Consider the following 57,671-nt stretch of genomic DNA (forward strand, 5'->3'; position numbering starts at 1 on the left):
CACAGTGCTGCCGAAGAAGCTGTGCATGTGCGACGCCCCGGGCAGCCCGGGGAAGACGATCGGGTCGTCCGGCAGCCGGTGGCTGTAGGTGCAGTCGGCGGGGAACTCGGCGACCCGGATGGCGTTGGCGCCCAAGTCGGCGCCGGCTCGGCCGGGGGCGGCGTCGGCCCGGTTGGTGGTGGACACCAGGTACGTGCCGAGTAGCACCAGCAGGGCGCCGATCGCCGTGGCGAGGCGCAGTCGGCGGGGGATGCCGGAGAGGGGTGCGGCCCTGTCCATCTCGTGACTCCTGTCGGGGGACGGGTCAGGGACAGCTCCGGCGCCGCCGCCGAAGGCATCGGAGTTGTGCCTGGCCAGACTGGGTGGTGGCCGGTTGGGGCCGGTGCGAGAGAGCGCTCTCACTGCCCCCCAGCCTCACGCCGAAGTCGACAATTGTCAATACGTGCCGCAGTTGGTGGAAATGACGACGAAGGGCCGGGCCCCGTGGTGGGGTCCGGCCCTTCGGTGTTGTGCTGGGTCAGCTGGTGGCGTAGCCGCGGGTGGCGATCCAGTCGGCGAGGTGCTCGACGGTGACCTCGTAGGAGGCGGTGTTCGCATCGGCGGAGTCGGCGATCTTCACCACGTTCCCGCCGTCGCGGTAACCCACGACGCTGATGTAGTGCCCGCCCTCGAAGGAGTGCACCCCGCCGTCGGTGTCGACGCTGGTGCCGGCGATGTTGGCGACCACGGCCCGGCCGTCGTCAACGGTCTTGACGATGTCGGCGCGCAGCCGGTCGGTCTGCTTGGCGTCGGCATCCGGGGTGCTGATTTCCACGGACCGGTAGGCGTCGTTCTTACCGGTCTCCTTGTTCAGCACCGGGGTGATGTCGTTGATGGAGTTGGTGCCGGCCTCGGTGGTGCCCATCTCCTTGGCCATGGCGTCCACGCTGATCTCCTTGCCCTGCACGGACAGGGCGTTACGCGTGGCGGCCGGGCCGCAGTAGTAGAAGTTCGGCTGGGCCTCGTAGCGCACACCGAGCTGACGCTCACCGGCGGGCTTACGGTCGCTCTGCGTCTGGGTGGCCGGCCTGGCTTCCGACGCGGCGTACGCGGCGGTCACCGGTCCGGCGATAGCCCCACCGGTGAACGCGAGGCCAGCAGCGGTCAGAGCGGTCTTACGAATCAGATCGGTACGCATGATGGCGTGCTCCTCTGCATCGGGGGTGCCCGCACCACACTCGGGGGTGGGTGGTGGTGCGGGGGAGGTTCACGGCAACGCCGGCGATCCGGGGGACCTGCTCGGGCGTTGCGGGGGATGTAACCGGGGCGGCCCGGCGAATGTTCCCGGCGGCTGCCACGCCCCACGACCGGGACGGTCGCGGTGGCCTGCCAGGTATAACGACCCCGCCGGGCCCCCGATTCCGCCGTCGGGGTGGCCTGGACCACCCGACACCGCCGCACAAACCAGACAACCCGTCCACCCCGCTCACCGGGGCGACCCCGACACGGGAGCCAGGACGGCGTGATCCACTCGGGTTCCTGGAAATCGCGGTGTCTGGGTGCCGGGGATATCCCGACCTCATGAAAGCCGAGTGGGTGGGGCAGCCCGAACGTGCCGGACTGCCCCACCCGGGAGCGCGGAGATGAAATCAGAACCCGAGGACGTTCCGCCCGCCGACGACCGGCAGTCGCAGTTCGCTGTCGTTCGGTGCGACCCGCAGTTCGGTGCCACCCAACGGCAGCAGGGTGTACTCCTGGTCGCTGGAGAAGACGACCACGCCGATCCGGTGTCCCGCCGGGAAGATGTAGTCCTTCGGCTCCATGGTCCACCGGTAGTCGTACAGCTTGCCCTGCTTGACCGGCTCGGTGCGCGCGGCGCTCTTGCGGTTCTGCGGGTCCATCCACCCTCGCGTCACCACTGTCGGGGCGGCGGTCGACCCGGCCGGGCCGTAGTCGACCAGGTACGCGGTGAGGTTCGCGTCCGGCTTGTTGTCGATAGCCATCCGCAGTCGCATCTCCGGACGTCCGGAGATGCGCACGCTCCGCGTCAGCTCGGGGGAGCGGTAGGCGAGTCGGTTGGCGCTCGCGGTGTCCGGGTTGGACACCAGGGTGTCCGGGTGGATGGTCCGGCCCTCGTCGACGAAGCGCTGCTCGACCTTGGCCTTCGGTGGCTTGCCGGTGGTGAGCGCGCCGGGTGCGGTGGTGTCGGTGGCCGCGAAGCGCAGGCCGACCTCCCGCGCCGCCGGGTCGGGCCAGTTGGCGTACGTCGTGTAGGCGCGGTCCTCGCGCTGGAGCACCGCCGTCGGCTCGTCCATGATGCCGTTGCGAACGTTCCACAGCCAGAAGTCGAACCAGCGGTTCTCGGTCTGCTTGTACGTCCACGTCTGGCCGCTGGGCAGGGTCACCGACGCGTTGCTGCCCGGACCACCGTGGCCGCCCTGGTGCAGCCAGATCTTGCGGGGGACGTCGCGCTTGGCGAGCTGGTCCCACCAGCCGGCGAAGTGTTCGGTCTTCACGTTCCAGTCGTTGAGGCCGTGTACGACGAAGACGCTGGCCTTGACGTCGCGGGCGTCGAGGTAGTCCCGGTCGCGCCAGAACGTCGAGTAGTCGCCGGTGACCCGGTCCTGCTTCGCGGTGATCTCGGCGAGTTCGTCGGCGCACTGCCCTTCGGCGCGGGCCTGCCCGGCGGTGTACTGGGCCAGGATGTCGAGGTCCTCACCCTGGAACGTTCCGGGCGCGACCACCAGACCGTTGGCCCGGTAGTAGTCGTACCAGCTGCTGATCGCGGAGACCGGCACGATGGTCTTGAGCCCCTTGACGCCAGTGGTGGCCACCTGGTTGGGCAGCGTCCCGTTGTAGGAGACACCGGTCATGCCGACCGCGCCGGTGGTCCAGCCGGCGGTGACCGGGGCGCCGTTCGCGTCGTACCCCTTGGCCCGGCCGTTGAGCCAGTCGATGACCGCCTTGGTGCCGAGCGTCTCGGCCTGGTCCCCGCTGGTCGGGCAGCCGTCCGAGTCGCCGGTGCCGACGCTCTGGCCGAGCACCACCGCGTACCCGCGGGGCACGTAGTAGTCGTCCAGCGAGCCGGGCAGGTTGGCCTTGGCCTGGGCCCGCTGTGCGCCGGCGTCGAGGGCGCGCCGCCCGTCGCGGTCGGTCAGGCCGTTCTGCGGCAGGTCGTCGACCAGCACGCTCGGGTACGGCACGTCACCCCAGGTGCCCTTGCGGTACGGGCTGTGCTCGAAGATGACAGGCACCTTGAAGCCCTGCGTGGCGGTCTCGCGGGGGCGGGAGATGTCGATCGCCACCCGGTCGGGTCGACCGTCGTGGTCGGTGTCCACCGGGGTCTGGACGAACACCCGCTCCTCGATCGCGTCGGCGAGCGAGAACACGGGTTGGGTCATGCCGTCGCTGACCACGATGCCGGTGGGCGTGGTGGGCGTGGGCGGAGCGGCAGCCGCGGGTGGTGCTGCGCCGAGGACCAGGGCGCCGGACACGCCGACGCTCAGGAGTACCAGATGACGGGGTCGACGCATGCGCGTCTCCCTTCGGTTGGGCTGGTTGCCGGGGGTCGGCAGGGCCGATCTCGAAGATCCATTCGTGGTCATGCTAGGTCCGCCGCGGCGTCCCGTCGATCCCCTCGGCTGTCCACCGTGGTGGGTCAGGGAGTCGGCGGCGTCACCGCGATGATCAGGTGGGCGCGCTGGTCGCTGGCGTTGCGGTAGAGGTGCGCGAGGCGCGAGTCGAAGGTGACCGACTCGCCGGCGGTGAGGGTGTACGACTCACCGCCGATCTCGGCGACGACCTCCCCGGTGATGACGATCGCGCATTCGGTCGACGGGTGCGCCCACGGTTCGGCGGAGCTGGCGTCGCCGGGTGCGAGGTGGGCCTGGAGCACCTCCAGGTCGCCGCGACCGGGGGTGAGTCGTTCGTAGGTGATCTGGCCGGGTGGCGCGGCCAGCCTGGTCCGGGCGCCGACGCGGCTGACGTGCACCGGTGGCGCCTCGGGCTCGGAGAACAGTTCCGCGATCGAGGTGTCGAAGACCTGGGCGAGCTTCCGCAGGGTGGAGAGGCTGGGGTCGGTCGCGCCGTTCTCGATCTGGCTGAGCAGGGCGGGGGACACGTCGGCGGCTGTGGCGAGCTGACGCAGCGTGAGGGAGTGCTGCTGACGCAGGTCGCGGAGTCGGTCACCGAGCATGTGTCCTCGTTCCAAATACAGTGTGGCTGAATCTTGATTGACCAAACTATACGGCCATGTTTAGGATCACTAAACATCGGGCGGCAATGTTCAACTCAGGTGAACAAACCGCATCGAGGCGCGAACCGGACGCCTGCCGCCCGGTCTACATCCAACCCCGAGACGACGCCCCCGAGAAGCCCGCGACGCCGTCATCCCATCGGCCCGGCCGATGCGTGGTGTCGCGCGCCGGACGTCGACGCCCCGCGGATCCCGCACAGCGGGCCGCGCGATACGAAGGTAGGAACAGCATGTCGGTGTCTCCCCGCCGGCTCCTCGCCGGAGCGTCCGCTCTGGCGACGCTGGCCGTCCTCTCCGTCAGCGCCTGTAGCGCCGGCGGCAGTGGTGGAAACGCGAACGGTACGGCCAAGACCCTCACCGTGAACACCTCGTTCGTGCTCAAGACCCTCGACCCCGGCCGGGTCTACGAGGCAACCGGTCTGACCGCCGTGCACGCCCTCTACGACACCCTGCTCACCTTCAAGGGTTCGGACGTGAGTAAGCCGGTCCCCGCGCTGGCCGAGTCGTACCAGGCGTCGCCGGACGCCACGACGTTCACCTTCAAGCTCCGGCAGGGCGTGACGTTCGCCGACGGCAGCCCGCTCACCGCCGACGACGTCGTCTTCTCGCTCAACCGGCTGAAGAACATCAAGGGCAGCCCCGCGGTCACCGTCAGCGGCCTGACCGTGACCAAGACCGACGACAGCACAGTCGTGGTCGCCTCGGCCACCCCCGATCCGAACATCCCGGTGGTGCTGTCGATGCCGTCGACAGCGGTGCTCAACTCCAAGGTCGCCAAGGAGCACGGTGCCCGCGACGGCGCCGACGCCGCCCAGGGCGACACCGCGCAGCAGTACCTGGACACCAACTCCGTCGGCAGCGGCCCGTACGTGCTGAAGTCCTACGACCCCTCGTCGCAGGTGGTGTTGGAGGCCAACCCGAAGTACTGGGGAACGAAGCCGCAGTTCTCCCGGGTGGTGCTGCGCAACATGGACGTGCAGACCCAGAAGCTGACCATGCAGCGCGCCGAGGCCGCCGAGATCTCCCTGGACATCTCCGGCAAGCTCCTCGACGGACTGCCGGGCAGCCTGCAGACCTCCGGCGTGCAGGACACCGTCTACTTCCTCTTCCTCAACGCCGACCCGGGCGTCTCGGCGGTCACCTCGAACCCGAAGTTCAACCAGGCCCTGCGCGCCGCCATCGACTACCAGGGCATCGCTGCCCTGTACGGCAAGGGCGCCGCCCCCGGCGCCGGGCTGGTCGCTCCCGCCTTCCCGGGCGCGTTGCCGGCCGGCGAGGAGTCCAAGCGGGACGTGGCCAAGGCCAAGGCGCTGCTCACCGAGGCCGGCCTGACCAACCCGACGGTGAAGTTCACCTACCCGGCCATCACCTACAAGGGTGTGGACCTCGGCACTGTGGCCACCAAGGTGCAGGGCGACGCCGCCGAGGCCGGCATCAAGCTGGAACTCAACCCGCAGCCGCTGACCACGTTCCTCGACGAGATGCGCGGCGGGAAGTCACCTCTCGGATTCACCCCGCAGAGCCTGAACTACCCGGTCGCCGACTCACTGATCAACAACATGGCACCGGGCCAGGCGACCGCCCTGCGCTCCGGCTGGACGGTCGAGCGGGCCGACCCGGCCGTGGTGGCCGCCGGCAAGAAGGTCACCGCGACCCTCGACCTGGCCGGTCGGGCCACCGCCATGCAGGAGTGGCAGCGGCTGATGAACGCGTCCTCGCCGTACCTCGTGCTGGCCAGCAACTCCTCCATCGTCGTGGCGACCACGGACCTGACCGGAGCGGACTACACCGCCGCCGGTTGGCAGGTGGACGTCGCCGCGGTCGGCCGCAAGTAGTCCCGACGACATGACGACAGTCCACGACGGTGAGCCGGGCGCGGTCGCCACGACCGCGTCCCGGCCCCGGGGTGCCCACCCGCTGCTGACCTTCCTGGCCAAGCGGGTGGCGGTCACCGCCGGCCTGCTGCTCGGCGTCACAGTGGTGACGTTCGGTCTGGTCAACGTGGTCCCCGGTGACCCGGTCACCGCCAACCTCTCCGACCAGGCGCTCAACGACCCCGCCGCGGTGGCCGCCTTCCGCGAGAAGTGGGGCCTGGACCAGCCGCTCTGGGCCCAGTACCTGCACTACCTGGGCAACCTGCTGCACGGCGACCTGGGCCACTCCCAGCAGACCGGGCGGGCCGTCCTGGACGACCTGCTGCACTACGTGCCGGCGACCCTGGAACTGGCCCTGCCGAGCATGGTGCTGGCGCTGCTCATCGGCACCGGGGTCGGCATGCTCGCGGCGGTCCGCAACGGCCGGTTCACCGACCAACTGGTCCGGGTCGGCGCCCTGCTCGGGCTCTCCACCCCGCCGTTCTGGCTGTCCCTGGTCGTGCTCTACGTCTTCTTCTACCAGCTCGGCCTGGCCCCCAGCGGCGGACGACTCTCCACTGACTTCAGCCCGCCGCCCACCGTCACCGGCATGTACACGGTCGACGGGGCGCTCGCGGGGCAGTGGGACGTCGCCTGGGACGCCGCCCAGCACCTGTCCCTGCCGGTGCTCGTGCTGACCTCGCTGACGGTGGCGATGCTGGTCCGCTTCGTCCGCTCGGCGATGCTCGAGGTGCTCCAGCAGGACTACATCCGGGCCGCGTACGCCAAGGGTCTGCCGACCCGGGTGGTGCTGCGCCGGCACCTGCTGCGCGCCGGCCTCGTCCCGGTGGTCACCGTCTCCGGCCTGGCGTTCGCCTCGCTGCTCTCCGGGACGGTGCTGGTCGAGAGCATCTTCGGCTGGCCCGGCGTCGGCCAGTACGCGTACCGCAGCGCCACGGCGCTGGACCTGCCCGCGATCCTCGGCGTCAGCCTCTTCGTGGCACTTGTCTACACGCTGGTCAACCTGATCGTCGACCTGCTGTACGGGCTCATCGATCCGAGGATCCGGTTGTCATGACGACACTTGCAGACCCGAAGGCGGAGCGGGCCCTGGGCCGACGCCGCTGGCTCGGCCGACTGCGCGGCGGCTCGGCCAGCCGACCGGTCTGGCGTCAGCCGATCACCGTGGTGGCGTTGACCATCCTCGGTGGATGGTTGCTGCTGGCGTTGCTCGCCGACGTTCTCGCGCCGTACGACCCGCTGGCGCAGAGCGCCGACACGTACGCGTCGCCGTCCGGGGCGCACTGGTTCGGCACCGACTCGCTCGGCCGTGACATCCTCAGCCGGGTCGTCCACGGCGCGCGCCTGTCCATCCCGCTGGCCCTGGCGATCGTCTCGCTGGCCCTGCTGGTCGGCGGGCTGCTCGGGCTGGTCGCCGGATACGTCGGCCGGTTCGTCGACGAGGCGCTGATGCGCCTGACCGACCTGGTGTTCGCGTTCCCGCAGATCATCCTGGCCATGGCGGTGACGGCGGCGTTCGGCCCGAACACCCGCAACGCCGTGCTGGCCCTGGTCATCGTCTCCTGGCCGGTCTACGCCCGGGTCATCCGTAGCGCCGTGCTGAGCATGCGCGGCGACGACTACCTCAACGCCGCCCGCCTGCTCGGCGTCGGGCCGATCCGGGCGTTGCGCCGCGACGTGCTGCCCAACAGCATCGGCCCGGCGATCGTGCTGGCCACCCTGGAGCTCGGCAACGCGGTGCTGCTGCTCGCCGCCCTGTCGTTCCTCGGCCTGGGCCCGCGCCCACCGGCCGCCGAGTGGGGCTCGATGGTGGCCCTCGGCGCGCAGGACCTGTCGATGTGGTGGGTCAGCGTGTTCCCCGGTCTCGCCATCCTCACCGTGGTGATGGCCTTCAACGTGCTCGGCGACGCGCTGCGCGACCGGCTCGACCCCCGCTACACGAAGGGACGCTGAGGTGGCACCGCTGCTCGACGTCGACTCCCTGGCCGTCACCCTGCCCTCACCGCGTGGCCCGCTGCCGATCCTGCACGACGTGTCGTTGACAGTCGACGAGGGTGAGCTGGTCGGCATCGCGGGGGAGAGCGGCTGCGGCAAGAGCCTCACCGCGCAGACCCTGCTCGGGCTCCTGCCCCCGGGGGCGGCGGTCACCGGCTCCGCCCGGTACGCCGGCACCGAACTGCTGAGCCTGGACGCCCGGGGCTGGCAGCGGGTCCGTGGCGCCGGCATCGCCATGGTCTTCCAGGACCCGAGCGCGGCCCTGCACCCGATGCTCACGGTCGGGCGGCAGCTCACCGAGCACATGCGGGTGCACCTGCGGATGGACCGTCGAACTGCCGGCCGCCGCGCGGTGGAGCTGCTCGACCAGGTTCGCATCCCGGACCCGGAGCGGGCGCTGCGCGCGTACCCGCACCAGTTCTCCGGCGGAATGCGGCAGCGGGTGGCCATCGCCATCGCGCTGGCCGCCCGGCCCCGACTGCTGATCGCCGACGAACCGACGACCGCCCTCGACGTCACGGTGCAGGCCGGCATCCTCGCCCTGCTGGAACGGCTGCGCGCCGAGACCGGGCTGGCCGTCGCGTTCATCACCCACGACCTCGGGGTGCTCAGCGCCCTCACCACCCGTGGCTACATCTTCTACGCCGGGCGGGTCGTCGAGACCGGCCCGACAGGCGGCCTGCTCACCGCCCCCAACCACCCGTACACGGCCGCGTTGCTCGGCGCCCGACCGCACGGCACCCAGACCGGCGGAACGTTGCGGCCCATCCCGGGCGCCCCGCCGGCACCCGGCGAGGCGCCGCCGGGGTGCCCGTTCCAACCCCGCTGCGGGTACGCCGAACCGTCCTGCGGCGAGGCCCCGCCCCCGCTCACCCCCGTCGGAGCCGACCGGTCGGTGGCCTGCGTGGTCCGTCCGCACCTGGAGGTGGCCGCGTGAACACCGCGCCCGCGCGACTGTCCTTCACCGACGTCGAGGTCGAGTACCGATCCCGAGGGCGTGGCCGGGTGCGGGCCGTCGCCGGGGTCAGCCTGGAGGTGTCACCCGGCCAGATCGTCGGGCTGGTCGGCGAGTCCGGGTGCGGCAAGTCCACCCTGGCCCGCGTCGCGGTCGGGCTCAGCGCACCGAGCGCCGGCGCCGTCGAGTACGCCGGCCGACCGGTCACCCCGCTGGGCTGGCGGCCCCGCTCCGGTGCCGAGGTCGGCCTCCAGATGGTCTTCCAGAACCCGTACGCCTCGCTGAACCCCCGGCGCACCATCGGCTCCCAGCTCCTCGACGGCGTGCCGGCCGCGGTCACCGGGTCGGCCCGCCGAGCCCGGGTGCACGAGCTGCTCGAACGGGTGGCCATGCCGACCAGCGCCGCCCAGCGGTATCCGCACCAGTTCTCCGGTGGTCAGCGGCAGCGCCTGGCGATCGCCCGCGCGCTCGCCCCGGAACCCCGGATGATCATCGCGGACGAGCCGGTCACCGCGCTGGACGCCTCGTCCCAGGCCCAGGTGGTCAACCTGCTCGTCGGGCTGGTCCGCGACCTCGACATGGGCATGCTCTTCATCTCCCACGACCTGGCGCTGGTGCACGAGATCGCCGACGTGACCGCCGTGATGTACCTGGGCCGGATCGTCGAGGCCGCACCCACCCGCGAGCTGTGGCGCGAGCCCCGACACCCGTACACCCGGGCGTTGATCGACGCGGTGCCGCAGATCGGGCCCACCCCGCGCCTGCCCGCCATCCTCGCCGGGGAGGTGCCCGACCCGGCCAACGCGCCCACCGGGTGCCGGTTCCGGCCCCGCTGCCCGCACGCGTTCGCGCCCTGCGGGGAGCAGCCGCCCACCGTCGACCTGGGCGGCCGCAGCGTCGCCTGCTGGCTCACCGACTCCGCAACGGTCCCGATCGCCGCGCGCTCACTCTGAGGACGCCCCATGCGCATGCCCACCGAACAGGTCCTGGTCAACCTCGCCCTCTACGACGGTGTCCAGGACGCCCTCCAACCGGATCGCGGCATCTGGATCGACGCCGACGGGATGATCCGTGCCGTCGGTCAGGTCGACGACGTCCTCGCCGAGGCCGGCGCAGCCCGGGTGGTCGACCTGGGCGGCGAGCACGTCATGCCGGGTCTGACCAACATGCACGTCCACCTGTCGCTGGGGCTGCCCGGCCACCTCGCCGACACGGTGCACGGCGCGAACCTGGCCGAGCTGGTGCTGCTGATGGCCGACTCGGCCCGGCGCACCCTGCACTCCGGTGTCACCACCGCCCGCCTCGTCGGGGAGAGCCGGTACGCCGACTTCGCCCTGCGCCGGGGGATCGAGGCCGGCGCGGTCGACGGCCCGCGCATCTTCACAGCGGGGCACGCGCTCTGCTGCACCGGCGGGCACGGCTGGGAGGCCGACGCCCTGGAGGCCGACGGCGCGGACGGGTTCCGTCGGGCAACCCGTGAGCAGCTCCGCGCCGGCGCCGACCTGATCAAGGTCTGCATCTCCGGCGGGATCGCCGGGCAGCACGAGGCGATCGACACCCCGCAGCTGCTCGACGACGAGATGGCAGCGGTCATCCGCGTCGCGCACGACTGGGGGCGCAAGGTCACCGCGCACGCCGGCCCGGCCGACTCGGTCCGCCGCGCCGTCGAGCTGGGCCTCGACTGCGTCGAGCACGGGTACGAGCTGACCGACGACGTCACCCGACTGATGGCCGAGCGGGGTGTCTGGTACGTGCCGACGATCGCGGTGAGCCGTTGCGAGCAGTTCTTCCGCGACTCCGGGGTGCCCGGCTGGCTGATGGACCGGGCCCTCGCGGCCGGCCCCCGGCACTGGGAGAGCCTCCAGCACGCCATCCGCAACGGCGTGCCGATCGCCCTGGGCAGCGACATGCCCCCGCACGCCGGCTACGACGAGACCACCGCGACCATCCGCGAACTGGAGTTCATGGTGGACGCGGGGATGCCCGTCGCGGACGCGCTCAAGGCCGCCACCACCCGCCCCGCGCAGTGGCTGGGTCGGGCCGACACCCTCGGCACCGTCGAGGCCGGCAAGCACGCCGACCTGCTGGTGCTGCGCGACGACCCGACCCGCTCGGTCTCCGCGTTGCGCACCCTGCACGCGGTGCTGAAGGGCGGGGTGGCGTACCGCGACGACCACGGCCGGCTCGGCGTACCGCGATGAGCAGCATCACCCAGGTCGCCGACGGGTACCTCGACGCGCTCGCCGAGCTGGACCCGCAGGCGGCCGAGGCGGTGGGGCGTACACCCGTGTCGCACGTCCCGGATCTCTCACCGGAGGGCTTCGACGCCCGTGCCGAGCTGGCCCGACGCACCGCGACGGCCGCCGCCGCGGCGACCACGCACGACCCCGGCGAGCGGTCCCTGGCCGATGCCCTGCTCGATCGGCTGGCCAGTGAGGTCGACCTGTACGACGTGGGCTTCACCACCCGGCTGCTCGCCCCACTGGCCACGCCGGTGCACCTGCTCCGGCAGCTCTTCGACAATCTGCCCCGGCACACCGAGGACGACTGGGCGGTGGTCGCCGACCACCTGCGCCAGGTGCCCGAGGCCCTCGCCCGGTACGCCGAGACGCTGCGTCGGTCGGCGCAGCGCGGACAGTTGGTTGCCCGCCGGCAGGTGCTCGTGGTCGCCGACCAGTGCACGGCCTGGACCCGCGCGGACTTCTACGGGCGGCTAGTGGACGGTTACTCCGGCGGCCCGCTCGCCGCGCAGCTGCAATTGGGTGTGCGACTGGCGACCGCCGCCACCGCCGGTTTCGCCGCGTTCCTCCACGCCGAGCTGGGACCTACGGCGTCCAACGTGGATGGTGTCGGCGGCGACCTGTACCGGGTAACTGCCCGCAGTTTCCTCGGTGCGAGCGTCGACCTCGACGAGGTGTACGAGTATGGCTGGGCGGAGTTGGACCGCACCGCCGCCGAGCTGCGGACCGTCGCGGGCGAGCTGGGCCACTCGCGGGTGGCCGCCGCGCGGGCGGCCCTGGACGCCGACCCGGCCGGTCGGGTGGCGGCCGGGCCCGCCCTGGAGGAGTGGCTGCGCCAGCGCACCGAGCAGCTGACCCAGGCCCTCGACGGCACCCACTTCGACATCCCGCCCGCCACCCGTCAGGTGGTGTGCCGGATCAGCCCCGCCACGTCCGGGGTCATGTACTACACGCCTCCCGACCCGGCGTTGACGCGTCCCGGCGCGATCTGGTGGTCGGTGCCCACTGGCGAGTCGACGGTGCCGGTGTGGCGGCACGTCGGCACGCTCTGCCACGAAGGGCTGCCCGGCCACCACCTCCAGCACGCCGTCACCCTCACCACCGCCGCCCTGCACCCGTGGCAGCGCACCCTCTGCCAGGTGCACGGGTACGCCGAGGGGTGGGCGCACTACGCCGAGCGCCTCGCCGACGAGATCGGCCTGTACGCCGGCCCGGCCGAGCGACTCGGCATGCTCGACGGTCAGCTGTGGCGGGCCGCCCGGGTGGTCATCGACCTGGGTCTGCACCTGGGGCTGCCGATCCCGGCCGGCAACGGGTTCACCGAGGAGCGCCACTGGACGCCAGCGCTCGCGGTGGACGTCCTCACCCGGGTCGCCGGCCTGGACGCCGAGACCGCGCGCTTCGAGGTCGACAGGTATCTGGGCTGGCCGGCGCAGGCCCTGGCCTTCAAGGTCGGCGCGCGGCTGTGGCAGCAGGCCCGCCGGGACGCCGAGCGCCGCGAGGGTGCGGCCTTCGACCGGAAACGCTTCCACCACACCGCGTTGGCGCTCGGACCCATGGGACTGGATCCGCTCCGCGCCCGCCTGGCCGACCTGCACTGACCACCCGCACCGCCGTACCCGATCGGAAGTGACAGCCGATGAGCGATGAGCTCCGCACCACCATCACCGACCTGTACCGGTCCCTCGGCGACCGGCAGGCCTTCGACGCGCACCTGCACCCCGACCTGACGTTCTGGGAGTCCGACGCCGACGGACTGCTGTCCGGCCTGCCCGCGCTCGACGACCTGCGGGACCGGCGAGCGACCCGGGCAACGGGGTCGACGCCGATCTCGGTGGCGCCGGAACACCTGCGCGCCGACGCCTGGGGCGACACCGGTCTGGTCCGCTACGTGCTGCGGGCCCGCTTCGCCGGCACCCGGCCGGACGAGTGTTTCCGGGTGACCGACGTCCTGCGCCGCGAGGACGGCGCCTGGCGCATCGTGCACCACCACGCGGAGGCCGTGCGATGAGCGCCGAGGAACCCACCACCGACCTGTACGACCTGCGGGTCGTGGTGGAGCGGATCGAGGGCCGCTCGGTGTGCGGCCTGAAACCGGGCGACCACATCGACCTGACCGGCTCCAACCGGCTCACCATTCCCGCCGGCAAACACTTCTGCCTGTACGCCCTGGCCGCGTGCCTGCCGCTGCTGCCGGCGAAGCAGCGGGCGCTGACCGAGGGCGACTGGATGGCCCGGGACAGCCACGTCGCCTGCCCGGACCCGGACGAGCGGCTCATCATGCGCATCGAGCGGACCGCCCTTCAGCGCATCCCCACCGAGGAGCTGACGTGAGCGCTGGGCTGGTCGGCATCGGCCTGCAGTCCGACAAGTCCGCCGACGAGTACGCGGAGCTGGCCGAACTGACCGAGCGGCACGGCTTCGACGTGCTGTCGGTCTTCGGTGACCTGATGTACCAACCGCCGATCTTCCCGCTGCTGGTGGCGGCCCGGCACACCCGGCGGATCCGCCTGGGCGCGGCGTGCCTCAACCCGTTCACCATGCACCCGGTGGAGGTGGCCGGTCAGGTGGCCGCACTGGACCTGGCCTCGCAGGGTCGGGCCTACCTGGGCCTGGCCCGGGGCACCTGGCTCAACGAGATCGGTGTGCCGCAGGTCCGCCCGATCCGGCGCATCGTCGAGACGGTCGCCGTCGTACGGCTGCTGCTCGCCGGCGACGACAGCGGTTTCCAGGGTGGGGAGTTCACAGTCGCGCCGGGCACGTCGCTGCGGTACACGCCGACCCGTGCCGACGTGCCGGTCCTGGTCGGCACCTGGGGGCGGCAGACCGCCCGGGCAGCGGCCGGCTTCGCCGGCGAGGTCAAGGTCGGCGGGTCGGCCAACCCGGCGATGGCCCGGATGATGCGCGCCTGGCTGGACGACGCGGCGGTCGCGGGCCGGGACGGCACGGGTGTCGTGCTCGGTGCGGTCACCGTCGTCGACGAGGACGGTGCGCTGGCACGTCGGGTGGCGCGCCGGGAGGTGGCCATGTACCTGGCGGTGGTCGCCGCCCTCGACCCGACGATCGAGGTGGACCCGGAGTTGCTGGCGCGGATCCAGCAGCACGTCGGCCGCCGGGAGGACGACCTCGCCGGCGCGCTGATCGGCGACGACCTGCTCGATCTGTTCGCCTTCTCCGGCACGCCCGAGCACGTCGCGGGGCAGGCCGCGGCGGTGTTCGACGCCGGGGCGAGCCGGGTGGAGTTCGGCACCCCGCACGGCTTGACGCCGCACGGCGGCATCGACCTGCTCGGTCGGCGGGTGCTCCCACTGTTACGGGCGTGAAAACCTCCTCGTCGAAGGCTCCCCGAAGATCGTTCCCCTGCATATGATCTTGCCGAAGTCGCCCGAAGAGGCGGCTTCGTCCACATTAGACGAGGAGCGACATGCTCAGGAAAACGCGATGGCTGTTGGCCGTCGCCGTCACGGCCACGACGCTGACCGCCCTACCGGGCGGCGCCGCCACGGCCGGACCCAGCGACATCGGTCAGACCGGCGCACCCGCAGCCACTGCTGACGGGAAGACGCACACCGTCACCCTGCTGACCGGGGACGTGGTGACCGTACGGGACACCGGATCGGGCTGCCCACAGGCCACAATCCGGCCGGCGGACGAGAACGCGGTGATCCACCAGAGCTGCGGCCCCGACGGTCACCTGCACGTCATCCCCGCCCGCGTCGCATCCCAGCTCGGCTCGGTCCTCGACCCCGACCTGTTCGACGTCACCACGCTGATCGCCGACGGCTACGACGACGACAACGCAGCCGAGCTGCCGCTCATCGTGCAGCCCGCCACCGCGTCCGCCCGGGTGGCCGCGCTCGGTGACGTGCTGTCGCTGCCCAGCATCGGTGCGGTCGCCGGCCGCGTACCCAAGAAGAGCCCGGCCACGGCGAAGCTCGCCACCAACTCGCTGCTCGCCGGCGCGAAGAAGGTCTGGCTCGACCGCAAGGTCCGGGCCACCGCCCTGACCGGCGGTGGGCGCCCCGCCGGCCTGGACCGCAACCTGGGCCAGATCGCCGCGCCGGACGCCTGGAAAGCCGGCTACACCGGCAAGGGCGTCCGGGTCGCGGTGCTCGACACCGGCGCCGACTTCACCCACCCGGACCTGGTCGGCCGGGTCGCCGACCGGGCCGACTTCACCGTCGAGGGCGGTGACGCCGTCGACCACAACGGCCACGGTACGCACGTCGCCTCGACCATCGCCGGCACCGGCGCGGCCGCCAACGGTCAGCGTCGCGGCGTGGCACCGGACGCCAAGCTGGTGATCGGCAAGGTTCTCGACGACAACGGGTTCGGCGACGACTCCGGCATCATCGCCGCCATGGAGTGGGCCGCCACCCGCGCCGACGTCATCAACATGAGCCTCGGCGGCAGCGACCCGGACGACGGCAGCGACCCGCTGTCGCTCGCCGTCGACGCTCTGAGCAGGTCCACCGGCGCGCTCTTCGTCATCGCCGCCGGCAACAGCGGCGCCGCCATCTCCTCGCCGGGCTCGGCCGCCGGCGCGCTGACCGTCGGCGCCGTCGACCGCAACGACAAGCTCGCCGACTTCTCCAGCCGTGGGCCGCTGGTCACCAGCAACGTGGCCAAGCCGGAACTGGTCGCCCCCGGTGTCGACATCGTCGCCGCCCGGGCCGCCGGCACCAACCTCCAGGACCCGATCGACACGTACTACGAGGCGATCAGCGGCACCTCGATGGCGAGCCCGCACGTGGCCGGCGCCGCCGCGCTGCTCACCCAGCGCCACCCGGACTGGAACGGTGAGCGACTCAAGGCCGCCCTCGTCGGCGCCGCCGACCCACTCAGCGGCATCGACCCGTACGCCGTCGGCGCCGGTCGGCTCAACGCGGTCCGGGCCCTCGGCGGCCCCACCAGCAACCAGCCGGTGGTCAACCTCGGCACCTTCGCCCACCCGCAGTCCGGGACCAGCGAGACGAAGCTGAGCTGGACCGGTGAGTCGACGGCCGTTCTCGACCTCGACGTGTCGATCGTCAACCACGACGGCCAACCGGTGCCGCGCGGCACGGCGTCGCTGTCGACGAGCCGGCTGACGCTCAAGCACGGCGCCACCGCCGCGGCGACCCTGCGGGTCAACCGTGCGGCGCTGGCCGCCCGGCCGGGCTTCTACCTGGCCACCGTCACCGCCCATTCCGGCCGCAAGCTGGTCGCGACGACCCCGGTGAGCTTCTACGTCGAGCAGCCCAGCTACGACCTGACCATCCAGACGAAGCCGATGCCGGGCCTGAAGGACGGCGCGGAGAGCTGGATCAACCTGATGGTCACCAACCTCGCCGACCCGGTGATCTACTACGGCGGCGCGGGCGGCACCCCCGGAGACACCTTCACGCTGCGGGTGCCCGCCGGCCGGTACGCGATCCTCGGCTCGTCCGTCGCCTACTACGTCGACAGTGACGTGCTGGAGACGACGCTCGCCGCCGAGGCCGACCTGGACGTGCGCGCTGCCCGAAGCGTGACGCTCGACCCGGCGTGGGCCAAGCCGGTGACGGCGACTGTCGACGGGGTGCCCACCACGCCCACCCGGACCGACCTCACCAACGTCCAGACCGCGCCGAACGGCCTGTCCTGGTGGCACCAGATCAGCGGGTACGGGGCCAAGACGGCCGTCCGCACCACAGCGCTGCCCAAGCCCACCGTCGGCTCCCGGCGCACCTGGGCGGCGGTCAACCTGGACTCGCCCGCCGGCACCGCCAAGCCGTACCGCTACAACCTCGTGCACGAGTACGCGGGCGGCGTCCCGGCCGACCCCGCCTTCCGGGTGAACAAGGCCGAGCAGGCGAAGCTCGCCCGGATCGACGAGCGCTTCCACCAGACGGATTCGCCGGGGATGCTCACCCAACTGGTCCGTACCGGCATGACCCGCGACGGGGTGGGGGTCACCCAGACCCACGAGGGGAACCTACCGCCGTACCGGACCGACTACCTCTCGCCCGACATCCTCTGGGCCGACCAGGGCGTCTACGGCGGGCTGGCCGCTGACGAGGCACCCCGCAGCTACCAGCCGGGCAGTCGGCAGACCAAGATCTGGGCGCGTCAGCCCCTGCACTCCGACTGGTACGACGACCCGGCCGGGGCCGAGTGGAGCTGCGCCACCGCGCCGTCGCGGACCAGGGGCAACCTGCACCTCGACCTGGTGTCGCTGACCGACCAGCACCAGCGGGCCGACTGCCTTCAGGGCGAGGCGATCGGCGTGAAGCGCAAGCTGTCGCTGTACCGCGACGGGAAACTGGTCGAGGAGCGGGACCGCCCGCTCGCCAACTTCACAGTGCCGCAGCAGGTGGCCGACTACCGGCTGACCCTCGACGTCGACACGAGCCTGATCCTGCCGATCTCCACCAAGGTAAACACCTCGTGGACGTTCCGGTCGGCCGGGCCGGACGGGACCGGGAGCGTGCCGCTGCCGCTGCTCGCTGTGGACTACGCGCTGCCGATGGACCACAACAACCACCCGGTCGACGGAACGGCCGAGCTGGCCGTCCGACAGGCGCATGGTGTGAAGACGCAGAAGGTGACGTCGTTCCAGGTCTGGACCTCGACGGACGACGGGGCCACCTGGAAGTCGGCCCGGGTCACCGGCAGCGGCGACAGCTACCGGGTCGCGCTGCCGACGGCCACCTCCGGGCAGGCCGTCTCGCTACGGGTGAAGGCCGCCGCCAACGGCGGTAGCGGAATCGACCAGACCATCATCCGGGCGTACCACGCCGGCTGACCGTCGACGCTGTGGTGCGGCCCGGCTCCGACCGGGTCGCACCACCTTTTTGCGTCGCGGTGTCGATCCGGCCCCACCTCGTTCGTCGTGACGGTGAACCCCGACGCCGACACCGAGAGGCACGCCCATGACGTCCGTCGCCGAGACAGCGCTGCGCCGAACCCGTTTCCTGCTGGGCTGTGGCACGGTCGCCGGCCTGTTGTTCCCCCTCCTGTCGTTCGGGCAGGCGTTCACCCGATCCGGATTCGACCTGCGCCGGCACGCGATCAGCTCACTCACCCTCGGTGACCTCGGCTGGCTGCAGGTCACCGCGTTCGCGGGCACCGGCGTACTGGCCGTCGCCTTCGCGCTGGGCCTGTGGCAGGTACTGCGACCGGGCCGGGCCGGCACCGTGGTGCCGGTGCTGGTCGGCGTGTACGGGGTGTCGATGGTCGGCGGCGGGATCTTCGTGCCCGATCCCGCGCTCGGCTGGCCACCCGGCGCCCCGGCGGGGCTGCCCGAGCAGACCAGCACGGGGAGCGTCCTGCACACTGTGTGCGGCGCGGCGGCGTTCCTGTCGCTGATCGCGGCCGGTCTGCTGCTCGCTCGACGGTTCGCCGCCCAGGGGGACCGGAACTGGGCGCTCTACAGCGCCACCAGTGGTGCCGTCGCGTTCGTGCTGACCGCCCTGCCGTGGAGCGAGGGGAGTGCGAGCATCCGCTTCGCCGTCGGAGCGGTGCTCATCTCGGGGTGGCTCGTGGCGCTCTCCTGGCGAACACGCGACGAGGTTGCCTGACCGTCGAGGCGATTCTCGTCGTAGGCAGGTGACAGCATCACGTCATGGCCACAGCGAAGCAGCCGGTAACCGTTCCGACCGCGATCAGCGTCGACGACTTCCTGGCCGGCAACCCCGACGAACGTAGGCGGGCCGACGCGGGGCGGCTCCGCGCGATCATGGGCGAGCTGACCGGGGAGCCGGCGGTGATGTGGGGCCCGAGCATCGTCGGCTTCGGCAGCTACCACTACACCTACGAGAGCGGGCGTAGCGGCGACGCGCCCCTGGTGGGGTTCTCGCCGCGCAAACAGCACCTCGTCGTCTACCTCACCGGCGGCGGTCTCGAGGAGCGGTACGGCGCGCTCCTCGCCCGGCTCGGTCCGCACCGCGCCGGAAAGGGATGCCTCTACCTGAAGCGGCTCGACGACGTCGACGAGAGCGTGCTGCGGCAGCTGATCGAGCGCACCGTCCGGGTGCACAGGGGCGTGGACCGGGCCAGCCGCCGATGAACCGCCGACGTCACTGGCCCTCCCAGACCGCCTTCGCCCCGGAGTCGCCAGTGCGGAACACGTAGTAGACGGCGACGCCGGCGGCCACCACCGACAACACCTGCAACGCCAGGGTCAGCGGCCGACCGGGCCGCTCGTCCGCGCTGGCGTCGGTGCCCTTCGGCGCGACGAACCAGACAAGTGCCAGCGCGACGACCGCCAGCCCGATGGTGGCGTAGAGCGTGTTGTTACCGAAATCCTGATGCGTCTGAAGCGTCGGGAGGAACTCGGGAGTGACCCGGTTGGCGGCGCGCATGCGCTCGAGGAAGGCATCGCCGGAGAGCTTCGTCAGCAGGGCGGCGACCGGCGCGCCCACGGCCAGTAGCCCCAACACCCACCGAGTGTGCGGCCGGATCGGCGGGACGAGCGCGTAACCGACAGTCAGCAGGGCCAGCAGCGGCACGAACACGACCGCGGCGTGCAGCAGCAGAGGGTGGGCCGGGATGCCCATGAACTCCTCGAACATCGGCGTCTCCTCCGGTCACATCGGCCTGGACGTTGATCGTCCACACCGGGACGCTATCGGTACCAGGCGGGCGTGTCATCCCCGCCGATCGCTCAGGTCGCCGCCGCGCGTACGCCGAGGCCGACCAGGAGCACGCCGGTCAGCCGATCGAGCATTCGTCGCACCGACGCGGTGCGCAGCAACCGGGCGGCGGCACCGGAGACGACGGTCCAGCCGGCGAGCCAACAGGTGTGCAGCGCGGCGTGCGCCGTGGCGAGCAGCACCATCGGCACCAGCACCGGTCGGCCCGGTTCGAGGAACTGCGGTGCCAACGTGAGGTAGATGGCGGCGGCCTTGGGGTTCAGTACGTTGCCGAGCAACCCTTGCAGGTACGGGTGGTCCACGCGCCAGGGCAGCCTTCGGGCGGAAACCGTCGGTCGCCGTCCCGCTTCCGTTCGGCGGCCCGACGCGGACCAGAGCATCCAGAGCCCGAGCCCGACCAGATAACCGGCACCGACCAGCTTGACCACCCAGAACGCCTGCGACGAGCGGAGCACCAGCGCGGCCAGCCCGACAGCGGCCAGCGTGGCGTGCACGTAGAGCCCGGTCACCGTACCCAGGATCACCCACCAGCCCTGCCGCCGCCCGCCGGTGGCGACCCGCGAGACGACCAGGGTCAGGCTCGCGCCCGGCGTGGCGGTGATCGGCGCGACGGCGAGCAGGAAGCCGAGCACCGCGACCCCGCGCATGCTCAGACCACCACCCGGTAGTGGGTGGTGAGCAGCCCGGCGTCGTCGTACACGTGGAACGCGACGCCGGGCGGTTGGGTCTGGGTGGTCAACGGGCCGTCGCCCTCCCAGGGCATCCGCAGCGTGGAGACCACACCCGGGGCGATCCGCAGTGGACGGCCCGCGAAGGTGCTCGCGGCGGCGGTGTGGAAATGCCCGGTGAGCACGGCGACGACCTGCGGGTGGGCGGCGACGAGTTCGGCCAGAGGGTCGGCCGGCAGCAGCCGCATCGGGTCGATGACCGGGTGGTGCAGCACCACCGGCGGGTGGTGCAGGGCGATGAACGTCGGCGTCCCGGCCGGCACCGAACCCAGCTCGTCGGCGAGCCAGGCCATCGTCTCCTCGTCCAGGTGACCGTCGTCCGCGCCGGGCACGGAGGAGTCGGCGAGGAGAAAGACCGCCCCGGCCACGTCGTGGCGGGCGTTGATCGGGCCGGTGCCGCCGCCGTCGTCCCCGAGCAGACCCTTGCGGTACGCGTCGCGCACGTCGTGGTTGCCGGGGCAGACCATGACCGGCAGCGGGGAGTCGAAGAGCTTCGCGGCGGTCTCGTACTCGGCCACCTCGCCGTGGTCGGCGATGTCCCCGGTGATCAGGATCGCGTCGACAGGTCGTGGCAGGCCGTGCAGGTAGTCCATGACCCGGGCGGTCCGCTCGGCCGACCGGGGGTGGCTGTCGAGGTGGGTGTCACTGAGATGCGCGATGACCAGCACGAAGTCGCTCCTAACGGCTATTGGTGTCAAAGCCGTTAGGGACGCTACTCCGGGCCAGGTCGGCCACCGCAGCGCGATGGCCACCGCGGTCAGCTCCGCGAGCGCGGCAGGCAGTCCTTCTTGTACTTGAGGCCCGAACCGCACCAGCAGGCGTCGTTGCGCTCCGGCGGCCAGGTGATCCGTGCGCTGGGCCGCGCCGACACCTCGGCCGCGTAGCCCGCCCGGACCGCCGCGTCGGCCGGGTCGCCGCCGCGTCGACCGGCGAACGCGGTCAACCCGTCCACCGTCGCGCCGAACACGCCCAACCCGGCCTGGCCGGCGCCCCGCTGCCGAACCAACTCCGTCTCCAGCCGGCCCCGGTGCGCGTCCCAGTCCGGCCCGTACACGTCGGTGAGGGCAGGGTGCTCGGCGAGCAGGCGATCGAACTCGGCCCGCGGCCAGAAGAGCAGATCGGACTCGGCGTCCCGACGCTCCCCGGCCCGACGCACGAGCTGGGTCTCCAACCGGTCCGCCAGGTCGTCCTGCCGGTCGTGCGGCAGGTTCAGATTGCGGCGTACCCGATGCCGTTGTTGCAGCAGGAAGAAGGTGACGCCGGGCGCGTCCGGCGGACCGAGATCGACCACCGGGTCGATCGCGGTGCTGGCCGGCCCGGACGCGGCGGTCGCACGCTCGTTGAGCAGTGTGTCGACCGCCTCGCTCAGCCACGTCTCGGCGGTCGCCGAACGCCCACCGGCGTCCAGCGCGGCACTGACGTAGGCGGGGGCGTCGGGCTGCACGAGCAGCAACGGGCGCAACGCGGTCAACTCCGCCATCGCCTCGTCGTCGCGCCCACCGGCCCGGAACAGCGCGCGGGCCCGCAGCGCGCGGGCGAACCCGGCCCGAGGGTCGTCGCCGGACGGGTACGCCGCCAGGGCCTGCTCCGCGTACCGCAGCGCGGCCTCGGGCCTGGCCCGGATCTCCGCGATCTCGGCGGCCAGCGTCAGCGCGTCCCCGGCGTCGTCCGGGTCCTCCAGCCGGCCCTGCTCGGCGGCCTCCGCGAGGTCGGCGGCGACACCGAGCGGATCGGCCGTCCCGAGCGCCGAGCGGCGAAGTTCGGCGAGGTCGGCCTTGGTGAGTATCTCTCTCGTCGGCACGATCTCACGGTACGTCGCGGTACTCGCGGTAGGCGGGCAGATCACCTGTTACGCCGCTCTCACGCCGCCGCTCATGCCGCCCGCCGGGCGGACTACGACCACGCGCCGGCCGCCGCGGCCTGGGCGGCGTAGCTGTCGAAGTCGAGCGGGTCCCGCCCGAGAACCCGACGTACCCCGTCGGTCGGTTCGGCGAGATGGCCCGCCCGCATCCCGGCGAACAGGGCGTTCAGCGCCGTGGCCGTCTCCGCCGGACAACCCTCGGCGAGCAGTTCGGCGTGGTACTGCTCCGGGGTGAGTTCCACGTAGCGGATCGAACGGCCGCTCACCCGGGCGATCGTCGCCACCGCCTCGGCGAAGGTGAGCGCACGAGGACCGGACAGTTCGTACACCTGTTCGTGGTGACCGGGCGACGTCAACAGCGTCGCGGCCACGTCGGCGACGTCCTGGGCATCGACGAACGGCTCCGGCATGGCGCCCATCGGCAGGGCCAGCCGACCGTCGAGCAGTGGTTGGCGCCACAGGTCCTCGCTGAAGTTCTGACTGAAGTTGTTCGGCCGGATGATCGCCCACTCGATGCCGGATTTCCGCACCGCCTCCTCGGCGGCGAGCATGCCGGGGGAGAAGTCACCGACCCGGTCGATCCCCCGGCCGGAGAGCGCCACGATCCGGCCGACACCCGAGTCGACCGCCTGGGTCACGAAGTCGGTGGCCGGCGCCGGGTCCTCCGGGGCGAGCAGATAGACCGCCGAGGCGCCCGCCAGGGCCGGCCGCCACGTGTCCCGCCGCGACCAGTCGAACCGCACCTCACCCGAGCGAGAGGCGGCCCGGACGTGCCGACCCGCCGCCCGCAGCGTCTGGACCAGCCGACGACCGGTCTTGCCGGTGCCGGCCATCACGAGTGTCGAAGGTGCGTCAGTCGTCATGACCACGAGTCAACGCGCCCGGCCGCGGGCGGGACATGTCCTGTCGTACGCCAGGCATGTCCGATCGTCCGCGGTCCATCCTCCGCGATCTATCGTCGGTGACATGGACCCGTTCGACAACCTGCTGCGGGGCGTGCACGCCGACGGCGCGGCCTTCGGCCGGTCGGTGCTGACGCCGCCGTGGGCGCTGCGGTTCACCGACGGCGCCCCGCTGACGCTCTGCGTCCCGATGCGGGGCGAGGGCTGGATCTCCCACCCGGAGAGCGACAAGCCTCGCCTGGTCCGCGTCGGCGAGGCCGCCACCGTACGCGGGCCGACGCCGTTCGTCTTCTCCGCCGAGCCCCGGTCGAGCTTCGAGCCCGGGGGACTGCGGGACGTCCGGCGCGGCCAGACCGGGGTGGTCGACCCGGCCGGCACGGACCACACCGACCGTCTCGTGCTGCTGGTCGGGGTGTACCACGTTCGGAATCGGGTGCCCCAACGGTTGCTGAACGCGCTGCCGCCGGTGCTCGTCGTGCCGGAAGACCAGGACTGCGCCGCGCTACGCGACTACCTGGACGCCCAACTCGACGCGGGTCGGCCCGGACGGCAGGTCGTGCTGGACCGACTGCTGGACTGGTTGTTGGTGTGCACGGTGCGCGACTGGTTCGACCAGCCGGAGGCCGAGGCGCCCGGCTGGTACCGCGCGCTGAGCGACGACACTGTCGGTCCGGTGCTGCGCGCCATGCACGACGCGCCGGGACGGCCGTGGACCCTGGCCAGCCTGGCCGCGCAGGCCGGGGTGTCCCGGTCCACGCTGGCCAAACGGTTCACCGCGTTGGTGGGCGAGCCGCCGCTCACCTACCTGACCGACTGGCGCATGACAGTGGCCGCCGACATGCTGTCCGAATCGACAGCGACGGTCGCCGCCGTGGCACGCCACCTCGGGTACGCGGACGCGTTCGGCTTCAGCGCGGCCTTCAAACGCGTGCACGGCATGAGCCCGAGCGGGCATCGACGACTCACCCGGGTCGACGCCACGGCGGCGTGACCGGTACTCCTCCCGACAAGGCGAAGACCGGCACGGAGGTCAGGACGCAGGGCCGCGACCCGGAGGCGCTGCTGGCCGACTTCCGCGCCGACGTCGAGGCGGGACGCCTGCCGGAGGTCTCCTGGATCACCGCGCCCGAGGCGTACACCGAGCACCCGAACTGGGAGCCGGCGTACGGCTCCTGGTACATCTCGCAGGTCATCGACATCCTCGCCTCGAACCCCGAGGTGTGGAGCAAGATGGCGCTCTTCATCACCTACGACGAGGAGGGCGGCTTCTTCGACCACGTGGTCCCGCCGACGCCCCCGCAGACCCGCGAGCACGGGCAGTCGACAGTGCCGACCACCAACGAGATCTTCCCCGGCGACGCCGACCACCCGGCCGGGCCGTACGGCCTCGGCATCCGGGTGCCCATGGTCATCGTCTCGCCGTGGACGCGCGGCGGCTACGTCAACTCGCAGGTCTTCGACCACACCTCACTGATCAAGTTCCTGGAGGCGCGGTTCGGGCACGGCCGGCCGGACCTGATCGAGCAGAACATCACCCCGTGGCGGCGGGCCGTCGTCGGCGACCTGACCACGGCCTTCGACTTCCGGCACCCGAACCGCTCGCGCGAGGTCAGGTTGCCCGACACCGACGACTTCAAGCCCGAGGAGTTGGTCCGGCACCCCGACGAGGTGCCGGTCCCGCCGGCGGACCAGCGGCTACCGAAGCAGGAGCACGGCGTACGCCCGGCGCGGCCGATCCCGTACACCCTGCACGCCGACGGGCACCGCGGCGACGACTCGTTCCGGATCGACTTCCGCAACTCCGGCGGGGTCGCCGCGGTCTTCCAGGTCCGCCAGGCCGGCAGTGCGGACGCCCCGCGCAGCTACACCGTCGAGCCGGGCAAGCACCTGACCGACACCTGGCCGGTCACCTCCGGGTACGACCTGTCGGTGCACGGGCCGAACGGCTTCTTCCGCCGGTTCACCGACGGTCGAACCCACCTCGACGTCACCCCCGCCTACGACGAGCGCGACTACAAGCTGGCCCTCACGCTCAAGAACCGCGGATCGAAGCGGGTCGAGGTGACCGTCCGGGACGGGTACAACGCCCGCCCGGTCACGCTGTCGCTGCGCCCCGGCGAGACCGAGCGCGTCACCTGGGCGCTCGCCCGCACCCACGGCTGGTACGACCTGACGGTCTCCGTCGCGGGTGACGCCGACTTCGCGTACCGCTGCGCGGGTCATGTCGAGAACGGCAAGGACAGCATCAGTGACCCGGCCCTCGGCGGGCTCGTCTAAGCGTTCGTCACGCCGACGTCCGAGCGCGGTGGATCAGCCCGGCGATGTGGTGATGAGCGTGATGACTCACAGGCATCTTGATGCCTCACAGTCATCATGCTCATCACTGCGTCCGATCCCTCAGACGTCACGTTCCGTGGTCCTGGCCGAGCATGGTCGGGGCGGTCAGAACTCCTCGTACACCGCCGGGTCCTGGTCCGAGAGCCGCCCGTCCGGGCGGCCCAGCGCGGTGATGGCCTCGACCTGCGCGTCGGTGAGTTTGATGCCGAAGACATCCAGGTTCTCGACCTGCCGCTGCGGGGAGGCGGCCTTGGGCAGCGGAATCACCTGACGGGCCACGTGCCAGGCGAGGATCGCCTGCGCCGGACTGACGCCGTGCGCGGTCGCGATCTCCACGACGACGGGATGCTGCTGCAGGTCGTTGCCATGGCCGAGCGGGCTCCAACCCTGCACCAGGATGCCGTTCTCCCGGTGGTAGTCGATCGCCTCCTCCTGCGGAAAGTACGGGTGCACCTCGATCTGGTTGACCACCGGGGCGACCCCGGTCTCGGCCACCAGCCGCTCGATGTGCTCGGGCAGGAAGTTGGAGAGCCCGATGTGCCGCACCAGGCCACGCTCACGGGCCTCGATCAGCGCCCGCCACGCCTGCACGTACAGGTCGACCTTCGGGTTCGGCCAATGGATCAGGTACAGGTCGACGCGGTCGAGGCCGGTGCGGAACACACTCTCCTCGATGGTGGTCAGCGCCTCGTCGTAGCGGTGGTGCCGCCCCGGCAGCTTCGAGGTGACGACCAGATCGTCCCGCACGTCACCGGCCGAACGGGCGGCCCGGCCGACCGCGCCCTCGTTCTCGTAGTTCACCGCCGAGTCGATCAACCGGTAGCCCGCCCTGATCGCCTGACCGATCGCGTCGACACCCGCCGAGCCGTTCAGCCGGTACGTGCCGAACCCGATCGCCGGCAGGGTGGTGCCGTCGGCCGCCGTGAGATGGGGAATCGTCATGATTGGGACCCTACCTGCACGAGTTGCGCGCCGACGGTGGCTCGATGTCGAGCGCACGCGACGGAACGGGCAACCCGGAAGGCAGAAAACGGCGGGATTCAGCAGACGCGCGTCCGCCAACTCACCTTCGTCACCGTCATGGGAACGTAAAAGAATCCGTCACCAGGAGGAGCGCAGTCCGTGCCGGTGAAGGTCATTCCTTGGGTGGTGAACGACCAGCTAATCTCGGCGTTCCGGTTCGTGTAGTTGTAGTAGTTGAAGCCCGTGATGTTGCCGCTCCACTCCGTGGTGGTCACCAGGGACGGAGTCGCCGTAGGAACCCCGTTCGGGTGGTCCCAGTGGGGCCAGACGCAGAATGTGCCCGGCTGGCAGTTCCCGGGCGGGTAGACGCCGGCCCCCGACTGGGGTGCCGCCGAGGCAGGAGGGGCAACAGCCAGCACACCTGCGATGACCCCGGCGATGGCGAAGGGTTTCAACAGCACGGCTACCTACTTCCATTGATAAGAATGAATTAACTCAAGCTACCGGCGGAAATTTGCACCGTCAAGTACCTGCGCTACCGCCCAGGTGGACGGCCGCGTCATTCGCATGTGGACGATGCGTCACGACCGCCGCAGCCTGCGACGACAGCAGGACCACCGGTCGGCGGCCAGGGGGCAGGGCGACGAGCTGCTCCCGCACCGCAGGCCGTGGCGCCTACGGCCACTGACGGCAGGACGTCAGCAGGGAAACCGGCCGCCGGCCGATCCGGCCACCTCCGAGCGCCCCCGCGACTCGGGTGGCAGGCGACCAGCTCGCAGCCAGCTCTGCGTTCGGGCCGCTCAGCGACAGCGATCAGCGGCGGGTTGGTTGACACGGGGAACATAATCGATGCAAGTAAATATATGCCTGGGCTGAACGAGCTCCGGCCCCGTTCCTGAACACCGTTAGGAAGGGAAGCTCATGCGCAGCTTTACCAGCCGAATCGCTGCGGGTCTCGCCGCCGCCCTGGTCACCACGCTGGCCGTGACGACACCGGCGTCGCCCGCAGCCGCTGTCGAGACGCTCAAGGTTCCCGACACCGGCCTCGTCTTCTACCAGGCCTACACGCAGATCATCGTAGGCAGGCAGGCCACGCCCGACGGTATCTGCCGCCCGGTCCCGGCCGAGGCGATCTGGGCGATCGGCTGGAACGGCTTCGGTTCCGTCTCTGGCTACCGGACCTCCGACTGCACCGGCGCTGCGTCCGAGCTCAACAACTTCCACAGCTGGCCGTACGAGGGCTACTACCTCTCCTACCGGGCCGGTTGACAAGCGTTCCCGGTGGTCGATCGCGAACGGCCACCGGGAACGCACCGATTCGGAATTGCCCGGATCGCCCCGCCGGCCGAGCAGGCGACGCCGGGACGTTGTCGGGCTGGCCAGAGTGGCAGGCGATGGTGCCGACCCTGGGGTTCGGCCAGTGGACCAGATACAGGTCGATCCGGTCGCGGCCGGTTACCGGGTGATCGCCCGCTCAGTCGAGGAACCGCCGCTCAGCAGCGGGTCGGTACGCCGCTCGGTCTCGGGCAGGTTCATCGCGGCGGCCAGGAGATTGGCGAGCCGACGGCTGTCGTCCAACCCTTGCCCCTTGCCGGCCCAGTCGTCAAAGGTGAGCCTGATGTTCTCGTCCGTCGTGATGATGTCCAGGACTGGGCCTCGCTTGTCGCGTTCGCGGAACCGCACGTAGCGAACGTCCGAGAGAGGGAACTCGCGCTCGATCGTGCCTTGTTTGCGAACTGAACTCTGTGCCGAGATGAAGAGACGGGCGGGTGTCACTCCCAGGTAGGCGTCCTCGCCGACGAGGCGGTCGAGGTTGACATCGGCGATGGCCAGCAGGGGTTCCTCGCCAGGCACGACCCATCGGAGGATTCGCAGCACCTCATCTGGCACAGCCTCGGCGAAGACGGTGAGAGGCGGATCCAGCGGAGCGGTCTGGGTGTGCACACGGTTGCGAAGAATTGCCACCCGCTCGGCCAACGCCTCGGCCATGTCGACAGCGGATTTGATGTCCTGGCGCTTCGCGGTGAACGGCAGACTGAACTCGGCCGGAAGTTCGGCGATCAGACGACATTGACGTTCAAGACCGGCAAGCAGATCCGCCACGTCCTCCATGACTTGGGTGTGCTCACGCTGAGTCTCGGCGACCAACTCGGCCAGCAGGCCTTCGTTTTCGGCGGCATGGGCCTCGTCGCGGCTGATGTGTCCCGCGCGCAACACCTGGAAGCGATACCAGGACCACTCCGCCATGAGCATGCCGTGAGCGTCGGCGAGAATCTGGTCGACGTTCTTCTGAACGTAGGTGCGACGGCTCTGCCCGTCAGTATCGAGCGCCGTGATGTGCCGGCGGACGAGCGACGTGAAGAGGTGCCGTTGCTTGCGCAGGTCTGCGTCCCTGGTCGCGATGGAGGCGAAGACGTGGTCGTTGACGCCGCTGGCCGCCTGGGCCTCACGTACGGCGCGCAGCGTCGTCTCATGCAGGCCCAGCAGCGTCGCCCACTGATCCTCGTGCAGCGCCCGAAGAACGTCACGAGTCAGTTGGACGTTCTCGTCCAGTCGACGTGAGATCGACGCCAGCTGCACCTGCAGTGCCAGGAGTGCGGCGGCCGGCCCGAGAGCGCTGAGGATGGAGGCGGTCTGCGCTCCTGTCACGGGTGCCCAGCGCACCAGGTTGGCGATCTTCCCGTTGGTCGTGACGAGTGCACCCAGGTTCCAGCCGCCTGACGTCATCGGTTGCGCGGTCTTGAGCGCCTCCAACGTCTCGGGCGCCAAACGCACGAGCCCCTGCACCGTGGTCGCACCCTGTGCACCCTGCGCCGCGAGATTGCCGATGCCCGAGGCCATCGCGAGCTTGTCGGTCAGGCCTTGGTTTGCGTGAGCGCTCATCATTTCGAAAGGGATCACGTCGAAGCCGATGGGCGGCTGGTCCCCGAAGAGCACGGCCAATCCCGGCTCGATCTCGACGAGGCTGACGGTCGGCTCGTCGTCGGGGAGAACCGTGGCGTCGAGGGTGCCGTTGTCAACGAGTGTGGAGAGTTCGTTCTCGGATGCCTCGGCTTCGGGTGCCATCCCACGTCCTTCATGATCGACAGCAAGAGCATCACATTACGTGTCAACGTGGTCACCCTGGCTCATCCGGAGCGGTACCTCAATTCGCGTAAGGTCCACACGCGAGTGACTGAACAGATCACCTGCGGGTCGTGGGCTCCAGTTGTGCGAGCAGGGTGCTCACCTCGGTGTGTAGGCGCCGCAGCTCCGCTGCGCCAGGGGCAAGCTCGTAGCAGTGGTGGTGCGTGGCGGCGGAGAGCGTCACCCAGGCGAACGCCACGCGACGAGCGGTCTCGCGGCCCGGACCAAGCCGGCCGCGCAGCATCAACTGCTTCGCGCGGCCCTGCCGGCACGCCGCCACGGCCGGCTTCACCCGCCGCCAGTAGCCGTCGACACCGCCTTCGAGGGCGAGCCGGATCAGACAGGCGCAGGCCCGCGGCCACCAACCCGCGGTCACCGCCGTGGTGCCGAGCAGCCCGGCCCCGCCCAGCAGCTGATCGGCCGCCGCCAGGCAGCGCTGTGGCGTCGGCGCGGTCACGACAGCGCCGCCACGAGGAGGCGGGCGTCCGCGACCAGGCCGGGCAGGTCCGCCAGGTACGCGCCGTGCACACCCTCTCGACATGCCTGGTACGCGTTCACCGCACGTCGTCCGTGCCGGCGGCCCAGCCAGCCGAGCACGTCACCACCCTTCTCGGCGTCGTCGAACACCGCCAACGCGACGGTGGTGGCGACCCGTCGGGACGCGTCCTCGATCGCCTCCTCGATGTCGGCGTGCCGGACACCTCGCGCCACCCGGTTCCGCCAGACCGCGCGATGGCAGGCCGCCTCGACCGCAGAGCGGCACAGCTCCGCGACCACCGGCCCGCGCACCTCGGCGGGGATCTCGTCGTTGCGCGCCAACGCGTACGCGTCGTCCAGGTAGCGGGTCACCGGGTCGGAGCCGGGCCGCAGCGTCACCACCGACTTCTCCGCGCGGGTCACCTCGATGATCCGCGCCTTGCCGAGATCGAGTCGGCGGACCGCGTCCGGCAGCCGGGTGTCGTGGGTGAAGACGACCACCTGCCGCTGCTCGGCCAGCTCGGCGAGCACCCGTGCGAGACCGTCCACCTTCGACGGGTCCATGCTCTGCACCGGGTCGTCGACCACGATGAACCGGAACGGGCTCTCCGGGGCGCAGCTGCGGGGCAGGAACGTCGCCAGTCCGAGCGCCTGCATCTCGCCCTGACTCATCACACCCAGCGCCGTGCCGTTGTCGGCGCCGTCCACGCTGACCGGGAAGAGCACCCGGCGCCGGGTGTTCGCACCCTCCAACGTCATCGACCCCAGTTCGACGTTGCTCTCCTGCCGCAGCTGCGCCCAGATCCGCTGCGAGTGCCCGGCGAACGGCGCGACCCGCTCGCTGCGGATCTGCGCACCGGCGTCCTTCAGCCAGGCGCGCGCGGCCTTCAACCGGGCCAGGGCCGCCTCCTGCGCCGGCAGTCCGCCGACGGTGGCCACCCACTCGCGCACCTCAGCCGCCGCCGCCCGCCAGCCGGTGTCGCGCTGCCGCAGAAACCCCTCGGCGTACGCGCGGGCCGCGTCGACCGCCGCCACCACCGCCGGGTACCGCGCGGCCAGGTGGTCGGCCAGGTCGGCCGGCTCCCCGGGTACGCGCCGCAGAGCGGCAACGGCGTCACGCAGCACCCCGACCGTCGGCTCGGACCCGGGTCCCTCGGGCACAACGAGGTCGTCGATCAGGTGGTGCGTCTGCCGCAGCAGAGCCGTCAGCCGGGTCGTCGCCGTCTGGGCGGCGACGCTGCGCTGCCGAAGCTCGCTGAGCGACTCTGCGGCCGCGGCACGCCAGCCACCGTCGAGAGTGCCGGTGGCGCAGACCGGGCACGACCCGTCGCCCTCGTCCTCGTGATGTTCGAGGGCGAGGCGGAGCAGCTCGGCGCTCCGCAGCGCGGCCCGGGACCGACCACCGTCGTACCGCCGGGCCTCGACCGCCGCGTCCCGCAGCTGACCGGCGAGCCGGGTCGCCTCGTCGACTCGCGGCGGGGCGAGGGCGGCGAGCTCCCGACAGAGCAGCACCTCCCGGTCGGTGGTCGCCTCGTCCGGCTCGTCGAGGATCGCCGTCACCGCCGCGAGGTCGACCACGCCCCGGCCACGCAGCAGCACGGCGGTCCGCCGGGCCCGCTCGTCGGCGATGCCGTCGAGCGTGGCGACCAGGGTGGCGCGCTGTGCGCGTACCTCCTTGATGCTGGTGTCGTGCGGCCGGGCGGCGCGCAGCAGACGCTGGTCGGCGTCGGTGAGCGCGTCCAGCCCGAGGATCGCGAAGAGCGCGTCGAAGAGCTGACTCTGTGTTCCGGCGGCGAGCTTGCCCAGCTCGGCGGCAGTGAGGAACGGCCGGTACAGCTCCAGCGAGCGGGCCAGACCCAGCTCGGAGAGGTCCGCGTGCCGGCCCCGTGCGCTGGTGACGGTCACCTCGGCGTCGGCCAGTTCCGCCCCGACCGGCCAGGCGCGGTTCACCCGGGTCGGCGTGGCCACCCCGTCGACGCGCAGCTCCACACCCACCCAGCACGGGTCCGGGTTGTGCAGGTTGCGCCACCCGGTACGCCAGACGCTGGTCTTGTCGGCCCACCGGGCGCTGTCCCCGGTGAGGGCGAGTTCGGCGGCCTCGGCGAAGCTGGACTTGCCGGAGCCGTTGCGGCCGACGACCAGTGTGAAACCTGGTCCGGGGCCGATCTGGATGGTCCGTTCCGGGCCGACGCCACGGAAGCCGGCGACGGTCACCGACTTCAACCAGATCCGTTCCGCTGGACCGTCGTCGGTAGGGGAGCGGGGGTCGAGCCGGGTGGGAGTGCCGGCGAGCGCGGCGGTCAGGTCCTCCTCGCCGGTGAGGGCGGCGAGGACAAGCTCGGCGGTCTCGGTCGGTACGCCGTCAGCGGCGGCCAGGCGCTCGAAGATCAGTTCGATCAGCGGGGCGGTGGTCTGTGCGGGCTGGGTCATGGTCGTCTCCAGGCGTATGGTGTCCGCGGGCCGACGGCTCGTCGCCCCGCCCGGGTGAGCGGTGGAAGTGCTGGCTACCTCGCGGTCGCGGTCAGACCGCGGCGTTCGCGTGCCAGCCGCGCAGGAACGCGTCGACCAGGGCGTGCGCCCGAGGACGCAGGTCGAAGGACTCCACCCGCCGGCGGCGGGCCATGTGCGACAGGCCGTCGGCGGCCTCGTTGAGGGCGTGGCCGCTGTGCCCCTTGACGTGCGCGAACGTCACGTCGGGACGGTGGGCCACCTGCTCGGCGAGCCGGACCAGGGTCGGCTTGTCTGACCAGCGGCGCTGCCGCAGGCTGTAGCCGGCGGGCATCGCGTCGGTTTCGCCGGCCTGCCAGCGGTGCAGGTACCGCACGGCCGTCAGGCTGTCCAGCAGCACTGTCATGCCCGCTGGCACCTCGTCGTACCCGGTGAGCAGATAGTCGACCGCGCGGAGTTCGTCGACGAGCACCCGGGACCTGCCGGTCGGGTCGAGCCGGCCGGTGCCCCGTCCGAGCAGGCCGTAGTGGCCATCGCTGACCACGTACCCGATGCCACCGGCGCGGCCCTTCCAGCTGGCGTCGGTCGCCGCCACCAGCGGAAGCGGCGCCTGCGCCCAGCGGAGCACCCTGCCGCGCCCACGGTCCTGGCCGGGAAGCGGCAGGCAGTCGGCCTTGCGCCCAGAGTGCTCGGCGTGCTCACCAGCGAGGCGCTCGGCGGTGTCGAGCAGTTCGGCGGCGGAGGTCAGCTCGTCGTAGTGGGCGGCGGTGAAAGCGAGGTGGACCGCATCACCGATGCCCTGGCAGTCGTCGCAACGGGTGGCGCGGGTGTAGGGGCGAAGGATGAGGACGCGGTCGTGCAGGGGCGGGGGGAGCTGGGTCAGGGCGCGGAGGAACTCATCGGGGCGCACGACGCCTCCTGACGTCTTGTGATGGGGGCACGCTCATCGGGTCCTCACAGCTCCGTCACGTCGGTCACGACGGCGGTCAGCTTGTCGCCGGAGCGCTTCGTGCTGCCCGTCTCCTCCTGCTGGACGGAGGCGGAGTCACCGGTCACCTCGAAGGTGTTGATGATCGGGTCCTCGGCGCCCTTGACCTCGTACGTCACCTCGTAGGTGCTGGACGGGTCGAGGCCGTCGCCGGTGTAGGTGACGTCAATCCGGTAGGTGATGTTGCAGCCGGCGGTGCCGAAGCACTGCTTCCGCAGGGTCTTGACCTTGAGCTTGAAGTCGCCCTTCATCGGGGTGTCGTAGACGGGTGCGGGCGGCGTCGTCGTCGCGGGCGCGGTGGTCGACGCCGCAGCACTGGTCGGGGCTGACGTGCTGGGGCGCGACTGGGATGCGGCGGTGGGGGCGGCCTTGCCCTGGTCGGGCGACTCCTCACCGTTCGTCGTCGCCAGCAGCACGCCGCAGCCGCCGAAGCAGAGCAGCAGCACCAGAACGGCAGCACCGGCGATGACCCACCGGACCTGGGATTTTTTGCGGCTGACGGGCTGCGGGCTCGTTGCGCCCACGGTCTCGGGCTGAGCCGGGGGCTCGGCCGACGGGTCCGGCTGGTGGTGAGGCTCGGTCATGGTTCTCTCCTTTGTCGAGCGGGATGCTGTGGAGCTGATGTCGTGAACGGATCAGGCGGACGGGATGCCGACGACCTCGACCTCGACGCCCTCGTTGCGCAGCGACTTCATCGCCCGGTAAAGCGCGACCTGGGCGAAGGTGAAGAGCGACTTCACGGTGAGTGGCTTGCCGGAGCCCAGGGCGATCGCGTAGATGACCTTGCGGGGCCGGAAGTTCAGGTCGACGACTCGCCCCGACGGCTGCCGGCGGACCATCTCGACGAGCGCGTTGCGGGCGTCGGCCTCGTACCGCAGCGCGTCGACCGACACCGCGCCCTGGGCGAAGAGGTGGCTCAACGCCGAGCTGCCCTTGGCCCGCTTGACGTGAATCAGCTCGTCGTCGGGCCCGAGCAGGTCGCAGGCCTCGATACGGTGGGGGTGCTGGTTCGTCCGCAGCAGTTGCCGGTCAAGCAGGGTCAGACCGCAGACCTCCGCGGCGTGGACGTTGTACTTCGCCTCGTCTGTCAGATCGGCGGTCCAGGCCGGGAGTGCGAAGCTGGCCGGACCAGCCAGGATCTGCTCGATCTCGTCGCGGAGGAACCTTCGGTGCTGGTCGCCGATCTCGTACCAGCCGCCCTCGTGCAGCAGGAGCTGATTCGTACCGTGGGCGAGCTGTGCGGTAATCCACCGCGAGGCGGCCGTGGAGCCGATCTCCTCCTCGCCGGCCGCGTCGGCGTAGAGGGTGACGCGTCCGTTGCAGAGCGACGTCCACCGCTCGCCGTCCGGAACGCCCTCGGTCTGCGCGAGCACGTCTGCCAGCGTGAGCTCCGGCAGGCGCACCGGGCGGAGGCCGGACTTCGGCACCCGAAGCTTGTACGACTGGATCCGCTCGATCTCGCTGAAGACCCGGCCCGGTACGGCCAGCCCGACCTCCACAGGATCCGGTAACCGGAGCAGCCGGTCCAGCTGCTCCTCCACCTTCGACAGACGGGGGTCCTGGGCCGGCACCGGACGGATCTGGGTGATGAACTCCAGATCAGCGAAGGGTGCCTCCTGCTTGCAGACCCGGTCGATCTCCCGCAGGTCAGCGAGCAGGCTCGCGGGCTCTACGCCGAGGTGGATGCGGAGGGCGTCGCTGCCCTCGACCGGGGTGGCCTTACCCGTGGACCGGCAGACAGTCAGGTTCGGGTTGAACGTCCGCCCGCAGAGCTGGCCGACGATCTCGCCCCACTTGTCGATGCCGTACATCCGGATGTGCTGACCGCCCGGGACCATGTTGCGGTCGACCCGGCCGGTGGTGCCGAACACCCGCCGGCGTACCTGCTTGATCTCATCGGGGGCGAGCGAGCGCACCGCGAAGCCGATCCCGAAGCCGGAGTTGGCCAGGTCCAGATCGACCATGTGACGGCCGACGGTGCCGTAGGCGAGCGCGTAGACGTGCTCGTCGACCGCGACGAGCAGCGCGGCACCGCCACTGCTGAACCCCAGGTCGATCGTCTCCCCGGTCAGCGAGGCCAGCACATCGCACCAGTCGGCCCGCTGGCGCGGCACCGTCCCGTGCACCAGCAGCGCCGGCGCACCGGCGACCAGGCGCTCCTCGACCATGAAGTCGTGCTGTCGCACGTAGCGGCGGTTCACCGCGTCGTGCAGACCGTCGACGGTCGGCGTCACCCTTTCGAGCTGGTAGACCGACGTCAGGTAGGTGCCCTCCGGCCGCTCGGGCAGGTCGAGGTCGAAGAGGGTAGGCGCTTCGTAGGGCGGATGGGTGGCGTCCTTGCGGACGACACGGCGGTTGGTCGGTCTGGTCGTGGTCGGCTGGCTCGCACGGCGCACGTCGATCTCCTCGCGGTGAGAATCGGGGTGGCGGTGGTGCGGGGGAGGGGTGCGCCGAGGGCGGGCTTCGCGGGTCCCACCCTCGGCGCGGGTGGTCAGCTCAGGGCGACGGTGACGCCGCCGGAGAACATCGAGTCGTGCAGCTCGAGCTTGGTGAGCTTGACGTTCTTCGGGATGTCGAAGACCACGACGCCGGTCACCTGGTTGCCAGGGTTGATGTCGTTGAGGAACGTCTCGGCGTTCTTGTTCGCGTAGATCGCCGCGCTGGAGTCGGCGGAGTACTCGGTGCCGTCGGCCGCGTACGCCTTCTGGCTGCTGCCGTCGAACATCTGCGCTTCCGTGCCGATGTTCTTGACGTTGAGCGTGACCAGGCAGAACTGGCCCTGCGCCTTCTGGTCGAGCGGGGCGCTGCCGACCTTGGCGACGCCGCACTTGGACGACTTCACCGTGAATTCGAACTTCCCGTCCCGGGCCGCCTCGCCGACCTTCGCGGTCTTCGGCTTGTCGTCGCCCTTGGCGCCGCCGGCGTCGGCCTTGCTGGTCGCGTCATCGGTGGTGCCGGCACCGCAGCCGAGCGCGATGAGGCCGGTAGCGAGCAGGCCGAGGGTAGCGATCTTGCGCATGGTGAAGCTCCTGTCGGAAGAATGGGATTGCTGGTCGACTCGCCGGATCCGCGCTTCGTCGACGCCCATGAATCACAGCAGGAGCCACGACCTGGAGTCCAGAAAATAGGCCTCGGCGTGTTGATAACCCCGGTTACCAACAAGTGTGGCCTCCAACGGTCCCCGCGAGTTCTGCTGACGACGCACCTAGACGGTGGTCCCGAGGCAGGGAGGTGTAGACGTGCTTGAGGCGAGCGCAGACCTCATTACGCTGCCCGAGATCGACACGCTGGCCGGCGTGCGGTGGCCCGTCGTCACCACGTGGCGCCGCCGGTATCCCGACTTCCCACAGCCCTGTCAGGTCGACCGCAGTCGTCCACTGTTCACGGGTAGGCCCTCGACTGGCTGATGGCGAGCACCGCGCCCAGCTATCGGCGATCGAGCCGAATCTCCGCAGCCACGTCGCCTCCTCGCCGGATTGATCGCGCAGGCATGCTCGCTTCAGCCCGTGGGCAGCCCTTGAACAGCTCAGCGAGGAGAGTCCGCCTGCATCACCTCGACGAGGAGCCGCTGCACGGCGACGAGTACATTCGGCGGCAGGTGGTCGATGAGCTCGGCGATCGTGCGGCGGCGGCCGACTGGGCGACGTTTTCCTTCGGTCCGAGATCGGTACGCTTCCGTCGGAAGCCGCATGGATCGCCCGAGCCGTCGACGAGCTCGGCGATCACGACGACGCCTTGCTGTTCGCGGTTGAAGCGGCGCCCTCCCTCGTCCAGTCGCCAGGCGCCGGCTGATCGTGCGCGTCTCCTGGAGTAGCTGGCAGCTTGAGGTCGCACCGGGCCCTTATGCGGCGGCTAGCGTCGCCCCGGCCGGGCCTGGCGACCCTCGGGCAGTTGGCGCAGCTGTGGGCTACCTATTGATCAAGCGGTCACTCCCACAGCAACCCCTGTTGACTGTCCTGCCCTCCGGCTGCTGCACGGCTCCGCGGGGAGGACCTCCTCGCGGGCGTGCGCCACGAAGGACGCCGTCCGGGTTCGTCGCTGAAAACGCCGACGCTGACGGACTTCCCGTGCTGCAACGACAGCTCGATCTCCCGCGCGACGAGTTCCGTGGCGGAACCACTGGTGCCGACGCAACCCAACGCCACTAGCTGAGCGAATAGGGTGCTGGTCAAATAGTCCCTGACCGTGTGGGGGTCCAGGTACTTGGGCGCATCCGGGCGTTCGAGATGCTTTTCGACCTGCTCGCGAGGCATGCACATCCCAAGATCATTGAGGTGCTGTCGACATCCAAAGTGTCGAGCTGACAGATCTTCATGAAGCTGGGCGTCGGAACCATCCGGTAATCTCCACCTGGTTCGCCCTGTCCGCACTTGTTGTCGAGGGTCCGCATCACGTCGAGTTGTTTTCGGAAATGGTCGTCGACACGACAACGCAGGGACGAACCGTCTGGGACCATCCGCTTGTACTGAACCAAGATGAAACTGCGTCGTTGCTGGTGGTAGTAGATGAGGTCGGTTCCGAGCCGGGTCTCGATCGGCCACCTGTTGACGTTCATGATCTCCAGCGTGCGCCCGTTGCCGTCGGTGAACTTCCGAACGGCCAGCCGGTCGGTCGTCTGACGGGTCCAGCCGAGGAACGTGCTCGCGTCATGCTCGACCATTGGGTCTTCTCTTGGCGTGACGCCATGCATCGGAGGAAGAAAAGAGTCGCGGCTGGTGATGCCGCTAATCTCCTCTTCAGTGAGGAAGCCTGTGTCCCGTAGTAGGTCGGGAGCGCCCGTGAACGCGCACAGAGAGGCGAAGCTATCCCGTTCCTCGGCCAGCGCCGCTCTGTGGGGCGGCGTTAGGTCGATGTCCCGGATACCAAAAAGTGTTCCGATCACCGTTTCAAGCTCGGGATTTTCGGTCAACAGAACGTCGAGCACGGTCTCGCTAGCCTTGTCGGTCAGCCTGCCCTGGCTATCCAGGGGGCGTTGCTGATCCCTTCGAAGTACCGCCCGCAGACGGTTTACCTCGAGCGGGCGTCCGAGCTCGGTCAGGGCTCGCAGCCGAAATGCCCAGCGGATGTCGTCGGCTTGGCTGTCGTCCTCGACGCCCGCCAGGAAGTGCACGGCTCCCCAATACGAGATCAGGACGACCGAAGCTCCGACCCGCGATCGCACCGGAAAGGAGACCCTGCACTCACCCGCTCCACTTCCGCGTACTCGTCGATCAGCGACCTCTCGCAAGTAGGAGATGCAGGCCTCGTCGGCGAACAGGGATCCCGAGCTGTCGACCCATGGCGCCTCCTTTCGTCCGAACCGATGTCGCTACCTCTTAGGTGCTCCGGGTGACCACTCGTTGACGAAGGTCTCCATCTGGCGGATGACCAGGTCGACCGCGGCGCGCTCATGGTCCGGCGGGTAGTCATAGCGGGCCAGCAGCCGGCGGATGTGACTGCGAAGCTTGGCGCGTACCGGCTCGCGGGAAAACCAGTCCACTGTGATCGACGACTGGATCGATTTCACCAGCTCTCGTGCGATCTCCGCGAGGGTGCCGACGCCCATGAGTTCCGTAGCCGCTCCGTTCTGGGCGACGGCGTCGTAGAAGGCCAGTTCGGCGTGATTCAGCGGAGGGTCGAACTGGTGGCCACGCCGAGCGTCGGCGGACACCTGCTTGGCCAGCTCGACCAGCTCGACGATCAGCTGCGCGCTGGTCAGCTGCTGACGCATGTAGCGGTTCATCAGGTCTTCGAGCTGGGCCGAGAAGCTTTCCTGACGAACCACGTTGTGCTTGGTGACCTCACGCATCTTTCGCTCGATCAGCCGCCGCAGCGCTGCGGCGGCGAGGTGCGGGGTCTCCGAGTTCTGCAGGCGCTCCAACGCCACCCCGTTGAGCTCGGTGATGTCGAGCTTGCCGAGGCCCGCCTCCTCGTAGATATCGGTGATGTCGGCGGCGTCGACCACCTCGGCGGCGAGCTGGGACAGGTAGCGTTCCACCTCGGCCGTGTTGGGCAGGCCTTTGGCCTCCCGGTCAGCGGCCTCCTCCTTGACGATCCAGACCCGGACGTCGCGGAAGTAGTGGATGTCGCGGCGCATCCGCTGTATGTCGCCCGCACGGTCGACGAAGTCGCGGCTGGTCGCACAGAGCGTGTAGAACCGTTCCAGCCGGCCCGCTGAATCACGAAAACGCCGGTGCAGCGGCTTCATGCCGGGTTCGACGTCATTGCCGGGGGTCCGCGGGTTGCGCAGGAAGTTGGCGGCCTTCTTCACCGCCCGGCGCCAGCGCGTCGGGTCCTTCTCGTCGTCCAGGATCTCCCGCCACTTGACCGGGGCCAGCATGGCCTCGAGGACGGCGATCTCGTTGTGCACCTCACTGATGGCACGCTCGATCTCGCGGCCGAGGGTCTGGTCCTCCTGGTCGCTGGGCGTGTACTCGGTGAGCGCCTTGCGCAGGTTCTCGGTCAGCGGGGCATAGCCGACGAGCAGGCCGTCCTGCTTCTCCCGGAACCGGCGGTTGACCCGGGCGAGCGCCTGCATCAGGTTGGCGCCCTTCATCGGCCGGTCCATATAGATGGTGTGGATCGGCGGCGCGTCGTAGCCGGTGAGCAGCATCGAGTGCACGATCAGCAGCTCCAGCTCGTCGTCCGGGTCCTTGGCGCGGGCCTGGACGCTCTTCTGTTGCGACGGGCGCAGGTGGTGCGGGCGCAGCACCTCCTTGTCGCTGGGCTCCCCATGGAAGACAATCTTCATCTTGCCTTTGTCGACGGCGGAGTCCGCCCAGTCGGGCCGCAGCTCCTTGAGGGCGTCGAAGACGCGGACGCAGATCTCCCGGGTCGCGCAGACGAGCATCGCCTTGCCCGGTCCGCCGAGCTGCGGCGGCATCAGCTCGCGCCGCTTCTCCCAGTGCTCGACGAGGTCCTTCGCGAGGGTCTCGACCCGGTCGGGGGCACCGTAGACGGTGTTCATGGTGGCCGCGTACGCCTCAGCCTTGCGCCGCTCCGCGTCGTCCAGGCTGGCGGTGAGCTGCTCCACCTGCTCGTCGATGCTGTCCGGATCGAGGTTCGGCGGCAGCGACACCGGAATGATCCGCGGCTCGTGGTAGACCCGCACGGTCGCCTCGTCGTCGACGGCACGTTTGAGGTCGTACACGTCGATGTAGTCACCGAAGACGGCGCGGGTGTTCACCTCTGCGGTGGCGATCGGGGTGCCGGTGAAGGCGATGAACGTGGCGTGCGGCAGCGCGTCGCGCAGGTGCCGGGCGTAGCCGTCCAGGCTGTCGTAGTGGCTGCGATGCGCCTCGTCGACGATCACCAGGATGTTGCGCCGGTCGGAAAGGAGCGGATGCGGCCTGCCGGCGTCCCTTTCTTCCTTCGTACGCCCGAACTTCTGCAACGTGGTGAAGATGATGCCGCCGGCGTTCCGGTTCGAGAGCCTGTCCCGCAGTTCGGCGCGGGTTTCGGCCTGCTCCGGCTCCTGGCCCAGCAGCGTCTGGCTGTCGAGGAACGTGTCGAAGAGCTGGTCGTCGAGGTCGTTGCGGTCAGTGAGCACTACGATGGTCGGGTTCTTCAGAGCGGGGTGGCGAGCGGTCATCGCCGCCGTGCAGACCATCTCCTCGGACTTGCCGGAGCCCTGGGTGTGCCAGACGACGCCCGCCTTCCCGTCGCTCTGCGACGCCCGCACAATGCACTCGACGGCCCGGATGACCGCAAAGTGTTGGTGGGCCTTCGCGATCCGTTTCGCCTTTGACGTGAAGTTGACGAAGCCGCCGGTGAGTTCCAGGAAACGCCGCTGGTTGAACAGGCCGTAGAGGGCGACGATCAGCGCTTCCGGGCCGTCGTAGTCCGGCGAGGTGGTGTCAACGCGTTCGCCCTCGTCGTCGATGTTCCACGGCGCGAAGTGCTCGTACGGGGTGAACGGGGTGCCGTACTTCGCTGTGACTCCGTCGGAGACCAAGCACAGAACGGTGTGCCGGAAGGCGACCGGGAACTCCGCGAGGTACGCCTGAAGTTGGGCGTGCGCGCCCGTCAGGGTGGCGTTCTCGTCGGCGGCGTTTTTCAGTTCGACGATCGCGACCGGCAGACCGTTGAGGTACAGCACAATGTCGAACCGGCGCCGGAAGTCGCCGTCGACGATCGTGACCTGGTTGATCGCCCGGTAGACGTTGCGGCCGAGGTCGTCCAGGTCGGCCAGGCGCACGGTGGGGTTGTGCTCGGCACCGAATGCGTCGGTGTACGTGATCGAGCGGATGCCGTGGACCAGCCGTTCGTGCGCCGCCCGGTTCTCAGCGAACGCCTCCCGGGAGGCCACGTCGGTGGCGGCCCGGACCGCGTCGGCGACCGCCGTGGGCGGCAGGTCGGCGTTGAGCCGCTCGATCGCGGACCGTAGGTCCTCGACGAGCACCAGATCGGACCAAGCCTGCCGCTGCCCCGACCCCGGCGCGAAATCCTTCCCGGCACCCGGCTCCCACCCGAGCTCACCGAGCTGATCCAGCGCCAGCGCCTCCCAGTCCGCCTCGCTCATCCACCCGCCCGCACCCATCACAACCCCTCCCCGTGAACCGTTGACTTTCCTAAACCGCTGCTTCGACAACCTGCTCGGCGTCCCTGACCCGCAACCGCCCGGACATCAACTCCGGCAATAGGGTGTCTCGCAACTTGGCAAGGGTTGCGTTCTCGGCTGTGGCCGCCGCAGCCCTTTGGTGTAGTGGGATGGCCTTCCCTGCAAATTCTTTGCGCGCGGCTGGTGTCGGCAGTCGAACGCCAATGGCCTTGAAGTTCTTTCTGCTCAGCTCGAGGAATGTGGATCCATTCGCCAAACTGCGCATCTCGTCAACCCGATCCCGCATCTCGTGGAACAACCACATCGCAAGCTCTTCATCGGGTGTGACCACCACGATAAAACCTTGATTTACAGCCGTTGGTGCCTGCGGAAACGCGAACGCCCCGATAGTAGCCCGCGACGTCATGAAGATTGAGCCAGCGGGGTACAACACCGATGCGCAGTTGTCGAGTCCCGCATCCGTGATCCTCCGGCTCGTGCCGAAGAGATATGGAGCTCCTAGCGCTGTCACGTCCGACGGAGTCGCCCAAGCGATGTCGCCTTCCCAGTACTCCGGAACTTTGGTGCTTGGCGTCCCACCTCCACCCACCTGAGCGATAGAGCCGAAAGTCTCCGGCCCGGTGGGGACTTCTTCCACTGCACGGTTGAATTGTGCATCAGCGAGCGCTATCGAACACCCGGCGATGCGGTCGTTGACCGCAATCTTTTCATCGAGCGCGCCCAGGATTTGTGCGATTTTCTGCTGTTCGCGGTAATCCGCTGCCGGTATGCGAACCTTCACGAGCTCGGACTGGCGGATCCCGAGCACGGTTGTCCCAGTAGACCGTCCGATCAGTTGGTCCTGCACGTAAGAAGTCTGCAGTGAATAAAAGAGATACTGGCTGTCGAGAACGCCGGGCTTACCGCGAAGTCCGAAGACCCGCTGTCCCAGCACATACCTGCCGTTGTCGGGAATCAGGGCGGAACGGCCCAATGGCGCCTCCGACGTGAGGATGACGTCATGGCGTTTGGTTGGCACGCGCATCCACTTTTCATACATCTCATCGCTGACGCATCGGGCCTGCGAAAGATCTATTGAACCGCCTTTGACTAGAAGGGCAGAGATAACCTTGGCGCCCTTCTCTGTGAAATCGCCACCCATCTTTTTGGGCGTCTTGCCGCGGTGGTCGATGAGGGCCTCCAACGCATCGCCTAAAGTCAGCTCAAACATCCAAGTTCCCAACCTGGTTGCGAACGAGGGCTTCAAGGCGGCTGGACTCGTCGAAGTGGGCGTACAGCTCCTTAGTGAGACGCTCGATGCGGTCGGCGAGCGGCTCGGCATCCGGGTCCTCTTGAGCTTCGGCAGCGCCCACGTAGCGGCCAGGGGTGAGGACGTGGTCGTGGGCGGCTACCTCGTCGAGCTTCGCGGAGTAGCAGAAGCCGGGCACGTCCTCGTACGTCTGGCCCTTGGTCTTGGCGGACCTGGTGCCGCGCCAGGCGTGGTAGGTGTCGGCGATCTCGGCGATGTCGTCGTCGGTGAGGACACGCTCGGTGCGGTCAACCATGGTGCCGAGAGCGCGAGCGTCGATGAAGAGGATCTCGTGGCGCCGGTCGGTCAGCGCCTTCGCGCCCTGCGGGGTTTTGTCCTTGGTCAAGAACCAGAGGCAGGCGGGGATCGCGGTGGTGCGGAACAGATTCGGCGGGAGGGCGACCATGCAGGCCACCACATCCGCCTCGACCATCGCGCGGCGGATCTCACCCTCGCCGGACTGCTTGGAGGACATCGAGCCGTTGGCGAGGACGACGCCCGCACTGCCACGGTCGCCGAGCTTGAAGAGGATGTGCTGGAGCCAGGCGTAGTTGGCGTTGCTCTGCGGCGGCGTCCCGTAGCGCCAGCGCGGGTCACCCACCCTGCGCGCCCAGTCGCTCATGTTGAACGGCGGGTTGGCCATGACGAAGTCGACCCGCCGGTCCGGGTGCTTGTCGTCGGCGAACGTGTCGGCCCACCGGTCACCGATGCCGACCGGGTCCATGCCATGGATGGCGAGGTTCATCTTCGCCAGCCGCCAGGTGCGTTCGTTGGCCTCCTGCCCGTAGACGGCGATGTCGTGGGCGTGGTCGCGGCCGGCGCGGGCCTCGACGAACTTCTTGGACTGTACGAACATGCCGCCGGACCCGCAGCACGGGTCGTAGACGCGGCCCTCATAGGGCTCCAGCACCTCGACAAGAATTCGCACCACGCTGGACGGGGTGTAGAACTCACCGGCTCGCTTGCCCTCGGCGCGGGCGAAGCGCTCCAGGAAGTACTCGTACGTCTCGCCGAGGACGTCCTGTGCCTTCCGGTCGCCGTGGCCGGTGAAGCGGGCGTCGCTGATCAGGTCGACGAGTTCCTTGAGACGCTTCTGGTCGACGTTGTCCCGGTTGAAGATCTTCGGGAGGACGCCGGTCAGCGCCGGGTTCTCCCGCATGATCACGTCCATGGCGTCATCGAGCAGCTCGCCGACGCCGCTGGGCGCGTTCTCCACCAGGTAGTCCCAGCGGGCGTTCTCCGGAACCCAGAAGACGTTGGCGCTGGTGTACTCGTCACGTTCGTCGAGGAACTCGGCGCGACGGTTCTCCGGGATGTCGGAGAGGCTGTCGGCGATCTGGTCGCGGCGCTCGGCGAACGCGTCGGAGACGTACTTGAGGAAGACCAGGCCGAGGACGAACTCCTTGTACTGCGCGGCGTCCATGGAGCCGCGCAGCTTGTCGGCGGCCTTCCACAGGATGTCCTGGATCTGCTTGGTACTGGACATGCCGGGCAGTTCGCCCTGTCCGTTCGCACGTTTGCGTGGGGGCACTGTGTGTTCCGTTCTCTCGTTCAGGAGTTCGTACCGTACAGAGTGGTGAGGGTGCCGTCGGCGAAGCCGGTTACGGCGAGTTCGCGCAGTTCGGCGAGGAGGCCGGCCTGCCGTTGCAGTAGGCGCTCACGTTCGTCGAGGCGGCGCAGCACGTTGTCCAGACGAGCCGCCTCGTCCCGGCTCAGGTCGGGAATCGTCACGTCGCGCAGCCGGGGGCCGCGCACTGCGCCTGGGCTACGTGCGGTGTTGCGGGCGGTGTCCAGCAGCGCCTTCAGCACCCGCGGCGTGAGGGCGTCGCCGGGGGAGATGCGCAGACCGCGGGCCGGGAACTCGATCACCGAAAAGCCGCCCTCGTCGAGGAAGACACCGAACTGAGGCACCGTGGTAACTACGAGGTCACCCGGTTCCGTGAGGGAGACGTGCGGGTATTCGGCGGCGAGCGTTAGCCGGTCCATCCAGCGCTTCGACGATTGCGCGCCGACCTCCGCGGCGCCGATGACCCGATGGTGGCCGCGCGGCCTGACGTGCTCGGGTAACAGGCGGTGCCCCGGGAGAAGACGGACCCGGCGAGCCGTGCGCAGTCCGCCGAGGGAGAGCTCCCTCGGCCAGGTTCCGTCGCGCTGCACCGCCCCGGTGTTCAGGGCACCGTGCTGTTCGGCGTACCGAATGGTCTCTTGCTCGGCGTCGGCGAGACGGCGCTCGACCTCGCCGATCAGCGCGGGTCGATCGGCGGCCTGCCGGGAACGCAGGGTCACCGAGGCTGGGCCTGGCGGTCGCAGCGCCGCGCCGCGGCGCAGGTCGAGGGCGTCGAGCGGGACTACCAGGCCCGTTCGGGGGTCGTGGCCGTCACGCCGGTGTCCCTCGGCGCGCCACAACAGAATGTCCTCGGCCGCGGTCTCCACGACGCGCTGATCGAGGGCACCTCCGCTGAGGTCGGCCAGCAGTAGGCGGCCCTGGGTATCCGGGACGGGATCGCGAGTCAGCGTCCAGAGCGCGACGGAGTGGCCGGGGCGGGCGGGAAAGGCGCCGCCGGGCAGCCGCACCACGGCCTCGACGAGGCCACTGGTGAGGAGGTTCGCCCGCTTGGTGATCGCGTCGGCGTCACGTAGCGCGTCGACCAGACTCGCGGCAGGGCCGACCACGACGGCGGTGCATCCGGGGCCGAGTCGATCGGCGATGTCGCTGATCCTGGCGAGATCCTCGGCCGTGTCGCAGAGCTCGGCGGGCTGGTAGGGAAGCCTGGTGACGATTACGTTCACGTCGGCGAACTCGTCGTTCAGGTCGTCCGGGAGCACCGCGAAGTTGAACTCGGGCACGCCAGCCAGCAGCAGGCGGCGGCGGACCAGACGGGCCAACTCCGGCTCCGGCTGCGCGGCGTTGAAACTCAACGCTTCCGGCTCCTGATCGACCAGCAGCGCGGCGAGGAGATCGCCGGCGCATGCGTACGGGTCGCCAACCGTGAGGTGGCCGCCGGCGCGCAACCGGCCCGGCACGTCGGCGGCGAACCGGATCAGCGTGACCAGGTGGGGAGTGAGCCCGTCGGCGGCCAGTTCCGGCCAACCGAAGCGAGCACAATTGCCGAGCAGGAACTGGTACGCCCGGCTCGCCTCGTAGGCACCCTCGATCAGATGCTCGACCATCCCCGGCAGATCGGCCAACGCCGGGGCTTCCCGCAGGTTGGTGAGCAGGAACTCGTCATCGGGGTCCAGACGCTCGGCCAGCGGCAGCGGGTCGGCCGGCAATGGCCGTCCGGCCAGGTGACGCAGGCAGAGGGCGGCGCCCAGAGACAGCACCAGGCGGCGACCGCCGTGCTCCCGGGCGTACGCGGTCAAGGTGTGCATCGCGCGCTCGGCGCGCAAGCTGTCGGCGTCGGCGTTGCCGAGCTGGCGGTCCAGCAGCCAGGTGAGGACGGCATCGGAGGGGAAGAGCGGCTGACCGCTGCTGCCGGGGATTGGGGCGGGGAAGTCGGGGTGTCGGCGCCGCCAGGTCGTCACCACCGGGCGCTCAACCTGTGCCAACAGGGCGATCTCGCCGTATGACATCAGCTCAGTGGCCATGCTCTCACCTCCTCCGCGACAAGGAGGCTAACTGTAGTCGTGATGATCGTCGTAGTCGACGGTGCTGCTTGATAACCCTCCTTATCAATTACCTGCTTCCGTTCCGCGCACGGATGGTGTGTTCTAGTCCGGCCAGTGGCTGCCGTGGCTCGTCCGCGGTGTGGTTACCTTCGCCGACTTGGCGCGGAAGCCCTCACTGAGCATCAGGAGCAGCAAGACCAAGATCAGCACCAAACTAACCGAGATCGAATGGCAGGGCTGACTGTGCAGTACTTCGTGGGCACCTACGGGCGGGCCGACCGCTCGTGGCTCGACAAGCAACCCGAGATGAAGCGACACTTCAAGGAAGATCCGCAGGTCTGGCTCGCGGTCCTCCCCTATGACGTGGCGTTGCGTGATGTGGAGCTGATCAAGGCGGTCGTAGAGCCGAAGACGCTGGGGGAGGTGCGCCGGTCACCGCTCGCGCTTCCACTGGTCAAGACCCTGTTCGATGATCGGGCGGCCATGGACGGTGACCCGGCGTTCAGCGAGCTGGGGGACGAGGTCCCGTTCGATTGGTATGACGATCTCGGTCTCTTCTGGCGGCCGGACCCACGATTGCGTACGGCGGAACTGGCGCCGCCCAGCCTGCTCGCTACGTTCGGCCGGGCAGACCGTGCGTATGGCATGGATTACGAACCGGCGACCTGGTTGCCGCTCGACGACCAGGTCGCCATCGAGGCGGCGCTTCGCGAGCTGGGGCACGAGATCGCCTACGACGGCACCCTTCTGGACCGCTACCTGGCGTGAGCCGGTCAGGGAGCCGTGAACTGGCGGCGCATCAAGATCACCCGGACGGCCGAGTGTGGGGCAGCGGTGTCACCTCTACGGTCGAACGGATCTTCATGAACGATGACATCGCTCTTCTCCGGCACGACGACCGATGCGCGGGATCGCGGCTGAGGGCATTTATGGCCTGCCCGATCGTTCGTCGGTCGGCGTCTAGTTGGGCCGCAGATGGAGTGTTCAGCTTCTCGACGAGCGCCTCATCAGCGGCGCGGTAACAAGACCTGGCTCGTGTAGTTGGATGGAGAAACCTGAAATGGGCGGAATCGTCGGCACGACCGAGGACCTTCCGGCGCAGGATCGGCTGCTGCAGGCGACCATCCGTCAATGGCGTGACAGTCTCATCAACCTCTCCGGCACGAACCGGCTTCTCAACTTCCGACCGAGCAAGTCGGGGGCGGTCCGGGTGCTCGATCCGGCCGCCGCAGAGGTCCTGGCCGGTCTGAGCGCCGGCCGTTACTTCCGGTTCCATCCCGCGGAGGAGACCGGCGACGAGTCCGAGGGGACGTCGACCGGAGCGGGTCGCGCTCTCCCCGCGGTGGAACTCGACACGCCGGGCAAGGGCCTCCGGGTCGATGTCCTCCGCACGGACAAGCCGGTCAGTGATCTGAGTTCGGCACTTCGCAACCTCATGCGTCGGTCGAACCAGGAGTTCCTGGACCGAGGCCTGTGGATCCTTTATCTCGCCTTCGGCTCGCTCACCTGGACCGACGGTGACAAGACGCGATACACCAGTCCGCTGCTGCTCGTTCCGGTCCGGCTCGTTCCGACCGGGGCGCGGCAGCTGCCCTTGCTGCAACGTGCGGATGAAGACCCAGTCGTCAACCCGGCGCTGACGCTCAAGCTCAACCAGCTCATGGTCACATTGCCGGCCGTCGACGACCTCGAGGACGTCGCCTATGTCGACTTCCTGGCCGACGCGCGGGCCGCCGTTGCCGAGCACGCCGGCTGGCGGATCAACGACGAGGTCACGCTCTCCTATTTCTCGTTCGCGAAGGAGGCGATGTACCGCGACCTGCTCGACAACGAGGCGTCTGTCGCCGGACATCCGGTGATCCAGGCGCTGGCGACAGGTGGGCGAGGCTCGGGAGGCGCCGGCTTCCTCTTCGAAGAGCTGACCGACGATCGGATCGACCGGGACATGCCGGCGGAGCAGATCCCGCTGGTGCTCGATGCTGACTCCTCGCAGCGGGCCAGCGTCGCCGCCGCGCTGGCAGGCCGCTCGTTCGTCATGGACGGCCCACCCGGAACCGGAAAGTCGCAGACTATCGCGAACATGGTCGGCGCACTGCTGCACGCCGGTAAGCGGGTGCTGTTCGTTTCCGAGAAGGCCGCAGCGCTCGAAGTGGTACGAAACCGGCTCCATGACGTGGGGCTCAGCGCCTACCTGCTGGAGCTGCATTCGCACAAGGCGACGCGAAAGGAGGTCGCGTCGGCGCTGGGGCAGGCATTGGAGACCGTTCCGGTTGCCCCGAGCGGGATGAACGACATCGATCTGGACAACGCTCGGCGCCGCCGCGAGGAGCTGAACGCGTACGCCGAAGCCATGAACGTGCTGCGGGCGCCGCTCAACTACTCGCTGCACGACGTCCTCGGCATGATCGCCACCTTGCACGACGTGCCTGCGGCTCCGATGAGCGGCATCGCACCGGTCGATCTGACCGTCGAGATGTTCGGCACCGTGCGAGCCACCGCTGCGGCGCTGGCCAGGGCCTGGCGCCCCGCTTCTCAGGGACGCTCTTTCGCCTGGCGTGGTATCACGCATCGCGGCTCCCTGGACGCGCGTCTCTACGCAGCGGATTCCGCGCTCGACGCGTTGGCCGGCGTCACCGCAGCCCACCCGCAACTGGCCGCCGCGTTCGACGTCAGCCGGCTGTGTCAGGCGTCCGATCTTGCGCGCATCGTCGCCCATCGCGCGGTACGGCCGGCCGGCGTGCCGCAGCAGTGGCTGACCGCTGCGGCGCTCGACTCGGCCAGGGAATCCGCGGATCGTCTCACCACGGAACTGCGGGAGCTCGCCGAACGGCAGGACGCAGCCAGCCGTGCCGCCGGGGTGTCCTGGTCCAACGTTCCCACTGCAGAAACCACGCCGGACCTCGACACCTCCGCGCTGGAAGACCTCACGGTCGCGCCACTGCACCTCGCGGGACTGACTTCGGAGCAGGCCACCGTGCTTGCCGACACATTCGCCCGCGACGCCGAGACACTGCAGGCCGCCAGCCGCTCGCTTACCGGGCTGGCCGTCATGCTCGGCCTGCCGCCCGTCGTGTCGTTCAACGACGCCGAGGCGACTCTGACGGTGGCGGGTCTCGGCGGCAGCGACATCCGTCCCGAGCGTGGATGGCTGACCGCCGAGGGCCATGCCGCAGCGACCCGCGCCGCGCAGACGCTCCAGCAGGCCATCGCCGCCCTGCTGGAGGCGGAGAAGGCAGCGGCAGCACACTACAACGAGGCTGCACTCGTGGCGGACGTCGAGGGACTGGCCCACCGCTTCACGCACGATCACCGGGGCATGAAGAAGCTCGGCGGCGCCTACCGCGCCGACAAGCGCGCTCTGGCGGCGTTCACCTGCACGGGCGTCAACTGGCAGTCAGCGCGCGACCAGTTGTCGTTGGCGATCGCCTGGAAGCAGGCCGCGAGCGCCCTCACCGAGGCGGAAACTCGGTATGCGAAGACTCTCGGCGCCTATTACGACGGCCGATCGGCCGACTTCGACCGGATCGACCGGGCGTTCGCCATCGCGGACACCGCGATCCGCCAGGCGCGCACCACCGACTTGCGGAAGCTAGCCGATCACATCGCTGTTGACGCCAGCCCCAACACCAGCGTCCTCACCGTCGCCGACGAGACGCGCGCGGGGCTGCAGGACTGGCAGTCGCGCTTGGCCCCGGAACCGCTGCCCGCCGCACGGCCGGAGCTCGCGTTGCTTTCCATCGCGGAGGCAGTCGAATGGCTGCGCACCCACCTGATCCCACTGCGGTCGGCGGCTGAGCTGGCCGGGGCGGTCAGCCAGGCGGTGGACCGACAGTTGACCGTCGCCGAGTCCCGCCGCCTGCTCGAGCTGCGTGCGTCCGTCGACGCCGCCTACACCACGCTCGCCGCTGCCGGCCACGCCTACTCGTCGATCCTGGGCGCGCTGTACGTCGGCGAGCGGACCGATCTGCCGTCGGTGCATACGGCACTGGACTGGGCCGCGCAGATGCGCGCCTGCACGAAGGGCTTCGACGAGCCCCTGACCCTCGGTCAGGCCGAGGCGCTGGAGAATATCGTCCCAACGCCCCAACTCGGAGACATCGAACGGCGGTGGGCCGGGGCGCGCGCCGACCTCCTGGCGGCCTTCGAGCCGGGCAGGCACGCGGAACTCGGCACCGAACTCGACGACTACGAGGAGGCGGGCGACCTCATCGCGGCCCTGCGCGAGGACAGTGCCGGACAGGACGAGTGGTTCGCGTATCAGAGCGCGCGCGCCGAACTCGTCGCCGTGGGACTCGAAACCGCCATCGACTTCTGCATCACCGAGGGCATCAGCGCCGAGCAGGTGCCGCTGGTTCTGGAGCGAGCACTGCTGCAGGAGTGGGCCGACCATCACTTGTATCAGGATGCGGCACTACGTGTCGTGCGGGCCGAGGATCGCGACTCGCTCGTGGCCGAGTACCGCGCCCTGGACCGGGGGCTCATCGCAGCGGCCACCTCGCGGATCATCACCGCGTGCAACGCGCGCCGGCCTCGCAATAACCTGGGTGAGTCGGGTGTCATCCGCCGCGAAGCTGGCAAGAAGAAGAAGCACATGCCGGTGCGGCTGCTGTTGGAGCGTACGCGTCACGTCACTCAGGCGATCAAGCCATGCTTCATGATGTCGCCGTTGGCAGTCAGTCAGTATCTTCCGTCCGACATGCGGTTCGACGTCGTCATCTTCGACGAGGCGAGTCAGGTTGCACCCGCCGACGCTGTCAACTGCATCTACCGAGGCGGCGCGCTGATCACGGCCGGTGACCAGAAGCAGCTCCCGCCGACCAGCTTCTTCACCGCCGGCGTCGCCGACGACAGCGACGAATGGGATGAGGAGGCCGAAGACGGTATCGACTTCGAGTCCGTTCTCGACCTCATGAAAGGTTCTGCGGAGTTCCGCGCGCTCACGCTGCGCTGGCATTACCGATCCCGGCACGAGGCGCTCATCGCCTTCTCGAACTCGTCGTTCTACAAGGGTGGCCTCATCACGTTCCCCGGCGCCGAGGACGTCGGGCCCGACGTGGGCGTGGAGTTGTTACATGCTGCCGGCACCTACCGGCGCGGCTCATCGCGTGACAATCCGGTCGAGGCAGCCAAGGTCGCCGAGCGGGTCATCCACCATTTCACCACCCGTCCGCACCTCACGCTCGGTGTGGTGAGCTTCTCCGAGGCGCAGGCCGCCGCAATCGAGCATGCCGTGGAACAGGCCCGCCAGGACCGCCCGGAATTGGACAAGTTCTTCACCGACGACCGGCTCGACGGCTTCTTCGTCAAGAATCTTGAATCGGTGCAGGGCGACGAGCGCGACGTGATGATCTTTTCGATCGGGTATGGCCCCGACGAGGCCGGCAAGACGACGATGAACTTCGGCCCGTTGAACCGGGCCGGTGGGTGGCGGCGTTTGAACGTGGCCATCACCCGGGCGCGCTTCCGCAACGAAGTCGTCGCCAGCGTGCGGGCATCCGACATCGTTGCCGCTGCCGGCAGTGAAGGGTTGCGGCATCTGCGCCGCTACCTGGACTATGCCGAGCGGGGCCTTGCGGCACTGGCGCTGGACACCAGCACCGGCGGTGATGCCGAATCACCGTTCGAGGAGTCGGTCATCTCCGTGATCCGCTCCTGGGGCTACGAGGTGACCTCGCAGGTCGGGGCCGCCGGCTACCGGATCGACATGGGGGTGCGTCATCCGGATCGGCCCGGCGTCTATGTGCTGGGCGTCGAGTGCGACGGGTTCCAGTATCACTCCTCCAAAGTTGCCCGGGACCGGGACCGGCTGCGTGATCAGGTGCTGCGTGGCCTCGGATGGCGACTGCACCGCATTTGGGGCACCGCTTGGTATCGCAACCGGCTCGGCGAGGAAGAGCGCCTGCGCGCCGTGATCGAGAAGGCCGTCGCCGCTCCGGTGCGTGGGCTTTTGTCCAGCCTGGAAGAGGCGATCGAGCGCCCCGCCATCACCATCGAGGCAGCGGCCCTCGACTTGCAGCCGACTTGGGTGACGCCGTACCGAACCGCGATGGTTGACCGCCTGCCGTACTGGGCGGATCCGGGCGAACGCGGAAGCGCGCATGCCATGCGGGCGGGCGTTGCCGAGGTCGCCGCAGTCGAAGGGCCGGTGCATATCACGGTCATGCACCAGAGGTTGCGCGAGTGCTGGGGCATTGGTCGGATCGGGTCGCGGATCCGGGACAACATCGATGCCGCGATCCGTCAGGCCGATCTCGATCGTGACGGGGATTTCGTGCGCGTGCCCGGCGCCGTCGTCAGCGAGGTCCGTAGCCCGGTCGACGCCTGCAGCCGCAGTGTGGAGCAGGTCCACGACGACGAGTTGGCGCTCGCGTTGACGAATCTCGTCCGGGACACGGGTGGCGTGGCCCGGGACGAGTTGAGTGCACACGTGGCCAAGCTGTACGGCTGGACCCGACGTGGACCGGACATCTCCCGGCGGCTTGAACTACTCATCGACCGCTTGGTCGCCGACAGCGTGCTCATCGCAAACGGTCACAGCTTGTCGACCGATCATCTCCCGCATACGTGAATGCATCGGCGCATCACGCCACGCGCTACGGCGACCTTGTGCGGGACGAGAGGGGACAGCGTCGACTTGCTGTAGATCCTGATCAGCGGGCGGAGTCAACTCCCCTTGGTCGCAGTGACGAAGGCGGACCAGTCCTCCGAGCTGAAGGTGAGGACAGGGCCAGTGTGGTCTTTGGAGTCGCGGACGGCCACGACGCCGGGGAGGTTGGTGGCGACCTCGACGCAGTCGCCGCCGTTGTCGCCGCTGCGGGTGCTTTTGCGCCAGACGGCGCCGGTCAGGTCAGTCATGCCGCATCTCCCCAGCGATCCGCTTGATCATGTCAGTCGATTCTGCCTCGCCGAGGGCCAACGCATCCAGCCCTCTCCACACCCGCTCGTAGGCAGCCAACTCGTCAGGCTTGTCGAGGTAGAGCGCCCCGGTCAACGACTCGCTGTAGACCACCGATGGCTCCGGCGCGGCACGGCCACCCTTGGTCGTCGGGAAGTCGAGGATCACAAACGACCCCGCAACCGCGCCGGGCTGAGGGCCTGCTGCCAGTGGCAGCACCCTGACGCTCACGTTCGGTAGCTCGGACAGCTTGGCGAGGTGAGCGAGCTGCTCGGTCATGACCGGCGAGCCGCCAACGCCACGCCGAAGCACCGCCTCAGACAGCACGGACTCAACCCTAGGAGCAGCCGGCAAGCGCCGAAAGAGCAACGCCTGCCGTTGTAGTCGGACCTGTACCGCCCGCTCGCGATCCTCCTCGCTCAGCATCCCGCCGAGGCGGTAGAGCGCGCGGGCGTACTCCTTGGTCTGCAGGATCCCAGGGATGAGCGACTCGTCATAACGGCGCAGGTGGGCGGCGGCGGATTCCAGGCCGACGTACAGCTCGAACCAGTTCGGCACCGCATCGCCGTACGCGTGCCACCAGCCCTTGGACTTCGTCTCCGCGGCGAGCCCGCGCATCGCCTCGGTCATCTCGGGCGACACCCCGTACAGGTCGCACATTGCCTTGACGTCGAGCACCCGGACCGAGCCCTGGCCGCATTCGAGGCGCCAGATCTTCTGTCGGCTGTATTCGAGGGCCTCCGCGGCGGCGTCGAGGGTCACCCCGGCCTCGTTGCGGAACTGTCGCAGCAGCCGGCCGAGTTGCCGACGCGGCACGGTCGATCCGATGTCTTCGGGCATTCGCACACTCCCTGGTTGCATCACGCAACACTGCGTGACCTGCTCCTGCAACTCCTACGGGTTCCAGCAAAGAAAGTCAATGCACAACAGCGAAATTGCGGTTTACAACGTTGCGTTTCCACTGCGGACTGTCGCAGGCTGGTCACAGCACGGCGGCCGGCCGGTCCCCCCGAACGGCCGCCGTGTTTCCCGAACACCCCTCGCCCCTCCGCATCAGGAAGGCAGGCATGAACGCCAAGAACCAGCGACCAGGGATGGCGAGCGGTGGCGCTACCTACCGCTCCGCCGCGTACACAAGTCTGCTGCCGTGGCAGGTCCGTGAGCGCCGCTTCGCACCAGTCGGGTTCGGACGTCGCGGTTTGAACCCCGACGACGTGTACGCCTTCCTCGACCGGGTCGCCGTCGACATGGCCGCCGTCTACGCCGCTCTCACCGAGAGCCGCCGCGAGACGGCCCGGATCAAGGCCGCGTTACGTCGCTGGCAGACCGATCAGGCCCGCGCCCGCAACGAGCGGGACCAGAGCCGATGAGTCAGCGGTACGTCATCCACCTGCCCGTCGTTGCCACCGACCTGTCCGCCGCGCAGCGCCTCGCCCGGGTCATCGGCCGCTGGATGCTGGTGCTGCCGATGGCCGACCCGGGCGAGACCACCGTCTCCGCGGAGGACCATCAGTTGCTCCGGCACCGGGTCTTCTGCGACCTGCGAATGCCCGGCGGTCGGCGCTGCCTCCTGCGCGACGGCCACGACGGCGACTGCTCCCGCCGCCTACGCCGCTGACCCGGCGTCTCCGGGCTGGTGAAGCATGATCGCGATCTGCGACGCTTCGTGGCGCACCGATCAACTACTCGCCTGGGTGTACTACCTGGTCGGCCCGGAGCGTGACCATTGCTGTGGTGCGACCATCGGGGTCGGCGAACTCGACCTCGTAGGAAGCCGGGGGGCCGTTGAAAATATGGACGACCGTTCCCACTGCCCCGGCAGGCAGGTGTTCTCCCGGAATGGCCTCTCGGAGCTCAACCACGTCGTACAGCTCCAACATGTCACCCTTCCTTGGGCGGGAACGAGATGGTCACCATTCGCGGTGAGGAGGACCCATTCTCCAGTATCCAGGCTGTGCGGACGACGACCGTGCCACCCGGCCCGGTCAGGGGTAGGTCGACGTTCCACCGCTGGCCGAACTCGTCGGCCTTGCCCAGCAAAGGCGTGCCAGCGACGACGCCTTCGCGGATCTGCTGCATGATCACGTCGGCGTCGTCCGGCCCGAGGCCGGTGGTGGAGTTGATAACGCGGTACTTGTTCTTGCCGACAGGGTGGTCCGGGTTCATGGCGTAGGCGGTGATCTTCCGTGCGTCGATCTCGGCTTTGGTGAAGTCCGGTCGTCCGGGATCGCCCGGAATCTTCGTGGGCTCGGGGCCATCCGGCTTCTGTTGGGTGGGCGGCTGCTCCTTGAGTCGCCCCAACACCTGCTTGAGCTTCTCGATCAGGTCGCCGAGCCGGCGCATCTCTGGAATCAACCGTCGCAGGCTGGCCAGCAGCCCGCGCAACAACCGCGCGATCCGCGCCCCCCAAGACGCCACCAAGGTCGTCACCTGCTCCACGACCAACGGCGCGGCCAGTCCACCGGTGATGAGAAGTTCGCCCGCGTACACGATGATGCGGGACACGCACGTGGCGATGGCGTCGCGGACCAGGAGTCGGACGGCTGCCACCAGGCCCGCGGCGCCTTCGGTGATCGCGGCCATGGTGTCAGCACCCTGGGCAAGGCCCGTGATGGCCTGCTGCTGTTCACTGGCCCAGGCTCGGTAGGCGGGCCCGGAACTGCCGCCCCAGCCGGCGACGTCGGTGCGGACGGCGCGTGCCAGTTCGGCGGCGTCGTCGCGGAGCGACTCGGCGACGTTGCGCCAGGTCTGCGCGTGTGCGGTGATCTGCGCCGGGTCGCCGGCGAGCCAGTCCAGCGCTTCGCTGAGGGGCTTGACGTGTTCGATGAGCCAGGCGATCCCGTACTGGAGCAGGGCGCCGACCGGGTCGGAGACGAAGGCGAGGGCGTCCAGGCCGGCGCTCACGACGCCGAGGCTGCCGTCGATCCAACTGCCGGTCCGGACACCCTGGGCGATGAGTTCGATGTCCTCGCAGATCCACACACCCGCCCAGGCGCTGGGCGGGGTGTCCGCAGCGGCGGCGACGAGCGGATTCGACGTCACGAGCGCTGCCGCACCCCGTCGAGCTGGTGCGGCTGCACCCCATCGAGCCCCTGCTGCCGCACCCTGTCGAGTAGCTGCTTGGCGTGGGCGTCGGAGCTTCGGTAGCGGTCGGCTCCGACCCGCAGCTTGCCGGCGGTGTCCCGTACCGACGCTGCGGCGGCGCCGATGCCGTCGACCAAGTTCCGTTGCAGGCCGTCGAGCAGCACCGGCATCATCGCGCAGAGTTGCCCGTAGGCGTCGGCGCCCAACCGGACGTGCTGGCCTGCCTGCTGAGCGGTGTCGAGGCTGCTGGCGCAGCGATCGAGGCGTGCGGCGTGGGCGGTCAGGTCGTCCGGGTCGACCTGGATGTCGTCACCGGCGGGCATCGTTCGATCCCTGGTCGGGTAGGAGCCGGCTGCGGTACGAGTCGATGATGGCCCGAGCGCTCGGGTCGTCACCCAATGACTGGGTGGCCGCGTCGCTGACCTTTCGAAGCAGGTCGGCGCGCGCGGCAGTGGTGGTCTCCAGGATCTGCCGAGCGGTGTGCGCCGCGGGTTGTTGCCGGACGCGCTCGTC

The 57,671-nt window shown here is 69.6% G+C and carries 49 protein-coding genes (2 of these 49 running past the window's edge); 20 read left to right on the forward strand and 29 right to left on the reverse strand.

The features are described 5' to 3' along the window. The 4 genes from PSH03_RS19905 to PSH03_RS19920 form a co-directional block, all read right to left on the reverse strand. Positions 1-279, reverse strand: the 5' portion of a protein-coding gene (locus PSH03_RS19905; RefSeq protein ID WP_238690016.1) for a DUF1996 domain-containing protein. The gene continues 636 nt to the left of window position 1, outside the view; only the first 279 of its 915 coding nucleotides appear in the window; its start codon is at positions 277-279; its stop codon lies off the left edge, out of view. A 238-nt stretch (positions 280-517) separates the two neighbouring features. Next, positions 518-1,177: a C39 family peptidase gene (locus PSH03_RS19910; RefSeq protein ID WP_238690017.1), complete on the reverse strand. Its 660-nt coding sequence runs from the start codon at positions 1,175-1,177 to the stop codon at positions 518-520. 451 nt (positions 1,178-1,628) lie between these two features. Continuing rightward, a complete protein-coding gene (locus tag PSH03_RS19915) occupies positions 1,629-3,512 on the reverse strand; it encodes a Xaa-Pro dipeptidyl-peptidase (RefSeq protein ID WP_238690018.1) in 1,884 nt (627 codons plus the stop codon). 125 nt (positions 3,513-3,637) lie between these two features. Continuing rightward, a complete protein-coding gene (locus PSH03_RS19920) occupies positions 3,638-4,174 on the reverse strand; it encodes a helix-turn-helix domain-containing protein (RefSeq protein WP_124772961.1) in 537 nt (178 codons plus the stop codon). 290 nt (positions 4,175-4,464) lie between these two features. Here PSH03_RS19920 and PSH03_RS19925 point away from each other — a divergent pair, with 290 nt between their 5' ends. The 13 genes from PSH03_RS19925 to PSH03_RS19985 all read left to right on the forward strand — a co-directional run bounded on the left by PSH03_RS19925 (position 4,465) and on the right by PSH03_RS19985 (position 19,327). Further along, positions 4,465-6,069, forward strand: a complete 1,605-nt coding sequence (locus tag PSH03_RS19925) for an ABC transporter substrate-binding protein (protein WP_238690019.1) — start codon at positions 4,465-4,467, stop codon at positions 6,067-6,069. Positions 6,070-6,079: 10 nt separating this feature from the next. Then, entirely contained in the window at positions 6,080-7,165 is a 1,086-nt protein-coding gene (locus tag PSH03_RS19930; RefSeq protein ID WP_238690020.1) for an ABC transporter permease, read from the forward strand. Beyond that, on the forward strand, positions 7,162-8,061 hold the full coding sequence (locus PSH03_RS19935) for an ABC transporter permease (protein WP_210786303.1): 900 nt from the start codon (positions 7,162-7,164) through the stop codon (positions 8,059-8,061). The genes PSH03_RS19930 and PSH03_RS19935 overlap by 4 nt, the downstream gene beginning before the upstream one ends. Position 8,062: 1 nt before the next feature. Beyond that, positions 8,063-9,040 carry an ABC transporter ATP-binding protein gene (locus PSH03_RS19940; protein ID WP_238690021.1) on the forward strand — a complete coding sequence of 326 codons (978 nt, stop codon included), beginning with the start codon at positions 8,063-8,065 and terminating at the stop codon, positions 9,038-9,040. Beyond that, positions 9,037-10,011 (forward strand): ABC transporter ATP-binding protein, encoded by a 975-nt coding sequence (locus PSH03_RS19945; RefSeq protein WP_238690022.1) that lies wholly within the window; start codon positions 9,037-9,039, stop codon positions 10,009-10,011. Before PSH03_RS19940 ends, PSH03_RS19945 begins: the two co-directional genes overlap by 4 nt. Before the next feature lie 9 nt (positions 10,012-10,020). Next, a complete protein-coding gene (locus tag PSH03_RS19950; protein ID WP_238690023.1) occupies positions 10,021-11,259 on the forward strand; it encodes an amidohydrolase family protein in 1,239 nt (412 codons plus the stop codon). Then, positions 11,256-12,899, forward strand: coding sequence for a DUF885 domain-containing protein (locus tag PSH03_RS19955; RefSeq protein WP_238690024.1), 1,644 nt, complete (start codon positions 11,256-11,258; stop codon positions 12,897-12,899). Before PSH03_RS19950 ends, PSH03_RS19955 begins: the two co-directional genes overlap by 4 nt. A gap of 38 nt (positions 12,900-12,937) precedes the next feature. Then, positions 12,938-13,309: a nuclear transport factor 2 family protein gene (locus PSH03_RS19960; protein WP_210786299.1), complete on the forward strand. Its 372-nt coding sequence runs from the start codon at positions 12,938-12,940 to the stop codon at positions 13,307-13,309. Beyond that, positions 13,306-13,632, forward strand: a complete 327-nt coding sequence (locus PSH03_RS19965) for a TIGR04076 family protein (protein ID WP_238690025.1) — start codon at positions 13,306-13,308, stop codon at positions 13,630-13,632. Before PSH03_RS19960 ends, PSH03_RS19965 begins: the two co-directional genes overlap by 4 nt. Further along, a complete protein-coding gene (locus PSH03_RS19970) occupies positions 13,629-14,621 on the forward strand; it encodes an LLM class flavin-dependent oxidoreductase (RefSeq protein ID WP_210786297.1) in 993 nt (330 codons plus the stop codon). Before PSH03_RS19965 ends, PSH03_RS19970 begins: the two co-directional genes overlap by 4 nt. 101 nt (positions 14,622-14,722) lie before the next feature. Further along, the gene (locus PSH03_RS19975; protein WP_238690026.1) at positions 14,723-18,064 is read left to right on the forward strand and encodes a S8 family peptidase; all 3,342 of its coding nucleotides are present in this window, start codon (positions 14,723-14,725) and stop codon (positions 18,062-18,064) included. A gap of 127 nt (positions 18,065-18,191) precedes the next feature. After that, positions 18,192-18,839 (forward strand): DUF998 domain-containing protein, encoded by a 648-nt coding sequence (locus tag PSH03_RS19980; RefSeq protein ID WP_238690027.1) that lies wholly within the window; start codon positions 18,192-18,194, stop codon positions 18,837-18,839. Positions 18,840-18,883: 44 nt separating this feature from the next. Continuing rightward, positions 18,884-19,327: a DUF1801 domain-containing protein gene (locus PSH03_RS19985; RefSeq protein ID WP_238690028.1), complete on the forward strand. Its 444-nt coding sequence runs from the start codon at positions 18,884-18,886 to the stop codon at positions 19,325-19,327. Between the two features lie 10 nt (positions 19,328-19,337). On the opposite strand, the gene PSH03_RS19990 is transcribed toward PSH03_RS19985, so the two are convergent. The 5 genes from PSH03_RS19990 to PSH03_RS20010 form a co-directional block, all read right to left on the reverse strand. After that, on the reverse strand, positions 19,338-19,832 hold the full coding sequence (locus PSH03_RS19990; RefSeq protein ID WP_238690029.1) for a DUF2231 domain-containing protein: 495 nt from the start codon (positions 19,830-19,832) through the stop codon (positions 19,338-19,340). Positions 19,833-19,924: 92 nt separating this feature from the next. Continuing rightward, complete coding sequence (locus tag PSH03_RS19995) at positions 19,925-20,560, reverse strand: LysE family translocator (protein ID WP_238690030.1); 636 nt, start codon at positions 20,558-20,560, stop codon at positions 19,925-19,927. A gap of 2 nt (positions 20,561-20,562) precedes the next feature. Further along, positions 20,563-21,309, reverse strand: a complete 747-nt coding sequence (locus PSH03_RS20000) for a metallophosphoesterase (RefSeq protein WP_210786292.1) — start codon at positions 21,307-21,309, stop codon at positions 20,563-20,565. 89 nt (positions 21,310-21,398) lie between these two features. Then, complete coding sequence (locus PSH03_RS20005; protein WP_238690031.1) at positions 21,399-22,442, reverse strand: SEC-C domain-containing protein; 1,044 nt, start codon at positions 22,440-22,442, stop codon at positions 21,399-21,401. A 92-nt stretch (positions 22,443-22,534) separates the two neighbouring features. Next, the gene (locus tag PSH03_RS20010; protein ID WP_238690032.1) at positions 22,535-23,365 is read right to left on the reverse strand and encodes an NAD(P)H-binding protein; all 831 of its coding nucleotides are present in this window, start codon (positions 23,363-23,365) and stop codon (positions 22,535-22,537) included. Positions 23,366-23,468: 103 nt separating this feature from the next. Between PSH03_RS20010 and PSH03_RS20015 the strand changes: the two genes are divergently transcribed. Together PSH03_RS20015 and PSH03_RS32920 are read left to right on the forward strand one after the other, a co-directional pair. Continuing rightward, the gene (locus PSH03_RS20015; RefSeq protein WP_238690033.1) at positions 23,469-24,395 is read left to right on the forward strand and encodes an AraC family transcriptional regulator; all 927 of its coding nucleotides are present in this window, start codon (positions 23,469-23,471) and stop codon (positions 24,393-24,395) included. Next, on the forward strand, positions 24,392-25,681 hold the full coding sequence (locus PSH03_RS32920) for an alkaline phosphatase family protein (RefSeq protein WP_238690034.1): 1,290 nt from the start codon (positions 24,392-24,394) through the stop codon (positions 25,679-25,681). The genes PSH03_RS20015 and PSH03_RS32920 overlap by 4 nt, the downstream gene beginning before the upstream one ends. 165 nt (positions 25,682-25,846) lie before the next feature. On the opposite strand, the gene PSH03_RS20025 is transcribed toward PSH03_RS32920, so the two are convergent. After that, positions 25,847-26,683 (reverse strand): aldo/keto reductase, encoded by an 837-nt coding sequence (locus PSH03_RS20025; RefSeq protein ID WP_238690035.1) that lies wholly within the window; start codon positions 26,681-26,683, stop codon positions 25,847-25,849. A gap of 98 nt (positions 26,684-26,781) precedes the next feature. Continuing rightward, positions 26,782-26,979 carry a hypothetical protein gene (locus PSH03_RS20030; protein WP_238686971.1) on the reverse strand — a complete coding sequence of 66 codons (198 nt, stop codon included), beginning with the start codon at positions 26,977-26,979 and terminating at the stop codon, positions 26,782-26,784. A 646-nt stretch (positions 26,980-27,625) separates the two neighbouring features. Here PSH03_RS20030 and PSH03_RS20035 point away from each other — a divergent pair. Continuing rightward, positions 27,626-27,973, forward strand: coding sequence for a hypothetical protein (locus PSH03_RS20035; protein WP_238690036.1), 348 nt, complete (start codon positions 27,626-27,628; stop codon positions 27,971-27,973). A 186-nt stretch (positions 27,974-28,159) separates the two neighbouring features. On the opposite strand, the gene PSH03_RS20040 is transcribed toward PSH03_RS20035, so the two are convergent. From PSH03_RS20040 to PSH03_RS20095, 12 genes are all read right to left on the reverse strand, one after another. Continuing rightward, entirely contained in the window at positions 28,160-29,770 is a 1,611-nt protein-coding gene (locus PSH03_RS20040) for a hypothetical protein (RefSeq protein WP_238690037.1), read from the reverse strand. A gap of 118 nt (positions 29,771-29,888) precedes the next feature. Beyond that, on the reverse strand, positions 29,889-30,287 hold the full coding sequence (locus tag PSH03_RS20045; RefSeq protein ID WP_238690038.1) for a hypothetical protein: 399 nt from the start codon (positions 30,285-30,287) through the stop codon (positions 29,889-29,891). After that, positions 30,284-32,737 carry an AAA family ATPase gene (locus PSH03_RS20050; RefSeq protein ID WP_238690039.1) on the reverse strand — a complete coding sequence of 818 codons (2,454 nt, stop codon included), beginning with the start codon at positions 32,735-32,737 and terminating at the stop codon, positions 30,284-30,286. The genes PSH03_RS20045 and PSH03_RS20050 overlap by 4 nt, the downstream gene beginning before the upstream one ends. 91 nt (positions 32,738-32,828) lie before the next feature. After that, positions 32,829-33,665 (reverse strand): ribonuclease HI, encoded by an 837-nt coding sequence (locus PSH03_RS32925; RefSeq protein WP_238690040.1) that lies wholly within the window; start codon positions 33,663-33,665, stop codon positions 32,829-32,831. A 44-nt stretch (positions 33,666-33,709) separates the two neighbouring features. After that, the gene (locus PSH03_RS20060; protein WP_238690041.1) at positions 33,710-34,327 is read right to left on the reverse strand and encodes a hypothetical protein; all 618 of its coding nucleotides are present in this window, start codon (positions 34,325-34,327) and stop codon (positions 33,710-33,712) included. Positions 34,328-34,378: 51 nt separating this feature from the next. Beyond that, complete coding sequence (locus tag PSH03_RS20065) at positions 34,379-36,139, reverse strand: DUF6119 family protein (RefSeq protein ID WP_238690042.1); 1,761 nt, start codon at positions 36,137-36,139, stop codon at positions 34,379-34,381. Positions 36,140-36,234: 95 nt separating this feature from the next. Continuing rightward, a complete protein-coding gene (locus tag PSH03_RS20070) occupies positions 36,235-36,762 on the reverse strand; it encodes a DUF4352 domain-containing protein (protein ID WP_238690043.1) in 528 nt (175 codons plus the stop codon). A 1,149-nt stretch (positions 36,763-37,911) separates the two neighbouring features. Next, complete coding sequence (locus PSH03_RS20075; protein ID WP_238690044.1) at positions 37,912-38,853, reverse strand: hypothetical protein; 942 nt, start codon at positions 38,851-38,853, stop codon at positions 37,912-37,914. Positions 38,854-39,051: 198 nt separating this feature from the next. Then, complete coding sequence (locus tag PSH03_RS20080; RefSeq protein ID WP_372494822.1) at positions 39,052-42,261, reverse strand: type I restriction endonuclease subunit R; 3,210 nt, start codon at positions 42,259-42,261, stop codon at positions 39,052-39,054. 31 nt (positions 42,262-42,292) lie between these two features. Further along, complete coding sequence (locus PSH03_RS20085) at positions 42,293-43,492, reverse strand: restriction endonuclease subunit S (RefSeq protein ID WP_238690046.1); 1,200 nt, start codon at positions 43,490-43,492, stop codon at positions 42,293-42,295. After that, a complete protein-coding gene (locus tag PSH03_RS20090; protein WP_238690047.1) occupies positions 43,485-45,056 on the reverse strand; it encodes a class I SAM-dependent DNA methyltransferase in 1,572 nt (523 codons plus the stop codon). Before PSH03_RS20090 ends, PSH03_RS20085 begins: the two co-directional genes overlap by 8 nt. 65 nt (positions 45,057-45,121) lie before the next feature. Continuing rightward, positions 45,122-47,158, reverse strand: coding sequence for an SAM-dependent DNA methyltransferase (locus PSH03_RS20095; RefSeq protein WP_238690048.1), 2,037 nt, complete (start codon positions 47,156-47,158; stop codon positions 45,122-45,124). Positions 47,159-47,422: 264 nt separating this feature from the next. Here PSH03_RS20095 and PSH03_RS20100 point away from each other — a divergent pair, with 264 nt between their 5' ends. Together PSH03_RS20100 and PSH03_RS20105 are read left to right on the forward strand one after the other, a co-directional pair. After that, positions 47,423-47,947: a hypothetical protein gene (locus PSH03_RS20100; protein WP_238690049.1), complete on the forward strand. Its 525-nt coding sequence runs from the start codon at positions 47,423-47,425 to the stop codon at positions 47,945-47,947. Positions 47,948-48,224: 277 nt separating this feature from the next. Further along, positions 48,225-53,747, forward strand: coding sequence for a DUF3320 domain-containing protein (locus PSH03_RS20105; RefSeq protein WP_238690050.1), 5,523 nt, complete (start codon positions 48,225-48,227; stop codon positions 53,745-53,747). A gap of 95 nt (positions 53,748-53,842) precedes the next feature. Here the strand turns inward: PSH03_RS20105 and PSH03_RS20110 are convergent, their stop codons facing one another. Beyond that, on the reverse strand, positions 53,843-54,034 hold the full coding sequence (locus tag PSH03_RS20110) for a DUF397 domain-containing protein (RefSeq protein ID WP_238690051.1): 192 nt from the start codon (positions 54,032-54,034) through the stop codon (positions 53,843-53,845). After that, positions 54,027-54,914 (reverse strand): helix-turn-helix domain-containing protein, encoded by an 888-nt coding sequence (locus tag PSH03_RS20115; protein WP_238690052.1) that lies wholly within the window; start codon positions 54,912-54,914, stop codon positions 54,027-54,029. Before PSH03_RS20115 ends, PSH03_RS20110 begins: the two co-directional genes overlap by 8 nt. Positions 54,915-55,141: 227 nt before the next feature. Here PSH03_RS20115 and PSH03_RS20120 point away from each other — a divergent pair, with 227 nt between their 5' ends. Next, positions 55,142-55,444, forward strand: coding sequence for a DivIVA domain-containing protein (locus PSH03_RS20120; RefSeq protein WP_238690053.1), 303 nt, complete (start codon positions 55,142-55,144; stop codon positions 55,442-55,444). Next, on the forward strand, positions 55,441-55,692 hold the full coding sequence (locus PSH03_RS20125) for a hypothetical protein (RefSeq protein ID WP_238690054.1): 252 nt from the start codon (positions 55,441-55,443) through the stop codon (positions 55,690-55,692). The genes PSH03_RS20120 and PSH03_RS20125 overlap by 4 nt, the downstream gene beginning before the upstream one ends. Before the next feature lie 64 nt (positions 55,693-55,756). Here the strand turns inward: PSH03_RS20125 and PSH03_RS20130 are convergent, their stop codons facing one another. The 4 genes in view from PSH03_RS20130 to PSH03_RS20145 are tightly spaced (at most 1 nt apart) and all read right to left on the reverse strand, a layout consistent with a single transcriptional unit that may run on beyond the window. Continuing rightward, a complete protein-coding gene (locus tag PSH03_RS20130; RefSeq protein WP_238690055.1) occupies positions 55,757-55,954 on the reverse strand; it encodes a DUF4926 domain-containing protein in 198 nt (65 codons plus the stop codon). Position 55,955: 1 nt separating this feature from the next. Next, a complete protein-coding gene (locus tag PSH03_RS20135) occupies positions 55,956-57,116 on the reverse strand; it encodes a WXG100 family type VII secretion target (RefSeq protein WP_238690056.1) in 1,161 nt (386 codons plus the stop codon). Further along, positions 57,113-57,481: a type VII secretion target gene (locus PSH03_RS20140; protein WP_238690057.1), complete on the reverse strand. Its 369-nt coding sequence runs from the start codon at positions 57,479-57,481 to the stop codon at positions 57,113-57,115. The genes PSH03_RS20135 and PSH03_RS20140 overlap by 4 nt, the downstream gene beginning before the upstream one ends. Beyond that, positions 57,468-57,671 carry the 3' end of a YbaB/EbfC family DNA-binding protein gene (locus tag PSH03_RS20145; RefSeq protein WP_238690058.1) on the reverse strand. Its footprint extends 240 nt past the window's final position, so 204 of the gene's 444 nt are visible here — the last part of the coding sequence; its start codon lies beyond the right edge, outside the window; the stop codon is at positions 57,468-57,470. Before PSH03_RS20145 ends, PSH03_RS20140 begins: the two co-directional genes overlap by 14 nt.

Source organism: Micromonospora salmantinae, from assembly GCF_022230905.1.
GTDB classification, from domain to species: Bacteria; Actinomycetota; Actinomycetes; order Mycobacteriales; family Micromonosporaceae; genus Micromonospora; species Micromonospora salmantinae.

What these genes read in the sequence shown, in the direction of transcription:
- PSH03_RS19910 (WP_238690017.1), bottom strand. Translation starts at nt 1,177, where the DNA reads ATGCGTACCGATCTGATTCGTAAGACCGCTCTGACCGCTGCTGGCCTC.
- PSH03_RS19915 (WP_238690018.1), bottom strand. Translation starts at nt 3,512, where the DNA reads ATGCGTCGACCCCGTCATCTGGTACTCCTGAGCGTCGGCGTGTCCGGC.
- PSH03_RS19920 (WP_124772961.1), bottom strand. Translation starts at nt 4,174, where the DNA reads ATGCTCGGTGACCGACTCCGCGACCTGCGTCAGCAGCACTCCCTCACG.
- PSH03_RS19925 (WP_238690019.1), top strand. Translation starts at nt 4,465, where the DNA reads ATGTCGGTGTCTCCCCGCCGGCTCCTCGCCGGAGCGTCCGCTCTGGCG.
- PSH03_RS19930 (WP_238690020.1), top strand. Translation starts at nt 6,080, where the DNA reads ATGACGACAGTCCACGACGGTGAGCCGGGCGCGGTCGCCACGACCGCG.
- PSH03_RS19935 (WP_210786303.1), top strand. Translation starts at nt 7,162, where the DNA reads ATGACGACACTTGCAGACCCGAAGGCGGAGCGGGCCCTGGGCCGACGC.
- PSH03_RS19950 (WP_238690023.1), top strand. Translation starts at nt 10,021, where the DNA reads ATGCGCATGCCCACCGAACAGGTCCTGGTCAACCTCGCCCTCTACGAC.
- PSH03_RS19955 (WP_238690024.1), top strand. Translation starts at nt 11,256, where the DNA reads ATGAGCAGCATCACCCAGGTCGCCGACGGGTACCTCGACGCGCTCGCC.
- PSH03_RS19960 (WP_210786299.1), top strand. Translation starts at nt 12,938, where the DNA reads ATGAGCGATGAGCTCCGCACCACCATCACCGACCTGTACCGGTCCCTC.
- PSH03_RS19965 (WP_238690025.1), top strand. Translation starts at nt 13,306, where the DNA reads ATGAGCGCCGAGGAACCCACCACCGACCTGTACGACCTGCGGGTCGTG.
- PSH03_RS19975 (WP_238690026.1), top strand. Translation starts at nt 14,723, where the DNA reads ATGCTCAGGAAAACGCGATGGCTGTTGGCCGTCGCCGTCACGGCCACG.
- PSH03_RS19980 (WP_238690027.1), top strand. Translation starts at nt 18,192, where the DNA reads ATGACGTCCGTCGCCGAGACAGCGCTGCGCCGAACCCGTTTCCTGCTG.
- PSH03_RS19985 (WP_238690028.1), top strand. Translation starts at nt 18,884, where the DNA reads ATGGCCACAGCGAAGCAGCCGGTAACCGTTCCGACCGCGATCAGCGTC.
- PSH03_RS19990 (WP_238690029.1), bottom strand. Translation starts at nt 19,832, where the DNA reads ATGTTCGAGGAGTTCATGGGCATCCCGGCCCACCCTCTGCTGCTGCAC.
- PSH03_RS19995 (WP_238690030.1), bottom strand. Translation starts at nt 20,560, where the DNA reads ATGCGCGGGGTCGCGGTGCTCGGCTTCCTGCTCGCCGTCGCGCCGATC.
- PSH03_RS20010 (WP_238690032.1), bottom strand. Translation starts at nt 23,365, where the DNA reads ATGACGACTGACGCACCTTCGACACTCGTGATGGCCGGCACCGGCAAG.
- PSH03_RS20015 (WP_238690033.1), top strand. Translation starts at nt 23,469, where the DNA reads ATGGACCCGTTCGACAACCTGCTGCGGGGCGTGCACGCCGACGGCGCG.
- PSH03_RS20025 (WP_238690035.1), bottom strand. Translation starts at nt 26,683, where the DNA reads ATGACGATTCCCCATCTCACGGCGGCCGACGGCACCACCCTGCCGGCG.
- PSH03_RS20035 (WP_238690036.1), top strand. Translation starts at nt 27,626, where the DNA reads ATGCGCAGCTTTACCAGCCGAATCGCTGCGGGTCTCGCCGCCGCCCTG.
- PSH03_RS20040 (WP_238690037.1), bottom strand. Translation starts at nt 29,770, where the DNA reads ATGGCACCCGAAGCCGAGGCATCCGAGAACGAACTCTCCACACTCGTT.
- PSH03_RS20050 (WP_238690039.1), bottom strand. Translation starts at nt 32,737, where the DNA reads ATGACCCAGCCCGCACAGACCACCGCCCCGCTGATCGAACTGATCTTC.
- PSH03_RS20060 (WP_238690041.1), bottom strand. Translation starts at nt 34,327, where the DNA reads ATGACCGAGCCTCACCACCAGCCGGACCCGTCGGCCGAGCCCCCGGCT.
- PSH03_RS20070 (WP_238690043.1), bottom strand. Translation starts at nt 36,762, where the DNA reads ATGCGCAAGATCGCTACCCTCGGCCTGCTCGCTACCGGCCTCATCGCG.
- PSH03_RS20080 (WP_372494822.1), bottom strand. Translation starts at nt 42,261, where the DNA reads ATGGGTGCGGGCGGGTGGATGAGCGAGGCGGACTGGGAGGCGCTGGCG.
- PSH03_RS20085 (WP_238690046.1), bottom strand. Translation starts at nt 43,492, where the DNA reads ATGTTTGAGCTGACTTTAGGCGATGCGTTGGAGGCCCTCATCGACCAC.
- PSH03_RS20090 (WP_238690047.1), bottom strand. Translation starts at nt 45,056, where the DNA reads ATGTCCAGTACCAAGCAGATCCAGGACATCCTGTGGAAGGCCGCCGAC.
- PSH03_RS20095 (WP_238690048.1), bottom strand. Translation starts at nt 47,158, where the DNA reads ATGGCCACTGAGCTGATGTCATACGGCGAGATCGCCCTGTTGGCACAG.
- PSH03_RS20105 (WP_238690050.1), top strand. Translation starts at nt 48,225, where the DNA reads ATGGAGAAACCTGAAATGGGCGGAATCGTCGGCACGACCGAGGACCTT.
- PSH03_RS20110 (WP_238690051.1), bottom strand. Translation starts at nt 54,034, where the DNA reads ATGACTGACCTGACCGGCGCCGTCTGGCGCAAAAGCACCCGCAGCGGC.
- PSH03_RS20115 (WP_238690052.1), bottom strand. Translation starts at nt 54,914, where the DNA reads ATGCCCGAAGACATCGGATCGACCGTGCCGCGTCGGCAACTCGGCCGG.
- PSH03_RS20120 (WP_238690053.1), top strand. Translation starts at nt 55,142, where the DNA reads ATGAACGCCAAGAACCAGCGACCAGGGATGGCGAGCGGTGGCGCTACC.
- PSH03_RS20125 (WP_238690054.1), top strand. Translation starts at nt 55,441, where the DNA reads ATGAGTCAGCGGTACGTCATCCACCTGCCCGTCGTTGCCACCGACCTG.
- PSH03_RS20130 (WP_238690055.1), bottom strand. Translation starts at nt 55,954, where the DNA reads ATGTTGGAGCTGTACGACGTGGTTGAGCTCCGAGAGGCCATTCCGGGA.
- PSH03_RS20140 (WP_238690057.1), bottom strand. Translation starts at nt 57,481, where the DNA reads ATGCCCGCCGGTGACGACATCCAGGTCGACCCGGACGACCTGACCGCC.